Source organism: Duganella sp. FT27W (assembly GCF_009295655.1).
GTDB classification, from domain to species: domain Bacteria; phylum Pseudomonadota; class Gammaproteobacteria; order Burkholderiales; family Burkholderiaceae_D; genus Rugamonas; species Rugamonas zoogloeoides.
Genome location: NZ_WHIV01000001.1, coordinates 914,472 through 972,142 on the forward strand (window position 1 = coordinate 914,472; position 57,671 = coordinate 972,142).

The following is a 57,671-nucleotide window of genomic DNA, read 5'->3' on the forward strand; positions in this document are numbered from 1 at the left end:
CAGGCGATGGCGTCGCGCTTGCGTTGCAGCGCTGCGGCGTCGAGCGCCAGCCGGCGCGCGCGGTGCCACGGCACGCGGCGGTCGCCCGGTTCGGCCCAGTGCCAGGCCCACACCGGCAGTTCCACCACGGAGGCGCCGCACTGGCGCGCAGCCTGCGCGGTGGCGTAGCCACAGGCTTCGTGGTCGGGATGGCCGTCCTGGCGCCAGGTGGTAAATACCACGTCGTCGGCACGCAGCAGCTGTTCGAGCAAGGTTTGCAGTGCGCCCACCTGGCTGGTGACGCCGCCATCGGGAAGGCGCGCGCGGATCACCTGCGGCACCGGCTGGCCTGCTGGTATCAAGGCGCGCAGCGCGGCCTCGGTTTCCTTCGCGCGCAAGCGCGCCAGTTGCGCGGGCGGGTACATGGCCGATCCAGGGTGGCTGGCATCGCCGTCGGTGGCGGCCACCACCACGGTGCGCGTGCCTTGCGCCGCCAGCAGTTGCAGCAGCCCGCCGCAGGCCAGCACCTCGTCGTCAGGATGCGGTGCGACGATGATGGCGCGCTGGCCTGGCGTCACCAGCTCGTGGGCGGCCACCGGTGGCAACTGGCGCAGGCCGTGCCACGCCTGCCATGCGGCGTCGGGCGTGCCTTCGCCCGCGATCTGGCGCGGGTGCGCCATGCCTTCAGTGGCAAACGCGGGCGCAAATTTTTCTGTCATAAGGCCCATGGCGACTCTCCCGTTTTTGCCAGTTCCGAACCCAGCGTGGCCAGGTCGCGTTCCGCGTGGCTCTGACGCAGGAACACGGGCAGATCGGCCACCATCCGTGCAAAACCGGCGTTGCGGCACAGCGGACCGGCGCCCAGGGCACGGCTGGCATGTTCCAGCACGGTGGTCGCTGCCGCTTCCACGGTCAAGCGCGCGCGCAGCGCCAGCGCACAGTGGTCGGCTTGCGGGTGGGCGTCGATGGCCGCTGCGCTGTCGATGAGCAGCGCGGCGGCGCCCGACAGTGCGATATCCACGCTGCCCAGGTGCGCCTGCCGGTGCGGATCGACCTTGCTGTTCCTGTCGGCAGCCTGGGTGTGGGTGGTGGCCAGCAGGTGCTCGCCGATGGCGCGGGCGGCGCCATACCAGCACGCGGCCACGCCGGCGCCACCGAGCCAGAAGCCGGGCCGGGTCAGGTACGACTCGTGTTCGCCTACCGGCACGGCCTGCGCATCGTTAAACACCACGTCCACGCTGGCGCTGCCGGCCATGCCGACCGCTTGCCAGCCCTGGTCCGTCACTTCCACGCCGGGCTGGCGCAGACTCACGGCCGCCAGCATGCGGCGGCCGGCCGCGTCGCAGCAGCTCACCAGCGCGTGGCTGATCGACGCCGCGCCCGAGCACCACTGCTTGCGGCCGGACAGCGTGTAACGGCCGTTGCCGCCCATGCGCAGCGCCACGCCGGGTCCCGGCGGCTCCGCGCACCAGACTCCCCAGGTCGCGCCGGCGATCTCCGGGCCGTTCAATTCCGCCAGGATGGCCAGGGCGTCGGTATGGCCCTCGTACAGCTTGGCGAACGAGAGGTCATGGCCGCCGGCGATGGACAACGCCTGCCAGCGCGCCAGCGTGGCGCCGCTGCCGGGCAGCGGCAGGCGGTCGAGACCCGCAGCCACGGCGCCATGCAGTGCAGACGCCGCGTCGCCATCTGTGAGGCCGGCCAGAAACTGCGCCAGCATGGGTGGCACCCTGGCCGGGGCGGGCAGGAATTCCGGGCGCGATTGAAGCGTGAGGGCAGTGAGGGGCATGATGGCGGTCGCAGAAAGATATCGTCCTGCCATCATGTCTGCGATGCGCTGCCGTGTATGTTCGCTTGCACACGCAGGCGCAGGTTTGTTGCCTCTGCTACATACGCAGGCGAGTAACCACCCGCGCTGGCGGGCGTACGCGCGGCGCGGCGTCGGACTGGCGCCGTATCAACGCATGGTCCATCACCACCTGCTGCGGCGCGGCGGGGGCGCCGTCGCGGCGGTCGCGGATTTGCCGCACCAGCGCGCGCACGGCCGCTTCCGCCATCTCGGCGATCGGCTGGCGCACGGTGGTCAGCTCGGGCCAGATGGTGGTGGCCAGCGCCGTATCGTCGAAGCCGGCCACCGTCAGATCGCCGGGCACGTCGAGCGCCAGGCGGTGGGCGATGGCCACCACGGCGGCGGCCATGTCGTCGTTGCTGGCAAAGATGGCGGTGGGACGCGGCTCCTGCGCCAGCAACTGCTCGGCGGCGTCCAGGCCGGAACGGTAGGTAAACAGGCCCTGCACGATCAGCTCCGGCGCCTGCGGCAGGTGGTGCTCTGCCAGCGCATCCTTGAAGCCCTGCAGGCGGCGCGCGCTGGCGGTCTGGTTGGGATGGCCGGCGACAAAGCCGATGCACTGGTGGCCCAATGCGATCAGGTGGCAGGCCATGGCATGGGCGGCCTGGTAGTCGTCGATGCGCACGCCGCTCAGGCGGTCGTCTGGCTGGCCGCAGGCCACGGTGACCGCCGGCGTGCCCGATTGCGCCAGCAAGTCCACCAGCTCCGCGATATCGCACAGCGGCGGCAGGATGATGCCATCGACGCCGTTGTCGATCAGGCGCCGCGCCTGTTCCACGCCGTGTTCGTCGGCCTCGCATTTTTCCACCACCAGCTGCACGTTGTGGGGGCTGGCCTGGTTGAGCAGGCCGACCAGGAATTCGCTCAGGTAGCCGGCGCTGGGGTTGGAGTACAAAAAGCCGATGCGGATGGCCCGCGCGCCGGCCAGGCGCTGGGCCGCCTGGTTGGGCACATAGCTGAGCGCTGTCATGGCGTCGGCCACCAGCTGGCGCGTGGCTTCGCGCACGCGGGTGTCGCCATTGAGCACCCGCGAGACGGTCATCGGCGAGACGCCGGCCTTGCGGGCGACGTCGCTCATGGTGGGATTGGCTTTGCTGGTCATGGTGATTGGTGTGGTAAATGGTTCAGCCACGGCCCGGCGCATACGGGAAGTGGATGCCCTTATAGTACTCCAGCGGCTGCGGTGGCGGCGCCACGCCGTCCGGCAAGGGCAGGCCCGACACCGACTGGAAGTAGGCGATACAGGCATTGCGCCACAACTCCGCGTTCTGCACCTGGCGCCGCAGCCGCTGCGCCACTTCGGCATGGCGGCGCGCATCCACCACGCCGCGCAGGGCGTCCCAGCGGGTTTGCAGGTCGCGCGCGGCGGCCACGCCACGGTCATAGTGGTGGATGATTTCGGCCCACAGCGTGCGGCCCGACGGCATCGCGTACGTCCACGGCAGGTGGTGGAACCACAGCAGGTATTTTTCCGGCGTGGTGCGCGGATCGGCGTACAGGCGAGCGAGCGCCGGCGCATACTGTTCCAGCGCATTGGTACCGCTGGCGGTGCGGTCGAAACCGATGCCGTCGCGCGCGGCGCGGTGGTAGTACACCGGGTTCCAGTCCGGGCGTTCCAGGTCGTTTACCCACGGCGCCGGGCCGTGGTGGTGGGCGGTACCCATCATGTGGTGCAGTCCCAGCGGCGTCATGTAATCGACCACGGCTTCGCGCGACAGCATCAGCATGTCCACCACCGGGGTGGTCACGCGGGCGTCGTTGCCGAAGGTTTGCGCGGCCCACTCGATGGCGATGGCGCGCGCCGAGGCCTGCGGATTCCACGCCAGGCGCCCGAACGCGTACCAGTTGGCCTGATCGAAGTGGTGGCCGGTCCAGTTGCGATCGACGCCGATGTTGGCCACGCCGGCCATGCCGGTCGCTGCCGGCTGGCCACCGAGCGTATGGGCGCCTTCGATGATCTGCGCCACGGTCGGGCCTTTTCCTGCGCCGTGCTGCATGGTGTCGCTCTCGAGCACCTCTTCGAACATCGTGCCCAGGTAGGCGATATCGGTGGAAAAGCCCAGGTACTCCTTGGTGATCTGGAATTCCATCATCAGCGGCGTGTTGGGCATGGCGCCGAACAGCGGGTGGAACGGTTCGCGCGGCTGGAAGTCGATGGCGCCGTTCTTCACCTGCACCATCACATTGGCCGCGAACTTGCCGTCGAGCGGCTTGAATTCTTCGTACGCCTGGCGGGCGCGGTCGGTTTCTTTGCCTGCTTCGGGAGCATAGACAAAAGCGCGCCACATCACGATGCCATGGTGCGGCGCCAGCGCAGCAGCCAGCATGTTGGCGCCGTCGGCGTGGCTGCGATGGTAATCCTGCGGGCCGGGCTGGCCCTCGGAATTGGCTTTGACCAGGAAGCCGCCGAAGTCGGGAATGGTCCGATAGATCTCGTCGGCCTTCTTCTTCCACCACGCCTGCACGGCGGGCGACAGTGGATCGGCGGTATCGGTTTCCTTCAGTTCCAGCGGCGTGGAAAAGCGCGCCGACAGGAACACCTTGATGCCGTAAGGGCGCAGCACGTCGGCCACGGCCGCGGCCTTGGCGATGTATGCGGGCGTGAGCACCTCCGGCTTGGAATTGACGTTGTTGAGCACCGTGCCGTTGATGCCGAGCGACGCATTGGCGCGCGCGTAGTCGGTATAGCGGCTGTCGGTAATCTCGGGCAGCGCCCACCAGTCCCAGATCGACGCGCCCGCGTAGCCACGCTCCACGTGGCGATCGAGGTTATCCCAGTGATTGAGCAGGCGCAGTTGCAGCTTGGGCGAGGATGCCGCTTCCGGCGCGGTGCCGGCAGCGGTCGCGCGCAGCCAGGCAAAGGCGCCGTACAGCAGTCCGATGTCGGTATTGGCGGCGATCAGCGTGACCGGGCGGCCTTGCAGTCTCGTGGCGCGCAGCAAATAGCCTTCGCTGCCAAGCCCGGACAGTTCGGCCTTCAGCGCTGGGGCGAGCGCCGGCAGGGTGGCCGTGGTGCCCAGCACCACCGCGCCGTCGGCGATGGCGGTAGCCTGCGCCGGTGCCGGGCCGCCGCCCATGCCGGCAACGCCGCGTTGCAGCTCGGCGACAGCGGCGCGGGTGGTGGGTGTGGCCGCAGCGGTGAGCACGATGCTGCGCGCCTGTGCTTTGAGCTTCACCTGCGCGGCGGGCGCCAGCGGTTGATAGCGCAGCCACAGCTTGTAGCCATCTTCGTCTGCGGGCGCCTTGACTGTATTAGTAGCGGCGCTGGTCGAACCAAGGCTGCCGGCCAGCAGCAGGGCCGCCAGCACGGTGGTCAATAATTTATACATTTTGTCTCCGTTTGTTTTTTTGGATTACCGTGCGCGTGGACTTTCGGGCGGCCCGAGGTAGCTGTCCTGCAAGCCGCCCGTATCAACCACGATTTTTTGCAGTACCACACCGGCATCCACCGCCCAGAACTTGAGCGTGTGGCGGCCGGCCGTGGCGATGGTGTGGCGCGAGGTCAGCACGGTGGCGCCGTCCGAGACGCTCTTTTCCCACGCCTGCTCGGAACTGTCTGCGTGCATATTCACCAGCTGCGGCGCCTCGTCGTCGAACGAGACGGCGTAGCGCAGGCCGGCGCCGGGCTGGAATTTCTGGGTAGGCGCCAGCGTGGCGTGCACCACGACTTTGCCGGCGGTTTGCAGGTGCAGCGCGTAGTCGAGCCGCATCTGCGGGGCTTCATCTGACTTCGCATCGACTGGCAGCGCAGTCACGCCGGACTGCGTGCGGCCATGGCCGGGGATGGTGAGCCACTGGCGGCCGGCCGGCGCCATGGCCCTGGCAAAGTTGGCGGCTTCGATGGACACAACGCCGCCAGTCTCGACGAAGTCGCCTGCCACAGCCTCTTTGACCAGCCGGCGCAGCGGCGCCTTGACTGTGACCTTGGCGCCATTGGGGCCTTGTACCGTCAGCGTCGCATGATCGACGCCGCGCGGCACGTCGGCCCAGCGCACCTTGACGTGCACGCGGCGGTCGCGTTCGACCTGGCCGGCGGGCTGGTCGATCTCCAGCCACGGTGCGCTGGTCGTGATGCGGTAGTCGAACGGCTGCCGGCCGCGATTGAACACTTCCAGGAATGCCGGCGCACCGGTGATTTCATCGAGGGCGGGCAGGGCCAGCTTGTCGCCGTCGGGTCCCGGCCACACTTGCGCATTGCCTTGTACGGCCACGCCCATGTCGGCCGCCAGCGGCGCCTGCACTTCGCTCACCGCCGGCATCACGTTGCGCGGCGGCTGGTTCCAGTAGGTGTAGCCGAGGTGGGTTTGCGACATCATGTGGTTCCATTTGCCGCCGCTGATGTCTTCGTGATAGCGCCGCGTCAGCTCCGCATCCTGCGCGAACAGGCTGCGCGCCTTCGCTGCCAGGTCGTTGGTCGAGGTGCGGCCCTGCACCGCGTACAGCCGGTTGCGGGCAGCTGTCGTATACAGTTCGTTCACCACGGCGCTCGCTTGCGCCGGGTACTGCACCAGCTGGAAGAATGCATCGCGCTGCGCCGCCGGCAGTTGCCCGGCGATGCGCTCAGCACGCGAAGCAATCGACTGGAACTCGGCCGTTACCCGTTCGGCTTCGTCATAGTTGACCGGGTGGTAAGTGCCCGGTTCCAGTTGCTCGGGCTTGCGGCGGCCGTTGTAGCGCGCGTAGCTGGCCACGATGTCGGCGATGTCATCGGCGTGCTGTGGGCCGAATTCGCGCGTGGCCCACAGTTTCAGGTACTCGGGCAGGCGCTCTGCCGGCCAGGCGGCGGGGTTCCATGCATAGGTGAGGAAAAACTCGGTGGGCACTTCCATCGGTTTCAGGTCGCCCACGTTGACGATCCAGATGCGGTCGGCCTGGTACTGCCACGCCAGCTGCATTTGCTCCCAGATTTTCGGCAGCGGCGTCACATTGATCCACTTGTAAGAGCGCGGGCCGCCCACGTAATCGAAGTGGTAGTACACGCCCGCACCGCCGGCGCGCTTGCGTTCTTCGGTCGTGGGCAGGCGGCGGATATTGCCCCAGTTGTCGTCGCACCACAGCAGCGTGACGTCATCCGGCACGCGCATCCCCTTTTCGTAGTAGTCCTGCACCTCCTTGTACAGCGCCCACATTTGCGGCACGGTGGCCGCATCGCGCCCCAGTTCCTTGCCGATGATGGCGCGCTGGTCGGCCACGATGCGTTCGAGCAGCGCCACGTTCGATTCTTCCGACATCGGCTCGTCGCCGTCGCCGCGCATGCCGATGGTGATCATCTTCTCGAAGTCGCGCGTGTTGCGCATGCCGCCGGTCCAGAAACTGCGCAGCACTTTCTCGTTGCGCTGGTAATCCCACGGGCCCTTGCCCTGGCGCGTCCACTCCTTCTGAGCGCGCATCATCGGCTCGTGGTGCGACGAGCCCATCACGATGCCATAGTCGTCGGCCAGCTTGCCGTTGAGTTTGTCGTCGTCATAAAACGCCGAATTCCACATCGCCGGCCACAGGTAGTTGGCGCGCAGGCGCAGCAGCAGCTCGAACACTTTCTCGTAAAAGCGATGGTTGTAGCCGCCATAGGTCTGCTGCACCCAGCCGGTCAGCGCCGGCTGCTCGTCGTTGAGGAAGATGCCGCGATACCTGACCACCGGTGAATCGTGCACGGCCGCTGGCGCATAGGCAAACAACGCCGACTTTTTTGGTGGCGGCACGTCCGCCCACCAGTACCAGGGCGATACGCCGATCTGCTCCGACAACTCGTAGATGCCGTAGATGGCGCCGCGCTTGTCGCTGCCGGCAATTACCAGCGCGCGCTCCACGCCGGGCAGGGGCCGCAATACGGTTTGCACCTGCCAGCCTTCCCACTTGCCCTGGATGGCGGCGACATCGAGCTTGCCGGCTGCAACCAGCTTGTCGATCAGCGGACTGCGGCCCACGGTGCCGATGATGATGGCGTCGGCGCCGGCCGGTGCGCCGGTTTGCAGCGCTGGCGTGGCGCCGGTCACGCGGCCGATATCGGCCTGCAGGTCGCGCGCGGCGCGCAGCACGCCGGCATGGTCGGCGGTATCCACGTACAGCGTGGCGGTCTTGCCGGCTTGCGCGATGGCGACCGCGTTGGCAGGAGGGGAATCGAACAGCACCAGCCGTTTCTGGCCCAGTGCCTGGGCGGGCAGGGTGCAGCAGAGCAGGGCGGCGGCCAGGATGGCTCCCGCCGCAGCGATCAATGGTTGTCTCATTATTGTAGTTTTCCGTTCTTATGGTAGGTGGTACGGTGCTGGCTCAGGGCCGACTTCGACATCGCCGTCGTAGCATCTCGAGCGGCACCGCGTCAGCCATGGCGCGGTAGCCGGCCAGCGACGGATGCAGGTGGTCGCCCGAGTCGTACTGCGGCGCCAGCCGTTGCGGCTGCGCCGGATCGCGCAGCGCGGCGTCGAAATCGGTCACCGCGTCGAACACGCCGGCATCGCGTATCCACGCATTGAGCTCCTGCCGGTCGGCCTCGTTGGCCGGCTCCGGGTGGTAGTAGTCGCTGCCGACATACGGCGTGACGGTGGCGCCGATCAGGCACACGCCGCGCGCCCGGGCGCGGGTTGCCAGCTGGCGGTGCGCCAGGCGCAGGTCGGCCAGCAGTTGCTGGCGATCGGCCGGCAGGTCGGGCGTGTTGCGGTGCAGGTTGCCCAGGTCATTGACGCCGATGAGCACCAGCGCGTGGGTGACGCCGGCGCGGCCCAGCACGTCGCGCTCGAAGCGCGAGACCAGGTTCGGCCCCAGGCCGTCTTTCAACATGCGGCCGCCGCCGATGCCGGCGTTGACCGTACCAATCGGAACATTATCGCGACGCAGGCGCGCGGCCAGCACATCGGTCCAGCGGTCGTTGCCGTCGGTGGTCACGCCATAGCCGTCGGTGATCGAATCGCCGATGGCCACCAGCGCGCCGGCCGCGCGCGGCGCCAGCACATCGACATCGGCAATTGCAAACCAGCGCGTCACCGTGGCGGCGCCGGGCCAGTCGGCATCCGCGGTGCGGTTGCCGGCAGCGAGGAAGCTGCTGGCGCGCGCGCCGCTATGACTGGTCTGGCGCGCCGGTTCGCCGGTGAAGTGCAGAGAGATGGCCAGGTCGGCGCCGGCCGGTGCGTCGAGGGAAACCGGATCGCTGTAATACTCGGCGCCGGCGGGGATGGTGACCGCGCTGCGGCCATCGAAGGTCAGGACCTTCAATGTGGCGGCGTCGATGGCGGCGCGGCCGGGCGCCACGGCGCGCGCCACGCTGGCCGCATCGACCAGCAGCGGCGCCGTGCCGTATGCATTGGAAAGGCGTACCCGCACTTCGCTGCCGCCGAGCGACAGGTGAACGATCTGGCGGATGCTGGCATCGCGCCAGTTGGCCGCTGGCAGTTCGTTGGCGGTTTCCGGCACCATTTGCGCCGTGCCCCATGAAGCGACCCAGTGCTGGCCTGGGTCGCTGGCGGTGCCCGGCGCCGTGGCGCAGCCGCCAAGCGCACCCACCGTGAAGATGATAGCCACTGCCGCAGCAATCTTGCCGCGCTTGCCTTGTTGACGTGATCCCATAAATCCTTCACACTGAGTAAATGGTAGCGCTAATCATTTTAGGATAAAGGCATGGTACAGGCAACACATTTACCGCATTCCTCCCCACGTTCCACGACACCGGTCGTCACCGCCATGCGCGTGATCCCGGTAGCCGGCCACGACAGCATGCTGCTCAACCTGTGCGGCGCGCACGCGCCTTACTTCACGCGCAACCTGGTGCTGCTGCAGGACAGCGCCGGCCACACCGGCATCGGCGAAGTGCCCGGCGGCGCCGGCATCCTGCGCGCGCTGGAAAACGCCGTGCCGCTGGTGGTGGGCACGCCGATCGGGCGCTATAACCGCACGCTGAACGGCATCCGCGCCGCCATTGTCAACCGCGACGTCAGCGGCCGGCAATACCAGGTCACGTCCGCCGCCGAAGCGGCGGTGCTCAAGCAGCCGCACGAAATCAATCTGCGCCTCGAGAACGTGATCACGGCGGTGGAATCGGCGCTGCTCGATCTGCTGGGCCAGCACCTGGGCGTGCCCGTGTGCGAACTGCTCGGCGCCGGTCAGCAACGCGACAGCGTGCCGATGCTGGCCTACCTGTTCTACATCGGCGACCGTGGCCGCACCGACCTGCCATACCTGCCGGGTTCCGGTGACGACTGGTACAGGATGCGCCACCAGGAAGCGCTGACGCCGGCGGCGATTGCCGACCAGGCCGAGGCCACGGTGGCGCGCTATGGTTTCCGCGACTTCAAGCTCAAGGGCGGCGTCATGCACGGCGCGGAAGAACTGGAAGCGATTGCCGCCATCAAGGCGCGCTTTCCTGCTGCGCGCGCCACGCTCGACCCCAATGGCGCCTGGTCGCTGCGCGAGGCGATTGACCTGTGTCGCGGCCAGGGCCACCTGCTGGCGTACGCGGAAGACCCGTGCGGTCCCGAGAACGGCTACTCGGGCCGCGAGACCATGGCGGAGTTCCGCCGCGCCACCGGCATCCCCACCGCCACCAACATGATCGCCACCGACTGGCGCCAGATGGCGCACGCGCACCTGCTCGGCGCCGTCGATATTCCGCTGGCCGATCCGCACTTCTGGACCATGCAGGGCTCCGTGCGGCTGGCCCAGTTGTGCGCCGAATGGGGCCTGACCTGGGGCTCGCACTCGAACAACCACTTCGATGTATCGCTCGCCATGTTCACCCACGCGGCAGCGGCCGCGCCGGGCAAGATCACCGCCATCGACACGCACTGGATCTGGCAGGAAGGCCAGGAGCGCCTGACCCGCGAACCGTTGCAGATCGTCGGCGGCGAAGTACTGGTGCCGGAGCGTCCGGGCCTGGGTGTGGAACCCGACATGGACCGCATCGAAGCGGCGCACCTGCTGTACAAGAAAGTAGCCACGACCGCGCGCGACGATGCGCTGGCGATGCGTTACCTGGTACCTGGCTGGACCTATGCCCCCAATAAGCCCAGCCTGGGACGTTGAGCGTTTTGTAGTACCCACATAAAAAATATGGAGACAAGTATGAAAACCAACCGCAGGGACTTCCTGTCCTCGATGACCGGCGTCGCCGGCCTGTCCATGGTGTCGGCGCCGATGGCCTTTGCTGCCACCGCCGTCAATGTACCTTACAAGGATGCCGCCTTGCCGCTGGACCGCCGGGTAAACGACCTGCTGGGCCGCATGACGCTGGAAGAGAAAATCGCCCAGATGCTGTGCGTGTGGCAGAAGAAGACCGAGATCCAGGATGCCAGCGGCGAGTTCTCCGCTGCGAAAGCCAAACAGGCCTACCCGCACGGCATCGGCATGATCGGCCGGCCGTCCGACCGCCAGCTGGGCCAGGCCGCCGGCGCCGGCGATACCGGGGGCGTCAAGAACCGCACGGCGCTGGAAACGGCCGTGTACACCAATGCTGCGCAAAAATGGGCGGTGGAACAGACCCGCCTCGGCATCCCGCTGTTCATGCACGAAGAGGCGCTGCACGGCTACGTGGCGCGCGACGCCACCAGCTTCCCGCAGGCGATCGGCCTGGCCTCGTCGTTCGATCCGGAGCTCACCAAACAGGTGTTCAGCGTGGCGGCGCGCGAGATGCGCGCGCGCGGCGCCAACCTGGCGCTGGCGCCCGTGGTGGACGTGGCGCGCGAACCGCGCTGGGGCCGCATCGAGGAAACCTACGGCGAAGACGCCCACCTGTGCGCCGAAATCGGCAAGGCGGCAGTGATCGGCTTTGCCGGCGAAAACCCGGTACTGGCCAAAGACAAGGTGTTCGTCACGCTCAAGCACATGACCGGCCACGGCCAGCCGGAAAACGGTACCAACATCGGCCCTGCCGAAGTGAGCGAACGCACCCTGCGCGAAGACTTTTTCCCGCCGTTCGAACGCCTGATCCGCGAGACCAACGTGGCGGCGGTGATGCCGTCGTATAACGAGATCGGCGGCATTCCGTCGCACGCCAGCCACTGGCTGCTGCACAAGGTGCTGCGCGAGGAATGGGGCTTCCAGGGCGTGACAGTGTCCGACTACTTCGGCATCAATGAACTGGTCACGCGCCACAAGCTTGCCGCGGATCCGAAAGAGGCCGGCTATTATGCGATCAAGGCCGGCGTCGATATCGAAACGCCGGACCCGCTGGGCTACCTGTCGCTGGCCGCGCTGGTCAAGGAAAAGCGCGTGGCGGTCAAGGAAATCGACATCGTGGTGCGCCGCATTTTAAAACTCAAGTTCCAGGCCGGCCTGTTCGAGCAGCCGTACGTGGACGCCAACCGCGCCGACAGTCTGACCGCCACTGCCGACGCGGTAGCACTGGCGCGCCTGGCCGCTACCCGCACGCCGGTGCTGCTGAAAAACGACAAGGGCCTGCTGCCGCTCGACGGCAAGAAGGTGGGCAAGGTGCTGCTGCTCGGTACGCATGCCAAGGACACGCCGATCGGCGGCTACTCCGACATACCGCGCCACGTGGTGTCGGTGTACGAGGGCTTGCAGGCCGAGAGCCGCGCCCAGAGCTTCGAGCTGGCTTACGCCGAAGGCGTGCGCATCACCGAAAGCCGCATCTGGGGCCAGGACGAGATCAAGTTCGTTGCGCCGGAAGTCAATGCGAAGCTGATCGCCGAAGCGGTGGCGGCGGCAAAGAACGCCGACACCATCATCATGGTCCTGGGCGACAACGAGCAGACCAGTCGCGAAGCGTGGGCCGACAACCACCTGGGCGACCGCGAGACGCTGGACCTGATGGGCCAGCAGAACGACCTGGCGCGCGCCATTTTCGCGCTGGGCAAACCGACGGTGGTGTTCCTGCTCAACGGCAGGCCGCTGTCGGTCAACCTGCTGGCGGAAAAGGCCGACGCGCTGGTGGAAGGCTGGTACATGGGGCAGGAGACCGGCAACGCGGTGGCCGACATCCTGTTCGGCCGCGCCAATCCGGGCGGCAAGCTGCCGGTGTCGATCGCGCGCAGCGTGGGCCAGCTGCCGATCTTCTACAACCACAAGCCGTCGGCGCGGCGCGGTTACATCGACGGCTCGACCAAACCGTTGTTCCCGTTCGGCTTCGGTCTAAGTTACACCACGTTCTCCATCGCGGAACCGCGCCTGAGCAAGGCCCGTATCGGCGTCAGCGAGAGCACCACGGTGGAAGTGGACGTGGCCAATACCGGCAAGGTCGCCGGCGACGAGGTGGTGCAGATTTACATCCGCGACGATATCAGCTCGGTCACGCGGCCGGTGCTGGAACTGAAGGCCTTCAAGCGCGTGACCCTGCAACCGGGCGAACGCCGCACGCTGTCGTTCGAGATCAAGCCGGCGGACCTGTCGTTCTACAATGTGCGCATGGAGCGCGTGGTGGAACCGGGCAGCTTTACCATCCACGCCGGCCCGGACTCAGCGCAGCTGAAATCCGTCAAGCTGATGGTGGGGTAGTCGACGCCATTTCCGCGTCCACCGGGCGCGGCGCCTGCGGCGGCAGAAAGTGCGCCGGCGGGCGCACGCGCGGGGCGGCGTCGGACTGGCGCCGGATCAGCGAGAAATTCATCAACAGGTGTTCGGGTTTCAATGGCGCGCCGTCGCGCTGGCGGCGGATTTGCCGTTGCAGCAGGCGTGCCGCTTCGCCGGCCATGTCGGTGATCGGCTGGTGCACGGTGGTCAATGCCGGCCAGATGGTGGTGGCCAGCGCGGTATCGTCGAAGCCGACCACCGTCAAGTCTCCCGGCACGTCCATGCCCAGCCGGTGCGCCACCGCCACCGTGGCTGCCGCCATGTCGTCGTTGCTGGCAAAAATGGCGGTAGGACGTTCTGCCAGCGCCATCAACGCTTCCGCCGCTTCCAGTCCCGAACGATAGGTGTACAAACCCGGAACAATCAACTCGGACGCGGTATCGGCGCCGGCTTCCTGCAGCGCGGCCTGGTGGCCGGCCAGCCGCCGCGCACTGGCGGTCTGGTTGCCGTCGCCGGCGATGAAGCCGATGCGGTGGTGGCCCAGGCCAATCAGCTGGCGCGTCATCTGGTACGCGGCCAGGTAGTCGTCAATGCTGACGGAACTGACCGGGCTCACATCGGGATCGGGCTGGCCGCAGGCCACGGTCACCACCGGCGCGCCGGCGCTTTTCAGGCGCGCCAGGATGGCCGGATCGTCACCGAGCGGCGGCGGCAGGATGATGCCATCGAGGTTGTTGCCGATCAGGCGTTCGATCTGTTCGAGCTGGTGAGCCTGGCCGTCGCCCTTTTCCACGAACAGCTGCATATTGTGGATGCTGGACTGGTTCAACAGGCCGACCAGCAAGGCGCTCAGGTAGCCGGCGCTGGGATTGCTGTACAAGAAACCGATACGCATCGGCCGCGCGCCGGCCAGCTTGCGCGCTTCCTGGTTGGGCATGTAGTTGAGCGCGGCCGCCGCGTCGGCGACCTTCTTGCGGGTTTTGGCGTGGACCGTGTCCTTGCCGTTCATGACGCGCGATACCGTCATCGGCGACACGCCAGCCAGCCGCGCCACGTCGTGCATCGTCGGCTGGCTGCGCTCCTCTGGCGCCAATTTATTCATTGCGGGACTACCTTAGCTGGAAAATATCACTGGAAATGTTAGGCAACCATCGACTGATGGTTGCGGTAACACTTTAGCATATTTCCACCGTTTGCTTCGGGTCGTCGTACAACTGCTGCGGTACTCGCTATTTGTAGCGGTACAGCTTGACCCGTTGCGCGGTAAAGGCGCCCGTTACCAGCATCACCTGGCGGCCCTGGTGGATCTCGTCGCCATTGAGCCAGCGTCCCGGCACCCACTTGCCGTTCTCGTAGGTTCCCTCGGTGACCAGTTCCAGGCCGATGCTGTCGCCGGCGCCGGTGGCGTCCTTGAAGGTCACGGTCAGACCTTTGCCGGCGATGAGGAATTCGTCGTCGGCCAGCCGTATCACAAGGCCGCCAAACGATTCGATGTCCTTGTTGTCGGCCTTGGCCCACGGATTACCGAAGGCCACGTTCAAAGTGACGCCGCCCATGGTGGCCTGCTGCGGTGCTGCATCGACCACGCCGTCGTACGACACGCGCGCCTTGAAGCCGCGCGTGCGGCCGGCGCCCTGGTGCTGGTTGATCACCGGCGCCAACTCGCGCAGCAGGCGGTAGGCGGCGGGCAGGGCGTCGTCGCCAAGACCGGTGCTGTCCTCGATGCCGAACGGCGAAAAGCCGAAGGCGTCATGTTCGCCGATGGCATAAAAGGCCTTGGCAGCGGCGTCGTGGCGGCCGGCGTTGTCGGCCTCCGGCACGAACAGCGGGTTGTCGTGACGCTTGAACTGCGGCGCCCAGTCGGTAAAGTTGGGGAAATAGGTGTCGATCGCCAGCAGGTCGATCGACGGCGCCGCCGCTTTCCAGACATCGAACAGGTGCGGCAGCGGACCGGCGCTCGGGTACTCGCCCGGCTTCTTGCCCGGGCGGTTGAGCGCTGCGTTCACGTACAGCGGAATCGGGTACGCGGCTTTGCCGGCCGCGCTCATGGTTTCCACGAAAGCTGCATAAGCCCAGGCCTGGAACACTTCTTCGGCGCCGGTTGACGACCCGAACACCTCGGCCCAGGTGCCGCTGGTGCGCTGGCCCTGCGCATTCCACAAGGCCAGCAGCGATGGATGCAGGGTGGTGCGATGGGCTTGCAGGTAGTCGAGCAGGCGCTGCGGCACCTGGCCGGCCAGGGCGGCATTGGCCAGCGGGCCGAAGTCGCGCACGTCCGGCAGCATGCCGATCTCGTTTTCCACCTGCACCATGATCACGGTGCGCTGGGTGTCGGCCTGCTTCAGGTGCGCCAGCAGCGCGCGGAAAGCGGCGGTATCGCGCTGCAAGGTCTGCTCGCCGAACGGCGTCAGGATTTCCTGTGCGGCGCCGGCGCGATTGAGCGCGCGCGGGAAACGCTTGGTATCGCGCTTGACATACGGCGGCACGTAGGTGGACATCGAGTTTTTCCAGGCGCCGAACCACAGCAGGATCAGGCGCATGTCGTTGGCGCGGGCCTGTTTCAGCATGCCGTCCAGTACCGTGAAGTCGTAGCGGCCTTCCACCGGTTCCACCTGGTCCCACTGCACCGGCGCCAGCACGGTGTTGAGCTCCGCCCTTTTCAGGGCGGGCCACAGGCGGTTCAGGTAGGGCAGGTGCGAGGCGGAAGAGTTATGCAGTTCGCCGCCCAGCACCAGAAACGGCTGGTCGTCGACCATGAGCTGGGTAGCCGTGCCTTGCTGGCGCAGGTGCGGCAGGTTGGGCGCAGCGGCAGCGGAGCTACCGATTACGGCGATGGCGCACAGCGCATAGAAGGCGCGGCGGGTCGATGCGCACAGGGTCATCGTGGATATCCTTGGATTCGGTCAAAAAAGAAGCACCGCCGCCACCCGGCGACGGTGCCCATAAACTGCTCCTTGAGTCAACAAGGGAGCAGGGAGCGACACATCAGAACTTCTTGCGCAAGCCGAAGGAATAGGTGCGGCCGGGAGCGTACTCGGTGAAGCGGGCATTCGAGAACTGGAAGTAGGTCTGCTTCGCGTCGCGGTTCAGGTTGACGATGTCGAACGTCAGCGTCGGCCAGCCGTCGCGGTCCAGCACCTGTTCCAGGTCGATGCTCGACGAGAAATCGAGCTGCTTGTAGTCGTTCACGTACAGGTTGGCCAGTGCGATGCCGTTCTGGTTACCGGTGGATACCTGGCTGCCCTTGGAGAACGTGTGCGACAGGCGCGCCGAGTAGCCGTAGTTCTCGTAAAAGAGCGAGAAGTTGTTGGTACGCTTCGGTACTCCCAGCGCCACGAAGCCCTGGCTGCCTTCGCCGTTGGCGCGCTGCGTGATGAAGGTGACGGTTTCGTTGAAGCCCAGGCCCTTGAACGGCAGCAGCTTGTCGAGCGGCTGCACCCAGCCCAGTTCCAGGCCGCGAATGCGCAGGGTGCCGCTGGCGTTGCGGGTGCGCGTCATGACGACGTTGGCGGCATTCGGACCACCGCGGTCGTTGATCGCGCTTTGCTGGTTGGGCGTGAGATTGTTGTAATTGATGCCGAAGGCCGCCAGGTCGGTGAACGGCAGTGTCAGGTTTTCGTTGGCGGTGAAGCCGGCCACCTTTTTCTGGAACATGGTGGCGCTCACGTAGCCTTCGCGGCCCGTGTACCAGTCCAGCCCCAGGTCGATATTATCGGACAGGTACGGTTTCAGGGTCGGGTTGCCGATGGTGCCGATGTCGGCCGACGGCGACGAGAAGTTGATGCCGGGGCGCAGCGCGTTCGGGTCGGCGCGCGTCATGCTGCGCGAGACGGCGGCGCGGGCCACGATGTCGCTGCGCAGGTTGAGGGCGGCGGTGGCCGACGGCAGCGTGTTGTTGTAGGTGGTCTCCTGGTACACCCACTGGTCCACGTTCGGGTACTTGCTGCCGTTGAGCGGCAGGGTGGCGTTGCGCGGATCGGCAAACGAATTGTACGAGCCCACCTCCTGGCGGGTGCGCACGTAGCGGATGCCGGCGTTATAGCGCAGGTCCAGGCCCCACGGCTTGGCTTCGCCATTGAGCTCGGTGTAGATGCCGGTGGTTTTTTCGGCGATGAAGCCGGCGCTGGCGCCGGTTGACGACGACGTGGCAAACGGTGCGTTGTTGTTGTACGTGTCGTAGTTGGAGTCCTTGCGGAAGCGGTCCCAGTCGATGATCGGGCGGCCGTACGGGCCGGGCACGATGTAGCTGGCCAGCGCGGTTTGCGGGATCAGCGAACCGCCGTAGGTGAGGGGGTCGGTGCGGCCGGCGGTGTAGCCGGTGCCGAAGCCCGGGTACAGCGCGGCGGCGCTGGCGCCCGGCGTATTGGCGCCGTTGCAGGCAGGTCCGCCATTGGGACCGGACAGCAGCACGCTCGGGTTGTTGCCGCACACGGCGGCCTGCCACGCCGCCGAATTTTCCTGGGCGCGGATGCGGCGGTTGATGTCGTCGTAGGCGATACCGGCCTTGATGTTGAAGGCGCGGTCGCCCCAGGTCAGATCGGTGTGGGCGCCCTTGGTGCGGGTTTCGCGCAGCTCGTTGGCGATGTTGACGCGGCCGCCGGCCCACGCGTAGTTGGCCGGGTTGTTCAGATCGAGGCTGGAGGTGATGTTCGGGATGCCGCCGCCGTTGTTGTCATAGGTGACCGTGTTGCCGCTATTGGCAGGCGTGATCGGCATCACTGTCGGCGCTTCGTGGGTGAAGCGGCTGCGCGTGTAGTTCACTTGCGCATCGAGTTTCAGTTTGGGCGTGATGGTCCATTCCATGCCGGGATTGATGCCCAGCAGGTCCACCTTGTCGCGACGCGGGCCGTACTCGATGAAGTTGAGCGAGTTGGCAAAAGTGCCGCCGGTGACGGTGCAGCCGGCGCTGCAATCGCTGCGGTCCACGGTCATGTTCAGCGGGATGACGCCGTTGTTGCGCACGGCCCAGTTGTAGGCCACGCGCTGGGCCTTGTCGTCACGCTTGCTGTACATCGTGTCGACGTAGAAGTGCAGGTCGTCGGTGGGGCGGTATTCGCTGCTGAAAATCGCCGAGAGCTTGTCCTTGGTGCCGAAGTAGTCCATGGTGCGGCCCAGGCGCGGCAGGATGGCGTTGTCGATCTGCTGGATGGTGAGACCCGGATTGTGCTGCAGCAGGAAGGCCTGGTCGATCACCGTGCCCGGCACCAGCCCGTTGCCGGCATTGGCCGGCACCACGGCCGGGATGTTCCAGTTGCCGCCGCCGGTGTTGTTGCGGGTGGGGGACGTGTTCTGGGTGGCGCTCAGGTTGGGGTTGGTCCAGCCCACCGATTCGAAACCGGTGGTGCGGATCTCCTGGCGCGACACCGAAATGCCGCCCAGGATGCCGAAGGTCTTGCCCCAGGTCTGGCTGGCCAGCAGGGAACCCCGGCCGCCGGTCTTGTCGGCGATCTGGTTGCGGGTGCCGGTCACGCTCATGGCCACGGTGCGGCCTTCCTTGTCGAACGGGCGTGCGCTGCGCAGGTTCACCACGCCGGCGGCGCCGCCTTCGAGCATGCTGGCCGATGGGCTCTTGCTCACCGTGAGCTTGGTGAACAGGTCGGTGGGCAGCAGATCGAGATCGACCTCGCGGTTGCTGTTCTGGCCATCGATCGGGCCGGACGACGCCACCGCGATCTGCGCATTGTTCAGCAGGATCTTGGTGAAGCTCGAACCGAGGCCGCGAATCTGGATGTTCATGCCTTCGCCGGTGACGTCGCGCGAAACGCCCACGCCGGGAATGCGGCTGAGCGATTCGGCGATATTCTTGTCCGGGAATTTGCCGAAGTCCTCGGCGTTGATCGAATCCTGGAAGCCGACCGCTTCCTTCTTGTCCTTGGCCGACGAGATCAGGCTGTTGCGGTAGCCGCTCACCTCCACCTTCTGGATCGTCGCTTCGTCCACCGGGGCGGTGGGTGCGGTGGGTTGCTGGGCATAGGCCTGAGCGATCAGGCCGGCCATCATGGTGAGGCCACAGGCCAGGCGGGCAGGCACGCGGCGGCCACCGCCGGTTGGGGTGAGGGTACTGGGCATTGCTGTCTCCTAATGGTTTTTTTGACTGCTTTTTTGTTATCTGCCGCAGCCCTGTATTTGTTATGGTACCGCGACCATTTGAGTGTAGAAGCGTTGCCAAGTTGTTGTCAACAGAAAGATTTCGCAAAATGTCATGCGCTACCATTTTGGTCTCAACGTGGCTAATCGACAACGCCGGCTTCGGTCCGGCGGCGCTCGGCTACAATGCCGGCTACCCTTCCTGCGGAGTTATCCATGTTGCGCATTACCCTGACTATCCTGCTTGCCTGCTTTGCCACTGGCGCCGCCGCCAGCGAAGCGGCCACCGGCACTTTCACCGCCAACAAGAGCTGCGAGGCCTACGCGTCGTTCGCCAAGCGCACCAATCCCGGCGCCGCGCAGGTGACGGCAGGCCAGGGCTACACGGTGCGCGAGATCAACAAGGCGGACTACGACTGGGTGCGGGTGGAAGTGCCGGGCGCCGAGCCGAAGCTGCGCTGGGTGCAGCGCGACTGCGGCGCGGCGATGCTCGAACCGATCGAGGCACGCTCCACGCGGCCGCCGCGCGGCAGCGATCCGGCGGCGGACGGCGGGTCGTGCAGCATCGCCAACCGCCAGGACAGCTATGTGCTGGCGGTGACCTGGCAGCCGGGCTTTTGCGAACACTTCCCGTTCAAGGGCACCAAGCCCGAATGCGACGCCATGAACGGCGGCAAGCTGGAAGCGAAGACGTTGAGCCTGCACGGCCTGTGGCCGAACAAGAAGGAGTGCGGCACGCGCTACGGCAGCTGCGAAGGCCCGCCGTTCTCGCTGTCGAAGGACACTATCGCCAAGGTGGCGCCTTGGATGCCCAACTTCTATTACGAGCGCACCTTCGGCGCCTACGAGTGGAACAAGCATGGCAAGTGCCAGGAACTGGGCCCGGACGACTACTTCATCAAGGCTGTATCGGCGGTGCGGGTGGTCAACGATTCGGAAGTGGGCAAAATCATCCTGGGCAGCACCGGCAAGAGCATACGGGTGGACGACTTCTTCGCGCGCGTGAAAGCGCGCCACGGCGAGAAGGTGGCCGCCAGCCTGACGCTGGTGTGCAGTCAGCGCAAGTACCTGCAGGAGATCCGGGTGTCGCTGCCGCTGGAATTCGGCACCGACCGCGACCTGGCGGCCATGGTGGGCAACGCCCAGCCGGCGCCGGCGCGTGTGCAGGGCTGTGCCGACGAGATCTACATCGAAGCAGCGGGCAAGGATTAATCCCGGGCGGCGAACTTGCGTTCGGCCTTGCGCCGATACATGGCATCGTCGGCGTCGGCCACCAGTTCGGCGGCGGTGACCGGCTTGCGCGGCGCGCTACCCGGCGTCGGCAGCATCGCCACGCCGATGCTGGCGCCGGCCACCAGTTCGTGTCCTTCGATGCGGTGCGGCAGGCCCAGGCTGATTTCCAGTTTGGCCACCACGAGCGCGGTATCGGCAGCGTCGCTGCCGACTAGTACCACGGCGAATTCGTCGCCGCCCAGGCGCGCCGCCAGGTCCGACTTGCGTAATTCAGCGCGCAGGCGCGCGGCGGCGCCGGTGAGCAGCAGGTCGCCGGCGCCGTGACCGTAGGTGTCGTTGATATGCTTGAAGCGGTCGAGGTCCAGGTACAGCAGCGACAAGGGCGCGCCCGAGCGCGCGCACAGTTCCACCTGCCGCTCCAGGAACTCGCAAAACATGGCGCGGTTGGGCAGGCCGGTGAGCGGATCATGCGTGGCCTGGTGGCGCGCCAGCGCGTGCATGCGCGCCGCATCGACCAGCGCGTTGCCCACCTCGTTGGCCTCGCGCAGGCCGTAACTGGCTGCCGCCACCGGTTCGCCGCGTCCCAGCGCCATGGCCGGCGCCACCAGTGCGCCGATCGACTGCGTGATGCGATTGCCGATGCGCCAGGCAGTCAGCAGGCTTGCCACCAGCATGACGACGGTTACCAGTACCAGCAGCCATAGCTTGCGATTGAGTTCCGCGTTCAGAACTTCGAGCGGAATGCCGATGCCGACCGTCCAGCCGGAAGCGCCCGCGCGTGTCATCACGGCCAGGATCGGTTTGCCATCGAGAGTGCTGGTTTCGATCGCGCCTTCGAAACCTTCGTGCATGCGCTTCATCACCTCGGGCAGCGCCTGGTGGCCGACAAAGCGCTGCATGTCCTGGCTGCGCGCGACCACGATGCCTTCGCGATCGAGAATGCTGGTGATCCAGTGCTGCGGGTAGCTTTGCTGGGCCAGCAGGGCGTTGAACCGCTCCACCGTAACAGTGGCGCTGAGCGCGCCCACGGTGTCCGGCTCGCCCGTGGCGTACCGCACCGGTATGCCGATCGACGCCACGTGGCGCTGCGAGACGGCGCCCACGAACAGGTTGGAAATCGCCGTCGCCTCGTGCTGCTGGATGTGGCGCAGCGCTTGCCCCACCTTGGGCGGCGGCAGTGCGGCGCCGTATGGCACAAAGGTGTTGAGCAGTTGCTGGCCGCCGGCATTTTCCAGCACGATGTTGAGCATGTTCTGGGCGCCCGCCAGGCCGCGTGCCTGCGCGTAGAACGCGGCCAGGTCGTTGCGCGCCAGGTCTGGCGAGGTGGCCAATGCGCGCAGCGCCGCCTCCACGGTGGCGAACTCCTTGTCCACGTCGGTCGCATTGGCCCGCGCGGTGGCCATGGCGCCGGTGATGAAAGCGGTGCGCGCCTGCGTGTAATCGTAAGCGATCAGCAGGATCGCCATCAGCGAGGCCGGCACAATGCACGCCACCACGAGGTACAGCAGGCGGGATCGGATCGAGGGTGCGCGCATGGTTCTTCTGGTTCTGATGATAAGGGCTGCCTGCGATGTTACATCAGCAGGTAAAATTTGTGTCTCAATAGCAAGAAAATAAGTGATGTTACGTAGCCGATCGGGCCGGTGGCGTTGTATCTATGGGATTTTCGACTATGATGTCGGCTACCTTTTACGGAGTAACCATGCACCTCGTTAGCTGTACCGAAGAACGCCACGCGCAAGCCATCCTCGATATCTTCAACGACGCCATCGCCAATTCGACGGCGCTGTACGAATACCATCCGCGCACGCTGGACACCATGAACAAATGGTTCGCGGCCAAGCGCGCGGGCGGCTACCCGGTGATCGGCTATGAAGACGCCAGCGGCACGCTGCTTGGCTTTGCCACCTATGGCGCCTTCCGTGGCTACCCGGCCAACAAGTACGCGGTCGAGCATTCGGTGTATGTGCGTGGCGATCAGCGCGGCAAGGGCCTGGGCCGCGCGCTGCTGGAACAGGTGGTTGCAGCGGCAGGGCAGGCCGACCTGCACACCATCGTGGGCGGCATCGACGCCGACAACCGCGCCAGCATTGCCCTGCACGAGCAGCTCGGTTTCGTCCACGCCGGCACCGTGCGCCACGCGGCCTTCAAGTTCGGGCGCTGGCTGGACCTGGCGTTTTACCAGCTGATTTTGCCCACGCCCGCCGCACCGGTGGACGGCTGAACGCCTTGCAATTCCCCTGTGCCGCCCCTATACTTCGCCGGTAGTCAAGCTTCTGGTATGCGCGGACGTCGGGTGTGATCCGGTTCCGCATATTTAAATGGGAAGCCGGTGCGCCCGACCAGGGCCATGCCGGCGCTGCCCCCGCAACGGTAGTCGAGGTCAAGGGAGTGCAACAGCCACTGTGCGCAAGCATGGGAAGGCGCACTGCCAGGAGCAATCCACTCGTCAGCCCGGAAACCAGCCAGTAGCCGTCAACACGTTTGTATTGCGGAGGGCGATACGGGTGAGTGCTGCGCCGCCCTGTTCATCCGTTCCGATGCATCTCCGGCCGCTTCCCCGCTGTCCTTCCTCCGCGTACTTCCACGTATCCACGCACCCTGGAAGGAAGATCATGCCCGTCACCCCAGTCATCTCCGGTCAAGCCGAAGTTTCCAATCGCCTCGTCATCCTGCGCGAAAAGATGATCCCCGCGCTGTGCGCCGCCGGACTTGGCGCCGTGCTGCTGTTCGGCGCCGGTTTCGCGTCGATGGAAGCGCTGCACAATGCCGCCCACGACAGCCGCCACTCGGCGGGCTTCCCGTGTCACTAAGCCGCGCCAGCAATGGCGCCGGTGCGCCGGCCGGCATTTTCAACGGCATCGTGCGCACGGCTGCTGCCGCCGGCATCGTCGCCGGCTTGCTGCTGACCGGCGTGCAGCACCTGCAGGTGATTCCCATCATTCAGCAGGCCGAGGTCTTTGAAAAGGCGCAGGAGGCCGCTCCTGCATCTGAATCTGCTCCTGCCCCCGCCGAACATGCGCATGCGGCCGATGTGGCCCCGCACGCGCATGGCCACGATGGTCATGGTGCGGCGGAAGAAGCCCACAGCCACGGCGGCTGGGAGCCGGAAGACGGTTTCGAGCGCACTGCGTACACGGCGCTGGCCGATGTCAGCATGGGGGTCGGCTACGCACTGCTGCTGGCCGCCATGATCTGCCTGCGCGGCGGTGCGGTGACCTGGCGCAGCGGCATGCTGTGGGGTGCGGCCGCTTACGCCGTGTTCTTCATCGCACCGTCGCTCGGCCTGCCGCCCGAATTGCCGGGTACCCTGGCCGCGCCGGTGTCGGCGCGCCAGGCCTGGTGGATCTGCACCGCGTTCTCCACCGCCGTCGCGCTCGGTGTGCTGGTCTGGAGCCGCAACGTGTGGTTCAAGGTGGGCGCCGTGGCGCTGCTGTTCGTGCCGCACCTGGTGGGGGCGCCGCAGCCGCCGGTGCACTCGATGGCAGCACCGCCCGAACTGGTTGGTTCCTTCATCATCGCCACCGCGCTGGCCAATGCCGTGTTCTGGCTGGCGCTGGGCGGGCTGACTGGCTATTTCTACAAAAAATTCGCCTGATTCATGAGAACCCACCACCGCCACATCTTCATGTGCGTCGGTCCGCGCTGTGAGCCGAAAGAAGGCCGCGCGCAGGCCGTGTTTGAACACATGGGCAAGGTGATCGACGAACATCCCGAGCTGGCCGTCAAGCGCACCCGCACCCATTGCATGGTCGCGTGCCGCTTCGAGGGACCGGTGGTGGTGGTGTACCCCGAAGGCGTGTGGTACCAGCGCGTGAATGAAGCCAACGCCGAGCGCATCGTGCACGAGCACCTGCTGAACGGACGCGAAGTATCCGACCTGGTCTTCCACCGCCTGGGCGTGGGCGACACCTGCGAACCTGGACCGAAATGAATGAATCTTTAAATTTGCGCCGCAGTGAGTCTGATCTGGCGCTGCTGACTCACGCCTCCAACGACCTGACCGTGCTGCACCAGGCACAGGCTCAAATGCCCGAAGGCTTCGGCCCCGTGATGGGCGTGAACCTGCAGGCGCTCGGTGAAGAATCGACGCTGGCACAACTGCTCGATGGAGAACTGCGCGCAGCGCGCGTGATCGTGGTGCGGGTGCTGGGCCGGCTGGGCGGCGTGCCCGGATTTTCGGATTTGATCGACCATGCGCGGCGCCAGGGCCGCCACCTGATCGTCGTCAGCGGCACCGGCGAGCCCGATCCCGAACTGGCTGCCGTATCTACCGTCCGTTCCGACGTGCTGGATATGACCTTGCAGTACTTCCGGGCCGGCGGCAGCGCCAACCTGGCGCACCTGCTGCGCTTCCTCTCCGACCATTTGCTGCTGACCGGCTTCGGCTTCGAGCCTGCGCTCGCGTTGCCCGACCATGGCATCTATCACCCGGACCTGGCGCCTGGCGCCGACCTGGCCGCGTGGCAGGCACTGGCCGATCCGCAGCGCCCCAGCGTGGGCATCGTGTTCTACCGCGCGCACTGGATGAGCGGTAACACGCGCTTCATCGACGCACTGCTGAACGCCCTTGAAGCGCGAGGGATGAATGTGCTGCCGGTGTTTACCGCATCGCTGCGGGCCGGCGCCAGCGACGGTAACGGCAAGCTGCCCGACGCCTTGCGCTACTTCGGCAGCGTGGAAGGCGCTGTGACCCGCGCCCACGTCGATGTCCTGATCAACACCACGTCGTTCGCCATGGGCGAGATCACGCCGGGTGGCCCCACGCCGGCCGGCTGGTCGGTGGGCGTGCTGGAGCAACTCGATGTGCCGGTGCTGCAAGCGATCACCAGCGGCATGACCCTGCCGCAGTGGGAGCAGTCCGCGCGCGGCCTCAACCCGCTCGATGCGGCAATGAACGTGGTGCTGCCGGAGTTCGACGGCCGCATCATCACGGTGCCGCTGTCGTTCAAGGCGCGCACGGCCGGCATGCCGGGCGACGCGGTCGAATACGATCCGCTGCCCGACCGCGTGGCGCGCATCGCCGGCATTGCCTGGCGTGCGGCACGCCTCAAGCGCGTGCCCAACGCCGAGAAGCGCGTGGCCTTCATGTTCACCAATTCCAGCAGCAAGGCGTCGCAGATCGGCAACGCCGTGGGGCTCGATGCGCCAGCCTCGCTGATGCGCATCCTCGAATCGATGAAGCAGGCCGGCTACGCGATTGGTGACCTGCCGGAGAGCGGCACCGCGCTGATCCACGACCTGGTAGCGCGCTGCTCGTACGACAATATCTACCTGACCGCGGAGCAGATGCGCGGCGCCACCGGCCGGGTACCTGCGGCGCAGTACCAGCAGTGGTTTGACGAAATGCCGCAGGCCATGCAGGACAAGATGACCAGGCAGTGGGGCGCCGCACCCGGCGAGGCCTATGTACACGAAGGCCACGTGGCGCTGGCCGGCATCGAGCTCGGTAACGCTTTCGTCGCGCTGCAACCGCCGCGCGGCTACGGCATGGACCCGGACGCGATCTACCACCAGCCCGACCTGCCGCCCACCCACCATTACTATGCCCTGTACCGCTGGCTGCGCGACGTGTGGCAGGCGGACGCCATCGTCCACGTGGGCAAGCACGGCACCATGGAGTGGTTGCCGGGGAAGGGCGTCGGATTGTCGGAAGAGTGCTTCCCCGACGCGCTGTTGGGCGACCTGCCGCTGTTCTACCCGTTCATCATCAACGATCCGGGCGAAGGCTCGCAAGCGAAGCGCCGGGGCCACGCGGTGGTGGTCGATCACCTGACGCCGCCGATGACCACGGCCGATACCTACGGCGCGCTGGCGCAGCTGACGCAACTGGTGGACGAGTACTACCAGGTCGAAGTGCTCGATCCCGCCAAGCTGCCGCTGTTGCAGCAGCAGATCTGGGAACTGGTCAAGCAGACCAACCTCGATGCCGATTTGCAGATGCGGTTGCTGCATCATGACCATGACCACGATCATGGGGATGGGCACGGCCACGGGCACGCGCACGGACATCATGACCACGATCATGGGCACAAACATGGGCACGATCATGGGCATCATCACGATCACGGTCACGACCATCATCATGGCCACGATCACGCGCACGACGGGGAACTGCCTGCCGCCCTGTCGGCCATGGGCGGCTCCGACGTTGCCCACCTGATCGAGGACCTCGACGGCTACCTGTGCGAACTCGGTTCGGCGCAGATCCGCGACGGCTTGCACATCCTGGGCCGCCGGCCGGACGACACGCAAATGCCCGACATGCTGGTCTCGCTCACCCGCCTGCCCAACCTCGACATCCCGGGCCTGCAGGCGGAAATCGCCGGTCTGTTCGGCCTGAACATGGACATGCTGCTCGACCAGCAGGGCCGGCGCCTGAACGTCGATCCGGCGCTGGCGCGCATCTCGGGCCGCGCCGTGGTGTCGCGCGCCAACGCGCTGGAAGCGGTGGATCTGCTGTGCCAGCGCCTGTTCACGGCGCTGGGCGAGGCCGGTTACGACGCCGCGCGCATCGACGGAGTGCTCGCTGCGGTGTTTGCCGAACTCGATGCCGCCACGCCTGCCGCACCGCTTTTGCAGCCGGCCTTGAAACCTACCGCCAATATGCTGTCGCAGATGGGCAAGCCGCGTCCTAAAGTGGCCGCTGTCAAACCTGCGGCGCCGGCGCCGGTGAAGCCGTCCGGCGCTGCGCGTTTCGACGGGCTGCGCAAGATCCTGGCATTCGCCTGCACCGACCTGGTACCGAACCTGACCCGCGCCACCGACGAAATCGACAACCTGCTGCACGGCTTATCGGGCGGCTACGTACCTGCCGGCCCGAGTGGCTCGCCCACGCGCGGCATGGCCCACATCCTGCCGACTGGCCGCAATTTCTATTCTGTCGATCCGCGCAGCGTGCCGTCGCAATCGGCATGGCGCGTGGGGCAGCAGCTGGCGCGCGAAGTGCTGGAGCGCTATCAACGCGAGACCGGAGAGTATCCGGAAAGCGTGGCAATCAGCATCTGGGGCACCAGCGCCATGCGCACCCACGGCGACGATGTCGCGCAGATCCTGGCGCTGCTGGGCGTGCGCCCGGTATGGCGTGCCGAAAGCCGCCAGGTAAGCGGCGTGGAAGTGATCCCGCTCGACGAACTGAAACGCCCGCGCATTGATGTCACCACCCGCATCAGCGGGTTTTTCCGCGACGCCTTCCCGCAACTGATCGACCTGGTGGACGACGCCGTCAACCAGGTGATCCAGCTGGACGAGCCGCTCACACACAACTTCGTGCGCAAGCACTACCTGGCCGAACTGGCCGGTTTGATGGCCGAAGGCGTGGCGCAGGGCGAAGCGGAAACGCGCGCCGCCTACCGCATCTTTGGCGCCAAGCCGGGCGCGTACGGCGCCGGCGTGCTGCCGCTGATCCAGCACCGCAACTGGGAAGCCGATGGCGACTTCGCCGAGGCGTATGTCAACTGGGGCGGCTATGCGTATGCGCGCGGTACCCAGGGCTCGGACCAGCGCGACGCCTTCCGCACCCGTCTGAACGGCGTGCAGATCGCGCTGCACAACCAGGACAACCGCGAGCACGATATTTTCGACAGCGACGACTACCTGCAATTCCACGGCGGGATGATTGCCACCATCCGCGCGTTGAGCGGCCAGCAGCCGCGCCATTATTTTGGCGACAGCCACGATCCGTCGCGCGCCCAGGTGCGCGATCTCAAGGAAGAAACCTTGCGCGTGTTCCGCTCGCGCGTGGTCAATCCCAAGTGGCTGGCCAGCATCCAGCGCCACGGCTACAAGGGCGGCCTGGAACTGACCGCCACCGTCGATTACCTGTTCGGCTACGACGCCACGGCGCAGGTCATGGACGACTGGATGTACGAAGACGTGGCGCAGTCATACGGTTTCGACTCCACCATGCAGCAGTTCCTGCAGGAAGCCAATCCGTGGGCGCAGAACGCCATTGCCGAGCGCCTGCTGGAAGCGGCCACGCGCGGCATGTGGGCCGAGCCGAAGCCGGAAACGCTGGAACGCCTGCGCGAGCTGTACCTGCGCAGCGAAGCGCTGCTTGAAGAGCGCGGCGAAACCCCGCGTAACGGATAAAGGCTGATAGATGACGAATTTTCCATTCAGCGCCATCGTGGGGCAAGAGCAGTTGCGCAAGGCCTTGATGCTGTGCGCGGTCGATCCCGGCATCGGCGGCGTGCTCATACGCGGCGACAAGGGCACGGCCAAGAGTACGGCCGCGCGCGCGCTGGCCGAGGTGCTGCCGCCAATTGAACTGGTCCGAGGCTGCGCCTTCAACTGCACGGTGGACGCGTCGTGCGAACATTGCGAAACTTGCAGCCACGCGGACCGCGTGGCCACACTGTCGCCGGTGCCGTTCGTCACGCTGCCGCTGGGCGCCACCGAAGACCGCGTGCTGGGCAGCCTCGATCTGTCGCGCGCCCTGAACGGCGGCCAGAAAGCATTCCAGCCTGGCTTGCTGGCCGCCGCCTATCGCGGCCTGCTGTACATCGATGAAGTCAACCTGCTGGCCGACCACCTGGTGGACGTGCTGCTGGACGTGGCGGCCATGGGCGTGAACCGCGTGCAGCGCGAGGGCCTGTCGGTCAGCCACCCGGCGCGCTTTACGCTGGTGGGCACCATGAACCTGGAAGAGGGCGACCTGCGCCCGCAACTGCTGGACCGCTTCGGCCTGATGGTGGAAGTCACCGCCCCGCGCGAAAAAGCGGTGCGCGCCGAGGTGGTACGCCGCCGCATCGGCTTCGAGGCCGGTCCTGCCGCCTACGTGGAATCGTGGCGCGCGCAGCAGGATGCCTTGCAGGCCAGGCTGGCCACGGCGCAGGAGCTGCTGCCGCAAGTGCAGCTCGACGACGCGCTGCTCGATCTGATCAGCCACCTGTGCTGCGAACTGGAAGTAGCCAGCCTGCGCGCGGACATCGTGATGTACAAGACCGCACGCGCGATTGCCGCGCTGGACGCCCGCACGCACGTCACGCCGCAGGACATACGGGGCGCGGCCGAACTGGTGCTGCCGCACCGCCGCCGCCGCAAGCCGTTCGAGCAGCCGGGCCTGGACCAGGACAAGCTCGATGACTTGATGCGGCAGGCGCAGGACGAGTCGCCGCCGCAGGATTTGCCGCCGGATGACACGGGCAGCGGCCAGCGCACGCGAGACAACCAGCAGAACCGTGGCGGGCAGCAAGCACAGGGTAGCAGTCAACCCGGCAACGGGCCAGAGCTGGCGATAGAACCGCCGGATGGCGCGCAGCAACCGCATGGCAGCGAGCAGTTCGAAAGCGAGCAGCCGCAGACTGGCGAGCAGCAAGAAGGCGAACAGCCGCAACGCGGTCAGGCCGAGCAGGTATTTGCCGCCGCAGCCGGCGGGCCGACCGCGCGTATTTCAGTCGAGGCGCAGTCGGCTCCCGGCGATTCCGCCTCAGCCGGCCGCCGCAGCGTAGCCCAGCAGGCATCGCGCGGCCACGTGCTGCGCGCAGTACCGAACGAGCAGCCGACCAGCATCGCCATCGGCGCCACCTTGCGCAGCGCCGCGCTGCGGGGCGCGGGCGGCGGCGTGCAGGTTACGCGCGCAGATCTGCACCAGCAGGTACGGGTGGGCACCAGTGCCAACCTGATACTATTCGTGGTCGATGCCTCGGGTTCGATGGCGGCTCAGCGGCGCATGGAGGCGCTCAAGGGCGCGGTGGTCAATTTGCTCACCGACGCCTATCAGCAGCGCGACGAAGTGGCGGTGGTGGCGTTTCGCGGCCAGCGCGCCGAATTGCTGCTGGCGCCCACGCGCAGCGTCGATCTGGCCGAGCAGGGCCTGCGCGAACTGCCCACGGGCGGGCGCACGCCGCTGCCGCACGCGCTGCAACTGGCGCTGGAAACCTTGCAGCGCGCCGACGCCAATGCCAAGGGCAATCCGCCGCTGCTGGTGCTGCTCACGGACGGCAAAGGCAACGTGCCGTTGAGCGAAGGCGGCGATCCGTGGCGCGAGTCGCTGGCATTGGCGGAGCTGTTGGCCGAGCGCCGCGTGCCGGCGCTGGTGATCGACACCGAAAACGGCTACCTGCGCCTGGGCCGCGCTGCGCAACTAGCGCAGGCGCTGGGCGCCGAGTGTTTGACACTGGAAGAATTATCGGCCGACAGCCTGGCGCTGACGGTTCGGGCACGACTGGCTTGACGCCAGTCTCGTTAAGTTATCAGGAGTAGTAATGATTATTTGTATAGGCGCCGGCCCCGGCGACATCGGTTACCTGACCCAGCGCGGCGCGGAGTTGATCCGTGACGCCGACGTGGTGGCCGGCTTCGAGGCTGTGCTCGACGTGGTGCGCAGCCTGATTCCCGAGACCGCGCGCGTGATCAGCATGGGTTACCGCGACCAGGTCGAGCAGCTCGACAAGGTGGCAGTGGAACACCACGCCGGTAAAAAATGCGTGGTCGTATTCATGGGCGATATCCACTTCAGCGGCTTCCAGTACCTCGAACGCGTGGAGCGCGCCTGCGGCCACCCGGTCGAATCGCTGCCCGGCATTTCGTCGGCGCAGATCCTGGCGTCGCGCGCCAAGGTGTGCTTCGACGAGACAACGTTCATCACCTTCCACCGCCGCGGCGACCTGGAACCGTTCAAGCGCCACCTGGTGCACGTGCTGCAAGACCAGCGCAATGCCATCGTGATCCCGTGCCCGTGGGATGCGGCGCGCTCGTTCATGCCATGGCATATCGCCAAATACCTGATCGAGCAGGGCATCCCGCCGAACCAGCCCACCGAAGTGTGGGAAAACCTCACCCGTGGCGAAGCCGAGTGGCATGGCACGCTGGCCGAATGCGCCGAGCGCGAAGTGTCGGACATGAGCATCATGCTGATCCGCACCATGGCGCCGATGGCCAGCCAGATCGAACCGGCGCCGGTGGTGGCATGAGCGGTGGCGATCAATTCGGCATCGTGATCGCGGGCCATGGCAGCCGCGACCCGGACGCCGTGCGCGAGTTCGAAGCGCTGGTGAAGCTGATCAAGCTGCGCGCGCCGCAGGACGTGGTCACCCACGGCTACCTGGAATTCGCCACGCCGACGATTGCGGAAGCGGTGGCGGCCAACCTGGCCGGCGGCGCCAGACAGGTGGCGATCGTGCCTGGCGTGCTGCTGGCCGCCCGTCACGCCAAGAACGACATGCCGGCCGAAATGCAGGCCGCTGCGCGCGACTATCCCGAGATCGATTTCCATTTCGGCGCGCCGATGAACCTCGATCCCAAGCTGCTGCAACTGGCGCAGGAACGCATCGTCGCTGCCGAGGCACTGTCACCCAATACCGTGCGCCGCTCGGACACCTGCCTGGTGGTCGTCGGTCGTGGCACCACCGACCCCGACGCCAACGGCGAAGTGGCCAAGCTGGCGCGCATGCTCGAAGAAGGGTTGGGCTTCGGCGCGGCGTATGTCTGCTATTCCGGCACCGCCAGTCCGCTGGTGGCCGATGGTTTGCGCAGCGCGGCAAAACTCGGCTACGCGCGCGTGGTGGTGCTGCCATTCTTCCTGTTCGACGGTGTGCTGGTCAAGCGCATCTACGCTGCGGCCGACGATCTGGCCGAGCGCGAGCCGGGCCTGGAAGTGCTCAAGGCCGGCTACCTGGGCGTACATCCGTTGATGGCGGACGTGATGATCGAACGCGCGCGCGAAGCGGTGGCCGGTCGCGCGGCGATGAACTGCTCGCTGTGCAAGTACCGGGTGCAGATCGTCGGCTTCGAGCAGCAGGTGGGCGAGCCGCAGCAGGCGCATCACCTGGCGGTGCGTGCGCTATCGGCCAGGCTGAACGAGCCGCTTGCGGCACAGCCTTCCCGGTACAAACCTTACCTGCCGCATCCGATCGAAGCGGAGAGCTTCCGCATCATCGCCGAGGGCCGCGACTGGACGCCATTCCCGCAGGACCAGCTGACCATCCTGCAACGGCTGGTGCATACCAGCGGCGACTTCGACGCCGTCAACGATATGTATTTCTCGCCGGGCGCCGTGGACAGCGGCATCCGCGCGCTGCTGCGCTGCAAGCGCATCCTCACCGATGTGACCATGGTGCAGACTGGCCTCAAGCGCGCGCTGCTCGAAGAGCTGGGCATCGACACCTGGTGCGGCGTGCATGACCGCGAAACGCATTTGATGTCCGAACAATACGGCATCACCCGTTCGGCGGCCGGCATTCGCCGTGGCTGGGAAAAATTCGGCAACGACGTGGTGGTCTCCATTGGCGACGCGCCGACCGCGATCGCCGAAGCCACGCGCCTGATCCGCGACCATGGCTGGCGCCCGCAACTGGTGATCGGCCTGCCGGTGGGCTTTGTCGGCACGCGCGAGACCAAGGAAGATTTGCGCCGCTGCCTGCAGGTGCCGCGCATTACCAACCGCGGCACGCGCGGCGGTTCGCCGTGGGCGGCCAGCGTGGTCAATGGCCTGATGATCGATGCGTTGAATGGCCTGGCGGCGCAACAAGCGGCAGAACAAGCGGCAGAACCGGCGGCAGTGCCGAGGGAAGATGTCGCTGGCTGAACGCCAGCCGTTCGACCTCGGCGTCCTGGCCCTGAACGGCTTGCGGCGCGGACGTACCACGGGCAGTTGCGCCACGGCGGCCGTCAAGGCGGCACTGCGGCTGCTGCTGCAAGGCGTGCGCGTATCGAAGGTGGATATCGGCCTGCCCGATGGCGCCCATTACTTGTCGGTGCCGATCCAGGCGGTGGAGTGGCTCGAGCCGGGGCAGGTGGTGCGCGCCGAAGTGATCAAGGATGGCGGCGACGACCCAGATAACACGCACGGCGCCACCATCTTCGCGGAAGTGCGGCGCAACGACGCCGGCGAGGTGCGGTTCTTCGCCGGCCGTGGCGTGGGCACGGCCACCTTGCCCGGTTTGCGGGTAGCGGTGGGCGAGCCGGCCATCAACCCGGTGCCGCGCAAGATGATGCGCGAGGCGGTGGCCGATGTGATGCAAGGTGCAAGCGCAGGTTTCGACCTGACCATCGGCTGCGAAGGCGGCGAGATCATCGCCACCAAGACCTTCAATCCGCGCCTGGGCATCGTCGGCGGCATCTCGATCCTCGGCACGTCCGGCATCGTGGAACCGATGTCGCTGTCCACGTGGATCGCGTCGGTGGAGGTGTATATCCGGGTGGCGCTGGCGGGAGACCAGCAGTGCGTGGCTTACCTGCCGGGCAAGATCGGCCGCGAGTTCGCACGCGACGTGTTGCAGCTGCCGGAGAAGCGCACGGTGCAGATCGCGAACTTCCTTGGCGACGCGCTCGATTTTACAGAGCAGGTGCTGGTGGAAGAGCAGCGCACGCTCGACGTGTTGTGGCTGGCCGGCCACCCGGGCAAGCTGGCCAAGGTGCTCGACGGCTGGTGGGATACGCATTCGAGCAAGAGCAAGATGGCCATGGGTGGCGTGGCCCGCGTGGCTTCGGAAATGGGATACACACCAGCGATGGTGCAGCAAATTGAAAACGCCAATACAGTGGAAGCAGCAATGGATATATTAAGGCAGGAACCGGGCGCGCCAGCCTTCTGGCGCGAAATCGAACACCGCATCGCGGCGCTGGCGCGCGAACGCGTGCCGTCGGCGCGCCGCATCGAGGTGCGCCTGTTCGACCTGGCCGGCAATCTGCTCGGAGAGCGCGCATGAAGCTCGGGACTCTTTACGGCATCGGCGTCGGCCCCGGCCCGGCCGGCTTTGTGCCGGTGGCGGCGCTCGATGCGTTGCGTCACGCGGACCTGATCTACGCGCCGCGCGCGCGGGGCGCGGCCGATTCGGTGGCGTTGCAATGCCTGGCCAGCGCCGGTTTCATTCCCGACCCGGACAAGCTGCGCGAGATCGAGTTCAACATGGACCCGGACCGCTCGGTGCTGAGCGAGCATTACGCCCAGTTGGCCGATACGCTGGCGGTGGAACTGCGGGCAGGCCGCAACGTGGCCTACCTGACCATCGGCGACTCGCTCACGTATTCGACTTACGGCTACGTACTGGCCGGTCTGCGCGAACGGATTCCCGACCTGCCGCAGCGCACGTTCCCGGGGATTACCAGCTATGCGGCCGCTGCGTCGGCCTTGGCCTGGCCGCTGGGCGAGGGCAAGGAGCGGGTGCTGATCCTGCCATGCCCGGAGACGCCGCAAGAGCTGCGCCACGAAATCGAGACCCACGATATCGTGGTGCTGATGAAGGTGGGTACGCGCCTGCCGTGGGTGCTCGACCTGCTGCGCGAGATGAAGATCGCCGACCACTGCGCGTTCGCGCGCCGGATCGGTTTGCCCGGTGAACTGCTGGCGTCCGGCGTGGCCGACCTGGTGGCCAATGATGCGATGGGTTACCTGGCCACCTTGCTGGTGCGCCGCAACCCGCGAAAGGACAGATAAATGAAAGTGTATTTTGTAGGCGCCGGCCCTGGCGCCGCCGATTTGATCACCCTGCGCGGCGCGCGCCTGCTGGGCAGCGTGCGCATGGTGCTGTACGCGGGTTCGCTGGTGCCGGTGGAGATGCTCAGTCACTGCGCGCCCGACACCGAACTGCTCGACACCGCGCAGATGGACCTGGAACAGCAGCAGGCCTGCTATGTGCGCGCCAGGGAACAGGACATCGACGTGGTGCGGTTGCACTCGGGCGACCCGGCCATTTACGGCGCCACCGCCGAGCAGATGCGCCGCCTCGAAGCATTGGGCATCGAGTATGAAATCGTGCCGGGCGTGTCGTCGTTCACGGCGGCAGCCGCTGCCATCGGCACCGAGTTGACCAAGCCGGAAGTGTCGCAAAGCGTGATCCTCACCCGCGTCTCGGGCCGCGCGTCGGCCGTGCCGGAACTGGAATCGATCGCACGGCTGGCCGAGCACCGCGCCACCATGTGCATCTTCCTCTCCGGGCCGCACCTGAAGAAAATTGTCACCGACCTGCTGCTGCACTATCCACCGGAAACGCCGGTGAGCCTGGTGCACCGCGCCACCTGGCCGGAGCAGCGCAGCTATACCGGCACGCTGGGCACCATCCTGGAAGAGACCAAGCGCGGCGCCTGGAATCTCACCACGATGATGCTGGTGGGCGCGGCGCTCGACAAGGGCATCGCGGCCGAATCTAGCCTGTATTCGAAAGACTTCACCCACTTGTTCAGGGTGGTGAAAAAGAACGAGGAAGCCGCGTGAGTTCGCCGGCGCCTCTCGGCATCTGGCTGGTGCGCCCCGAAGGGGAAGCGCTGGCTGCCGCCTTGCAGGCACGCCTTGGCGGCGACATCTACCGCCCGTGGATGCAGCCGGACCTGGCGCAAAAGACCCAGTTCGCCGCCAGCTATCGGCGCCATCTGCAATGGATCATGGTGGCCGCCAGCGGCATCGCGGTGCGCTTTCTCGAGGGACTGCCGGTCGATAAGCATACGGATCCCGCCGTGGTGGTGATCGACGAAGCAGGGCGCCACGCGGTGGCGCTGTTGTCCGGTCACGAGGGTGGCGGCAATATCCTGGCGTACCGGGTGGCAAACGTGGTGGGCGCGGCGCCCGTGGTCACTACCGCCACCGAAGCATTGAAGCCGCTGACGGTCGGTATCGGCTGCCGCAAGGGCGTGCCGGCCGCGCGCATCGAGGCGGCGGTCGTCCAGGCCTTGCTGGCTGCCGGCGACTACGGCATGCGCGACGTGCGCGAAGTGGCGACGGTGGACTTGAAGGCGCAAGAGCCGGGCTTGCTGGCGTTCTGCCTCCAGCATGACCTGCCGCTGCGCGTGTTCACGCGCGCCACCCTGGCTGCGCGGCCTTGGGTCACGAAGCCGTCGGACTGGGTACAACAGAATGTGGGATTGAACGGGGTGTGCGAACCCTGCGCCCTGGTGGCAAGCCCGCGTGGCGCGCTGCTGGTGCCGAAAATGAGCCTGGACGGCGTCGCCGTTGCAGTGGTACTGGATAAATGGATGGAAATTTGATGAGTGGTGTTTTGAATCTGGTCTCGGTGGGCCCCGGTTACGAGGACTTGATCGTCCCGCGTGCGATTGCGGCCTTGAAGGACAGCGACGTGATCGTCGCCTATGAGCTGTATTTGCGCTGGATCGCGCCCCATATCGAGGGCAAGCAGATTTTCAGCCCGCCGTTGACGCAGGAGCGCGAACGCGCGCAACTGGCGATCGAGCACGCGCGCAATGGCGCCAGGGTCTCCCTGATTTCGAGCGGCGACATCGGCATCTACGCGATGGCCGCGCTGGCGTACGAGGAAATGCGCGAAGACGACACCTACACGGTGAACCTGGTGCCCGGCGTGACGTCGGCCAATGCCTGCGCATCTCTGCTCGGCTCTCCGCTGTCGCACGACTTTGCGACCTTGAGCCTGTCGGACCTGCTGTGCCCCTGGGAGTGGATCGAGCACCGCGCGCGCCACATTGCCCAGGCCGACCTGGCTTGCGTGATGTACAACGTGCAAAGCGCCAGCCGCCAGGAAGGCGTGTACCGCGTGCTGCAACTGATGCTCGAATCGAAAGCGCCGGGCACCCTGTGCGGCGTGGTGCGCAATGCGTATCGTCCCGGCCAGCAGGTGGACATTTATCGCCTCGACGAACTGCCTGGCCTGAAATTCGACATGCTGACCACCATCGTGGTCGGCAACCGGTTTACGGCAAAAAAGCGCGGCCAGATTTTTACCCCGCGCGGCTATAACGACTGGGCGCAGCCTGAAGGTCCAAAGACACAACAGGAAGATCAACTGCCCGAGAATGCCGTGTGGGTCTTCTCCGGCACCAGCGACGGCAATGCGCTGGCCGCCGACCTGGCCGCAGCCAATATCGGCCCGGTGGTGGTGTCGGCCGCCAGCGACCATGGCGGAGAGATCGCGCGCCAGGATTGCCCGGGCGTGGCCATCTGGTCGGGCCGGCAGGGCGTGGAAGCGCGCCGCCGCGTGTTGAACGCCAAGGGCGCGCGCGTACTGCTCGACGCCACGCACCCGTATGCGCGCAATATGTCGGAACAACTGATGGCGCTGTCAACGGAGCTGGGGATTCCCTACCTGCGTTTCGAGCGGCCCAGCGAGTACGCGCCGCACGATGGCGAAGCCTGCGCCTCGATCGAGGAAGCCGCTGGGCGCGCGGTCGCATCGGGTCAGCGCATCTTCCTGGCGACGGGATCTAAAGACCTGGCCACCTTCATGCAGACTGCGGGCGCAGCCGATAAACAATGGTTCGTGCGTCAGACCGCCGAACCGGAACTGATCGAACGCGCCCTGGCGCTGGGCATCCCGCGCGAGCGCATTTGCGCCATGCAGGGGCCGTTCTCGGCCGAGTTCAACACCGCGCTGTGGCGCGACTGGGGCATCGACTGCGTGGTGACCAAGGACTCCGGCGGCGCCGGCGGCTACCAGGCCAAGGTGCAGGCGGCCAAGGCGCTCGGCATTCCGCTGCTGGTCGTGGCGCGTCCGCCACTGGCTTATCCGGCCATGGTGGCCAATGTGGCCGATGTCGTCGATGCGCTGCACGAACTCAAGCCAGGACCAGCCGCAGCATGAAGCAGCTGATTCCCGTCACCATCGTCACCGGCTTTCTCGGCGCCGGCAAGACCACGCTGCTGCGCAGCCTGGTCGAGCGCCGCCAGACGCGCCGGCTGGCGTTGCTGATCAACGAGTTCGGCGAGATCTCGGTGGACGGCGCCGTGGTGCGCGATGCGGTGGGCACCAACACGCAGGTACACGTGCAGGACTTCGCCCACGGCCTGATCGCCTACGGCGACGACGAGCAGTTCGTGCCGGCCATGCTGGCCCTGGCCGCACGTCGCGCCCAGATCGACCATGTGCTGATCGAAACGTCCGGCCTGGCGCTGCCCACGGCCGTGATGGAGCAATTGCAGGGCGCCGAACTGGCCGAGCACTTCATCCTTGACGCCACGCTGGCCGTGGTCGATACGCCGCTGCTGCTGTCGGACCGCTTCGAACACGATGGCAGCGACGCACCAGCTGCCACCATGTTCGACCAGCAGCTCGAGTATGCCGACGTGGTGGTGCTCAACAAGATCGATGGCGTCGATGAAGACGCACTGCTGGCGGCCGAAACGCGGGTGCGCGAACGCGCCCCCAAGGTGCGCTTCCTCGAACTGGCCTACAACGCGCAGCTCGATATCCGCCTGGCGCTGGGACTGCGGCTGCACCAGCCTACGCGCATTGAACACACCCATGCGAATGTTCAGAACTACGCGCCGGTGGCCACCATGCCCGGCCAGGATGCGGCGCCGCTGGCGGTGCAGACGCGGCTCAACGGCCATGCCCATTCAGGCCTGGGCGCGCACAGCCACGGCCTGGCCACCCACAAGCATTTCCACGAGCAGGATCCGGGCTGGCTGTCGTTCGTGCTGCGCAGCGATGCGCCGCAGGACGCGGACCAGCTGGCGCAGGCGCTGTCGGAAGCCGCCAGGGCCGAACCGATTTTGCGCAGCAAGGGCTATGTGCACAGCGAAGATGGCGACGGCGCCATGCTGGTGCAGGGCGTGCGCACGCGGGTATCGGTTCACCGCGACCGTGACCGCGCCACGGCGCCGCGCTCGCAACTGGTCTTTATCGGTTACCACATCAATCGCGGCAAGATCGCCGCGCTGCTGTCGGAACGCACCGGTACCAAATGGCACTAATTTAATTTATCAAAAAGGGGAAACCATGAATTCGAAAAGCAAACTGTTATTGGTAATGGCACTGGCCGCAAGCGGCAGCGCCATGGCGCACCCGGGCCATGCCGAAGGCGCCGTCGCGGGCCTGATGCATCCGCTCACCGGCCTCGATCACATTCTGGCGATGGTGGCCGTGGGCCTGTGGGCCGCGCAGCTGGGCGGCCGCGCGCAGTGGCTGCTGCCGGCCAGCTTTGTCGGCTTCCTGGCCGTGGGCGGCGTGCTGGGCGCCAGCGGCTTCGTGCTGCCGATGGCGGAGGCGGGCATCGTCACGTCGGTGCTGCTGCTCGGCCTTCTGATCGGCTTCGCGGTGAAACTGAAGGCCGCGCCGGCGGCGCTGGCAGTGGGCGTGTTCGCGCTGTGCCACGGCTACGCGCACGGCGTGGAAATGCCGGCAATGGGCAGCGGCATGTTGTACGGTATGGGTTTCGTGGCCGCCAGCGCCGCACTGCACGTGTCGGGCCTGGGCCTGGCGCGCGCGGTGCAATCGCGCGGCAACTGGCTGCGCGCCGGTGGCGCAGCCATTTCGCTTGCGGGTGTGTGGCTCGGTCTCGCCGCCTGATTCCGTGATTCGGGATTAACTCTCTCTCATGCCGCGCAGGTGTTCGACGTCGGTGACAGCCTTCTGCCACACGGCGTCGGCATCGCTGATCGATCCCACCTGCAGCGGCAGGTTGCAGTCCTTGAGGACTTTACCGGCCAGTGAAATCTTGTAGCGCAGCGCCGTGTATTCGATATCGTAAGTCTTTTTCTGTCCCTGCCGGCGAACATAGGTGTCGTGTGATGCTGGCATATCTCCTCCCATGGTTTGAGTCCTCAGGTTAGCACGCCATCCCGAAAAGTGAAGCGAATTCGGGACGGTCGTGCTATTTGATGAAATTATCCTTGATCAGGTCCAGCACGTCGCCACCACGGCCACTCAGTACTGCCTTGGCCGAGTACAGCGCGGTGCCCAGCACCTGCGCCGCCTCCACCGCTGGCGGCATCACCAGTTCGAATTTGTCGGTGGTCACGTCCAGCAGCGCCGGTCCGGGATGTGCCAGCCATTCGATCACCGCGCGCTCGAGCGCGGCGGCCGATTCCACGCGGATGCCGTGGATGCCCATGGCCTCGGCCACCCTGGCAAAGTCCGGATTTTTCAATTCCGTGTAAGCGTCGAGCAGCCCTTCGACCTTTTGTTCGAGTTCCACGAAGCCCAGCGAGCCGTTGTTGAACACTGCCACCTTGATGGCGATATTTTCCTGTACTGCGGTAATCAGGTCGCCCAGCAGCATGGTCAGACCGCCGTCGCCCGACAATGCAATCACCTGCCGGTTGGGGAACGCCTTCTTGGCGCCCAGCGCCTGCGGCATGGCATTGGCCATGGTGCCGTGGGTGAGGCTGATCACGGTGCGACGGGTGCCGACTGCGCGGGTATGGCGCAGCGCCCACACCATCGGCGAGCCGCAGTCCGCCGTGAAGATGGCGTCTTCGCTGGCATGCTTGTCGATCAGCGCGGTGAGGTACTGCGGACGGATGGTGTCGCCGTCGCCGGGCGTGGCGCGCTCGTTGAGGTTGGCCATGGCCTTGTGGTAGCGCCCCACGCAGTGATCGAGCCAGGTGCTGTCGCCCCGGGCCTGCACGCGGGGCATCAGCGCGCGCAGGGTGTCGGCAATGTCGCCCACCACGCCCAGTTCCACCGGATGCCGGCGGCCCAGGTGCGTGGGATCGAGATCGATCTGGATGATGCGTGCGTGGCTCGGGTAGAACTGGCGCCACGCAAAGTCGCAGCCCAACAGCAGCAGCGTGTCGCATTCGAGCACGGCGTGATAGCCCGACTCCACGCCGAATACCCCGGTCATGCCGACGTTATACGGGTTGTTCGGCTCGATAAAATCCTTGGCGCGCGAAGTGTGGGCGATCGGCGCCTTCATGCGTTCGGCCAGCGCCATCAACGCCCCATGCGCGTGCTCGCAGCCGGAACCGCCATAAATGGCGATCTTCTTGCCGGCGTTGAGGATCTCGGCCACGCGGTTGAGATCCGTTTCCGACGGGCGCACATGCGGCTGCGCCAGGTGCACGGAAAAGTGCGGCTCGTCGCCGGCCGGCTCCTGCGAGACGTCGATTGACAGGATGATCACTGCCACGCCGCCTTTCGACAGCGCCGCCTGCGCTGCCATGGCCGTCACGCGGCGTGCCTGCGCGGGTGTGCGGATCTCCTGGCAAAACACGCTGCACTGGTCGAAGATCGGCTTGTAATCGACTTCCTGCGGAAAATCGAAACCCAGTTCATCGCGCTTGATCTGGCTGGCGATCAGCACGACCGGCGAACGGTTGCGGTGCGCCTCGAACAGGCCGTTGACAAAGTGCAGGCTGCCCGGTCCGCACGACCCGGCGCACAGCGCCAGGCGGTTGGCCACGGTGGCCTCGGCGCCGGCAGCAAAACCAGCTACTTCTTCGTGGCGCACATGCACCCATTCGATGTCGCTGCGGCGGATGGCGTCGGTAACGTAATTGAGCGAGTCGCCGGGCACGCCCCAGCAGTGCCTGGCGCCTGCCTGCTGCAAGGTTTCGATGACGACTTCCGCGACTGTTTTTGCCATGGGGTGGTTCCTTGGTATGGTGAGTGGTATCGGTGGATAGCCGATCATGTGGCGCGCACCGCATGCCGTATGTTCGTTGCCGCACGCTAGGCGGCGTTGCACTGCGGAGTGGTGTGACTGCTGGCTGATAATGCAGGCATACCATTCATTACAGCGATGCCATGTCCAAGTCCAAGTCCAAGCCCACCACCGACCATGTCGATACCGGTAGCGTGCGCGTGCGCGGCGCCCGCGAGCACAATCTGAAAAACGTCGATGTCGATATCCCGCGCAATGCACTGGTAGTGTTTACCGGCGTTTCCGGTTCCGGCAAATCATCGCTGGCCTTCGGCACGCTGTACGCCGAGGCCCAGCGCCGCTACCTGGAGTCGGTGTCGCCGTATGCGCGCCGGCTGTTCCACCAGATGGCCGTGCCCGAGGTGGACAGCATCGACGGCCTGCCGCCGGCGGTGACCCTGCAACAGCAGCGCGGCGCGCCCACCACGCGTTCGTCGGTGGGCAGCGTGACCACGCTGTCGAATTCGATGCGCATGCTGTATTCGCGTGCCGGCGATTATCCGGCCGGGCAGGAATTGCTGTACGCGGAATCGTTCTCGCCCAACACGCCGCAGGGCGCGTGCCCACAGTGCCACGGTCTGGGCCGCGTGTATGAAGCCACCGAGCAGTCGATGGTGCCCGACGACAGCCTCACTATCCGCGAACGCGCGGTGGCTGCCTGGCCCACTGCCTGGCACGGCCAGAACCTGCGCGACATCCTGGTCACCCTCGGTTACGACGTCGATACGCCGTGGCGCGACCTGCCCAAAAAAGTGCGCGACTGGATATTGTTTACCGACGAGCAGCCCACGGTGCCGGTGTACGCGGGCCTGACGCCGGCGGAAACCAAGCGGGCATTGAAGCGCAAGGAAACCCCGAGCTACCAGGGCACGTTTACCGGCGCGCGTAAATATGTGCTGCAAACCTTTGCCGGCACCGAAAGCGCGATCATGAAAAAACGCGTGGCGCAGTACCTGGTCGGCATGGATTGCCCTACCTGCCACGGCAAACGGCTGCGCACGGAATCGCTGTCGGTCACGTTCTGCGGCCACGACATCACCGAGATCGGCCGGCTGCCGTTGAAACGCCTGGCCGAACTGCTGCTGCCGTTCGCCGAAGGGCGCGCCGTCAAACCGAAGGACGCCGCCAGGCATCCGGAAAAAGCCATCGTCACCCAGCGCATCGCCGAGGACCTGGTGGCGCGCCTGGGCGTGCTGCTCGACCTGGGCCTCGGTTACCTGAGCATGGAGCGCGCCACGCCCACCTTGTCGCCGGGAGAATTGCAGCGCCTGCGGCTGGCGACGGCCGTGCGTTCATCGCTGTTCGGCGTGGTGTATGTGCTCGACGAACCGTCTGCGGGTCTGCATCCGGCCGACACCGAAGCGCTGCTGCGCGCGCTCGACCGGCTTAAGGGCGCAGGCAATTCGCTGTTCGTGGTCGAACATGCGCTCGACGTAATCCGCCACGCCGACTGGATCGTCGATGTGGGACCGCAGGCCGGAGAACACGGCGGCAAAGTGCTTTACAGCGGCACGCCGGACGGTTTGCGCGACGTGGCCGAATCGCGTACGGCCGGCTACCTGTTCGAGCGTATCGAACGCGATGCCCGGCCTCCACGCGCAGCCACCGGCAGCCTGCAACTGCGCGGTATCGAGCGCAACAACCTGCGCGCAGTCGATGTCGATATTCCGCTCGGCGTGATGACCTGCGTGAGCGGCGTGTCCGGCTCCGGCAAATCGAGCCTGGTGAGCCAGGCGCTGGTGCAGCTGGTGCGCGCACAACTGGGGCAGGATCATGTCGATCCCGAGCCGGAAGGCGCCGATCCGATGCTCGACGTCGGCGACGCGGGTGGTGCGATACCGCTCAAGGGCCGTATCGTCCACGGCATGCAGGGCGTGCGCCGGCTGGTACAGGTCGATCAGAAGGCGATCGGCCGCACGCCGCGCTCCAACCTGGCCACCTACACCGGCCTGTTCGACCACGTGCGCAAGCTGTTTGCCGCCACCCGCGCGGCGCGCGCCCGCAAATTCGACGCCGGGCGTTTCTCGTTCAACGTCGCCAAGGGCCGTTGCCCCAACTGCGCGGGCGAGGGCTTCGTCATGGTGGAGCTGCTGTTTTTACCGAGCGTGTACGCGCCATGCCCCGAGTGCGGGGGCGCGCGGTACAACCCGGAGACGCTGGCCGTGCGCTACAACGACCGTAATATCGCCGAGGTATTGAAACTCACCGTCGATGCGGCAGCCGAGTTCTTTGCCGACCAGCCGCCGCTGCGCCACGCGCTCGACGTGCTGCGCGCGGTGGGCCTCGGTTACCTGCGCCTGGGCCAGCCGGCCACCGAGCTGTCGGGTGGCGAGGCGCAGCGCATCAAGCTGGCAACCGAATTGCAGCGCGCCAGCCGGGGCGACACTTTATATGTGCTCGATGAACCGACCACCGGCCTGCATCCGTCCGATATCGATCTGCTGCTCACGCAATTGCATGGGCTCGTCGATGCGGGCAATACGGTGGTGCTGGTCGAGCACAATATGCAGGTGCTGGCGGCGGGGGACTGGGTGATCGACGTGGGGCCGGGAGCTGGCGAGGAGGGGGGCGCGATCGTATTTGCGGGCATGCCAGCAACGCTGGCGAAGTGCAAGGGAAGCCGGACAGCTCCTTATTTGCGAAAAATGCTTGGTTAGCTGGTTTTGGTTCCTTCGGTCCCGCCTGCGCGGGACCGAAGAAATTCCGGCTGCAGAATCACACCGGCGGCTGGTTTTTCACGGAGTTGCGGTACTTGAGCCGTGCTGCGTCGCGTTTGACCGCTTCCGCCGCGATATTGCTGGCCTTGATCAGGCGCCGCTCGTCCTTGCCCCGGTGCTGGGCGATATGCTTGTTGCCGATGCGCTTGGTCATGATGTCTCCGTGTGATGAAAGGTGGAGCACCCAGCATAGACCCGGCAACCGGGACGCTCTGTTAGCCAGCTAACCGAAAGTCTACGAACAGCTGAAGTTCGCCGCATCCTCGATACTGCCGCTGCCCTTGTACTTTGCGGCTTTCGGATACGGGCACAGTGGCCGTGTACGCGCGGGCGACCATGCGGCCGGTACGCTGGCGTTCACACCACCGGCATTGCCCGCGCCGCGTGCGCTGGCCGTCACGCTGTCGGGCGCCACGCCTTTTTCCACCCAGTTCACCAGAGGCGTCAGCATGTCGAACTGCTCGGCGCTTGGCCCGCCCGAGCAGTGGTTCATGCCCGGCACCTGGTAGTAACGCGCGAAGTTGGAGGCGTCGCCGCCGTTGGCGGTGCGCAGGCCGTCGTACCAGGCGGCGCTGTCGTTGCTCGAGAAAATGGGATCGCTGGTGCCGTGATAGACCATCATCTTTGCGCCGCGATTTTTCAGCTGCGACAAATCGGTGGCATTGGGCGGCACCATGAACGACAGCGCGCTCTCCGTAAACAGGCCGCTGGTGGCGCCCACCTTGGTCAGCATGGCGGCAAGGTCGCCGTCGCGCACGAACGCCGCACCGTCGAACGTGGCGCCGTTTTCCGGCGGCGCCTGGAATACCAGGCCTACCGCGCCCGAGTCGCGCGTGGTCGGGCTGCTGAACTTCCAGCTGGCCCAGTCGGAAGTCGCCAGGCCCGCATCGTAAGGGAAGCTGGTATAAATTCTGGTGCCGGCTGCCGTGGTGGCGCCGGCAAACAGGCCGCCGATGGTGGTTTTTTGCGCCACGCTCAAACAGCTGCCGTCGCGCGCGCCGGTACAGGTAGCCACATCGCGATTGAGGTCGAACGCCGCCTGGCACGCTTGCGTGTTCTGCACCATGCCGTCGGTGGCGCCATCGAGCGCGTCGCACTTGGCCAGCACCGCGTTGGACACCAGCGTGCGCTCGGCCGCCGTAAAACCGGTGGACGGATCGCCGGCGGTGGTGGCCAGCGAGGCGTAGGCCTTGCCGCCGGCGATGTTGGCCACTGCCGCCAACGGCAGCCGGTAGCCGGGGTTGCCGACCAACACGCCGTCGTACTGGTCGGCGTAGCGCGCTGCCGCCACCATCGCGTGGCGCCCGCCGTTGGAGCACCCGCCGATGTACGAGCGGTCCGGCTTTTTGCCGTACGCGGTTTCGATCAGGCTCTTGGCCATCGGCGTGAGCTTGCCCACGGCCTGGTAGCCGTAGTCGAGCCGCGCCTGCGGATCGGCGCCAAAGAAGGGCGTGGGCGCGCCATGGCCGGCGTCGGAACTGATCACGGCGAAGCCCTGGTTCAAGGCGTTGTCCAGCGGGCCGCCACCGCCCACCGGGCCGGTGGCCGGCACCACCGAGCCATCGAGACCGCCGTTGGCCTGATAGAAGAAGCGCCCGTTCCAGTTGGTGGGCAGGCGCATCTCGAAGCCGATCGCGTAGCGCTGGCCATCGACCGTGCTCACGCGGTCGAACATGCGGCCGGTGACCAGGCAGTGTGCCGGCACCGGCTTGCCGGCGATGGTGAGCGCACCGGCCGCAATGGCATTGGCGGCGGTGATGGTGGTGTTGGCAAGCTGGATCTTTGTCGCCAGGTCGGTGCACGATGCCAGCGTGGCGCCGGTGGCGGCGGCCAGTTGCGGCAGGGCCGGGGTGGCGGGCGTATTCGAGCCCAGGTTGGAGCTGCCGCCGGAGCAGGCGGTCAGCAGCAGCAGGTTGGCGGCGATGATCGATAGTTTGAGCGTGGGTTGCATGGTGTCTCCTCGGGTCATTGCAAAAAGCATGGGACGAGCCGGCCCGCGCAGCGTCTGTGGCTGCGTCGGACCTCGGGTGGACTACGGGCGGAAAGTTACTGCGGCGGTACGTCTTTCAGGGTGCCGATCGGCTGGTTCAGCAGCTTGCCGTTCACCTTGCGCACCTCACGGATGTACATGTTCTGCACGATGTCGCGGGTGGCGGGATCGATGCTGATCGGGCCGCGCGGGCTGTCCAGCTTCATGCCGCTCAACACTTTGACAGCTTCGTCGCCGCTGATGTCGCCCTTGAGCTTACGGGCGGTCTCGTAGATCATGGCCATGGTGTCGTAGGCGGCCACGGTCACAAAGGTCGGCGGCGGACGGTTGGGCAGGGCGGCGGCGTAGGCGGCCAGGAAGGCCTTGTTGGCCGGGTTGTCCAGCGCGGTCGAGTAGTTCAGTACCGTGATGGCGCCCAGCGCGCGGTCACCCAGCGCTTCCAGCGTCGGCGAATCGCTGGTCATGTCGCCCACGCCCAGGAACTTGATGCCTGCCTTGTCCAGCCCCTTGTCGCTGAAAGCCTTGAGCAGCGCGGTGCCGTCCTCCGACCCCGGCGCGAAGAAGAACAGTGCATCGGGTTTTTCATCCTTGATGCGCTGGATGAATGGCGAGTAGTCGGGATTGGCCAGCGGCGAACGGGCCGATCCCACCACCTTGCCGCCGGCAGCCGTGAAGCCCTTGACGAACTTGGCCTCGGCGTCGTGGCCGGTGCTGTAGTCGCTCACCAGCGTGTATACCTTGCCCACCTTGTTCTGGCCCGACCAGGTGCCGAACGGCTCCGTCATCTGGTGCATGGTCATGCTGGTGCGCAGCATGTATGGCGACTTCGACGTGATGCCGGTGGTGACCGCGTTCATGACGATCATCGGAATCTTGGCCTTGGTGGCAATCGGCGCCACGGCCAGCGCGCTTGGCGTGAGCGAGAAGCCGACCAGGAACTGCACCTTGTCGCGCGAGATCAGCTCCTGCGCCGCGCGCTTGGACAGGTCGGCATTGCTGCCGCCGTCGTCGCGGTAGATGATCTCGATCTTCTTGCCGGCCACGGTGCTGCCGTACTGCTGCATATAGGTCTTGATGCCGTCCTCGAACGGCTTGCCGATATTGGCAAATGGTCCGGTCAGCGCGGCGATCACGCCGACCTTGATGGTGTCCTGGGCATATGCCGCATTCATGGTGAGCATTGCCGCGCCTACGCTCAGGCTCATGGCGGCCAGTTTGATGATTTTCATAGTGTCTCCGTTATAGTTGGTGGTTTTTATCAGTTGCTAAGCAGCGGTGATAACCTGCGGATCCGACCCTTCGTATAAAGCGTTGACCGTGGCCGCGCGGCGCGTGAGCACCGCTGCCTGGTTGATCGAGCCCTTGTCGGTGAGCTCGCGGTGATCGATGGATGGAGGCTCCGCCTGCAACAGCAGGCGGTCGATGCGCATCGACGAGCCGCTGGCATCCTGGTTCAGGCGTTGCAGCAATTGCCGGAACCATTCCCGTACCGGCGCGCTGGCCAGCACCTCGGCGGCAGTGGCGCCTTCGCCAAGGCAGGCCAGGTTCTGGCAGTGTTCCAGGCGCGGGAATACCAGTAGGCCAATGGCGCTGCGGTCGATGCCGGTGACCACGGCGTCGAGCACATACGGTGTGGCCGCGCTGATCACGCGCGCCCGCAGCGGCCCCACGCTCACGAACGTGCCGGTATCGAGCTTGAAGTCTTCGGCAATGCGGCCATCGAACATGAAGCCCAGTTCCGGTTGCTCCGGCTCGGCGAAACGCAGCGCGTCGCCGGTGCGATAGTAACCTTCCTCGTCGAAGGCGTCGGCAGTCAGGTCGGGGGCGCGCCAGTAGCCGGGCATCACGTGCGGTCCCTTGAAGCGCGCTTCGAGCTTGCCGCCCGCCGGCACCAGCTTGACCTTGCAGCCCGGGACCGGCACACCGACGTAGCCGGCCTTGATGATGCTGCCGGTACCGAAGGTGCACGACGGCGACGTCTCGGTCATGCCCAGGCCCGTGATAATGCGGATCGATTCGCCGGTCTGGCGGATGCCCGCCTGGTCGAGCCGGTCCCACGCCGCCTGCGACAGTCCCGCGCCCGCGCACAGGAACAGCTTGACGCGCGAGAAGAAGTTGGCCGACAGCGTGGCATCGGTCTCCATGGCGTCGGTCAGCATCTCGAAACCCTTCGGGATGTTGAAGTACATGGTGGGCGCGATTTCGGCCAGATTGCGCAGCGTGGCGCCGAAATCGCGCGGCGTCGGTTTGCCGTCGTCCAGGTACAGCGTGCCGCCGTTATACAGCGCCATGCCCACGTTGTGGCTGCCGCCAAAGGTGTGGTTCCACGGCAGCCAGTCCACCAGCACCGGCGGCTCGTCGCCCATGAACGGAAAACTTTGCAGCAGCATTTGCTGGTTGCTGCACAGCATGCCGTGGGTGGTGATGACGGCCTTGGGCTTCTTGGTCGAACCGGAGGTGAACAGGAACTTGGCGATGGTGTGCTCGTTCACGCCCGCATGCGCCGCCTCCACCGCCGCTGGCACAGCATCAAGCAGCGCGGCAAAGCGCAGAGCTTCCTGTCCCGCCACCTCGCCGTGCGCCAGCACCAGTTGCACGTCGGAAGACAGCGACGGCAGCACTGCATTGATCGCGCGGCTGAACGCGGCGCCGTCGCTGGCATAGATCGCGCCCGGCGTCAGGCGCTCGAGCATGTCGGCCAGCTTGGTGAAATCGGTGGCCACCAGCGAATACGACGGCGACACCGGTGCGAACGGCACGCCGGCATACATCGCGCCCAGCGCCAGCTGGTAGTGTTCGAGATCGTTCCCGGACAGGATTACCAGCGGCCGGTCGGCCGACAGCCCCAGGTCGAGCAGTGCCTGGCCGATGCGGCGCGCGCGATCCAGCATCTGCGCGTAGCTGATGCGGATCCATTCGCCGTCCGGGCCGCGCCGGGCCACCACGGTGCGGTCCGGGTGCAGCGCGGCGCCCGATTCCAGGCGGTCGGTAAAGCGCGGCGGATAGGCGTCCAGCGGCGTGACGGCGTCCACGTGCCACAACCCGTCGTCCTGCCAGGTTGCGATCTCGGGATTGCCCAGTTTGACCGGGCGCCGTTTTACTGTACCGCTGGTCCGCTCCGCATTCAAAGACTGATTCATGCGGAGCTCCTGTCAGATCGGGTAGTGGCGGGGCGTGGTCTGGATGGTGATCCAGCGCAGCTCCGTGAACTCGGCGACGGCCGCCTTGCCGCCAAAGCGCCCGTAGCCGCTGCCTTTCACCCCGCCGAACGGCATCTGCGCCTCGTCGTGCACGGTGGGGCCGTTGATGTGGCAGATGCCCGATTCGATCTGGCGGGCCACGGCCATGGCGCGGCCGATGTCGCGGCTGAACACGGCCGAGGACAGGCCGTATTCGCTGTCGTTGGCCAGGCGGATCGCTTCCTCGTCGGAGTCGAAGCGCAGGATCGAGACGATCGGTCCGAACGACTCTTCCTGGTACACGCGCATCTCCGGCGTGACGCCATCGACAATCGCCGGCTGCAGCAGGTTGCCCTCTACCGTGCTGGACGACTGGGTGACGGTAGCGCCGCGCTGGCGCGCATCGTCCAGCATGGCGGCCACGCGGGTGGCGGCGGCAGCGTCGATCATGCCGGTCAGCGGTGCATCGGCATGGGCGGCTTTCAACGTGGCGGTCTTGGTCGCCAGTTTGTCGAGGAAGGCGCTGGCCACCTTGTTGTCCACCAGGATGCGGTCGGCGGACATGCAGATCTGGCCCTGGTTGAAGAAGGCGCTGAAGGCCGCCGCTTCCACCGCTTCATCGAGGTCGGCGTCGTCCAGTACCAGCAGCGGGTTCTTGCCGCCCAGTTCCAGCAGCACCGGTTTCAGATGTTTGGCGCAGTGCTGGGCGATGATGCGGCCCACGTTGGTGGACCCGGTGAAGTTCACGCGGCGCACGGCCGGTGCGGCGATCAGGCGTTCCACCACGGCCGGTGCGTCGGCCGGCGCATTGGTGATGACGTTGACCACGCCGGCAGGGAAGCCCGCTTGCTCGAACACGGTGCCGATCAGGCGGTGCAGGCCCGGGCACAGTTCGGACGCCTTGAGGATGACGGTATTGCCGCAGGCGAGCGGCATGGCAATCGCGCGGGTGCCAAGGATGGCCGGTGCATTCCACGGCGCGATGCCCACTACCACGCCGGCAGCCTGGCGCATGCCCATCGCCAGCGATCCCGGCACGTCGGACGGAATGACTTCGCCGGCGATCTGGGTGGTCATCGAAGCCGCTTCGCGCAGCATGTTGGCCGCCAGCGTCACATTGAACTGGTACCACATCGGGCTGCCGCCGGCTTCCGCCACGCCGCGCGCCACGAAATCGGCGCGCAGGCCTTCCATGGCATCGGCGGCCTTGAGCAGCAGCGTGCGGCGCGCACCCGGGTTGAGCGCGGACCAGGCGGGGAAAGCTTCGCTGGCCGCCTTGACGGCCTTGTCCACGTCAGCCAACTGGGCGGCGGCGGCACGGGTGACGACGTCGCCGCTGGCGGGGCTGCGGCGCTCGAAGGTGGTGTTGTCCTGGGCGGCGTACGTGCTGCCGCCGATGAGCAGATCGGTGTCAAACATGGTGGGTGTCTCCTTTTTTATTTTTGTAGAGTTTAACCACGTTTGAACGTTTGCAGACCGGGCTTGATGGTCTTATCGTCCAGGAACTGCTTGAGGCCCTGGGCGCGGCCTTTTTCGGGATCGCGGTAGTTCGACTGATCGACCTTGGCGTACAGGTAGTCCTCGTTCTGGTCCCAATTGAGTTCGCGGCAGCGCTTGAAGCCGTTCTTGGCGATGCGCAGCACGACCGGGGCTTTTTCCAGTAGCTTGTTGGCCAGCGCGGTCACCTCGTCGCGCAGCTGGGCGCGCGGCACGCTCTTGTTGATCAGGCCCATGGCTGCGGCTTCCTGGCCGGTGAAGGTGTCGCCGGTCATGATGTAGTGGAGCGCCTGGCGGTGGCCCATGGTGTCGGCGACGGCCTTGCTGACCAGGTTACCGGGCGGGATGCCCCAGTTGATCTCGGACAGGCCGAACACCGCTTCGTCGGCGGCAATCGCCAGGTCGCAGGCCACCAGCGGCGAGAACGCGCCGCCGAAGCACCAGCCGTTGACCATGGCGATGGTGGGCTTGGCGTACATGCGCAGCAGCTTCCATTGCCACTGCGAGCAGTCGCGGCGCAGGCGCTCCTGGAAAATCTCGGGCTTGCCGTCGTTTTCGCGGAAGTACTCCTTGAGGTCCATGCCGGCGGTCCAGGCGTCGCCGGCGCCGGTCAGCACGATCACCTGCGCTTCTTCGTCGAGTTCCAGCGTCTCGAGGACGTCGATCATTTCGCGGTTGAGCGTGGGGCTCATGGCGTTGCGCTTGTCCGGGCGATTGAGGGTGATCCAGCCGATGCCGGCCTCCACGTCCACTTTGACGGTTTCCCAGCGCGCTGCGTATTTCGACATGTTTATCTCCGATGTAAGTTTAGTGTTGCAGTATCAGGCTGCCTGATATGGAACTTATACTATACTCACGTCTTCCGAATTACAAGAAAATTTTATCGCCATGGTTGAACACGCTCCGAACCCGTCCGACGACACCAAGCCGCTGGGCCTGGCCTACCTGGTGGGCCGCCTCGATCACGTGCTGGGCAAGCGGCTGCGCGACTGCTGCGCGCCCGCCGGCGTGACGGTGCCGCAGTACACGGCGCTATCCGTGTTCCGGGCCCAGGGCGCGCTGTCGAACGCGCAGCTGGCCACGCGCACGATGGTGTCGCCGCAGTCGGCCAATGAAATGGTCAAGCAGATGGAGGGAAAAGGCTGGATCGAGCGCTCGCCCGATCCGTCGCACGGTCGCATCATCCAGATCCAGTTGACGCAGGCAGGGCACGCGATCCTGGGCCAGTGCGACGGCAAGGTGCGCGAGGTGGAGCTGCGCATGTTCCCCGACATGACGCCCGCAGAACGCACGCAGCTTTACGTGTCGCTGCGCAGCGCAGTGCGCGCGCTCAGCCTGGAAGGCATATGAGTTAACGACTCCAGAAGTTCATCAACGGCTTGACGCTCAAGCCGTGTACCACGATCGACAGCATGATGGTAAACAGCACGATGTTGGTCAGCTGTGCCGCCAGGTCGGGCGGCAGGCCGGCCTCGATGGCAAACACCAGGTAGTAGATCGAACCGATGCCGCGGATGCCGAACCACGCGGTCATCGCCTGCAAGCGTACCGGCGTGCCGCTGCCGGCCAACCCGAGAAACACGGCTGCCGGCCGTGCAATGAAGAACAGGAAGGCGGCCATGAACACGGCCTGCCAGGTGAACTCCTGCAGCGAGATCATCCCGCCCAGCAGCACTACCAGCGTGAGTTCGGACAGCCGTTCGAGGTGTTCCTTGAACACCAGCGATTCGGTGCTGACCGTGATCGGCGCCTCGCCCGGTGCGCTATCGAGCGCCACCTGCGATTTTCCGGTATCGGGTTCGAGCAGTCCTTCCTGGTCCTTCGGCGCGCCGGCCATCATCAGCTCGGTCTGGCGCAGCGCCACGGCCGCGAAGAACACGGCCAGGAAGCCCCACGCATGCACCAGCGTGGCCACCCCATAAGCTATTGCGATCAGGCCAAGTCCCACCAGGTCGTCCATGATGTCGTGGCGCGGCTTGATCATGCGCAGGCGCCAGGTCAGCCGCGCGGTGAGGGCGCCGAAGGCCACGCCGATCACCACGGCCGCCAGCGCCGCCCAGAACACATCGACGAACAGCCAGCGCCACGGCTGGCCGGCCGTCTCGTCCAGCCCCAGCACGCCGAGGCCCAGGAATACGAACGGCGCGGCGCTGCCGTCGTTCATGCCGGCTTCGCAGGTGAGGGTGAAACGCAGGCGGTCGGTATCGCCGGCGTGGCGGATCTGGACATCGGTGGCCAGCACCGGGTCGGTGGGCGCCAGGATGCCGCCGAGCAGAATCGCCGCGCCGGCGGGCAGTCCCAGCACGAAGAAGCCGAAGGCGGCCACCAGCATCACCGTGAAGATCATCGAAATCCAGGCCAGGCGCATGGGCGCCTTCCAGTTGGCGCGTTTGAACGGCACCGGCATCTTGATCCCGGCCGAGAACAGCGAGACCAGGATGGCGACCTCGGTCAGCACCTCCAGAAAACCCGATTCGTCGGCGGGTTCGAAGTGAAACAGGTTGAGGACGGTGGGGCCGAGCACCAGGCCCACGCCCAGGTACACGATGGCGGACGTGAACGGCGAGCGCGAAATGGTGGTAGCGGCCATGCCGCGCGCCAGCATCAGCAGGCCGATCAGGATGAACCAATGGACGGAAGTCATGCCTGTTCCCCGGTGATGGTACGCCGACGTTTGAAAATCAACGGGTCTGGCCCGGGTAGCGCGAGCGCGTATCGATCTCGCGGCCCGAGATCATGAACTGGCCGTCGCCGCGATAGTGCAGCGTTTCGGGCAGCTTGGGAGTGGCGGCGACGTGGGCGCGTACCACCTGCCACACGAACAGCGGCGCGTTCGGGTTGGGCGTGGCGTCGGCCAGCCGGCATTCGAAGCTGGCATAGCATTCGTCAATCAGTGGTGCGGCCACTTCCACACCCGGCCGGGCGGTCAACCCGAAGCGGGCGAATTTGTCGGTGTCGCTACCGCTGCAGTTGCCGATGCCGATTACCTGCTCGAGCAGGTCGGCGGTGGGGATGTTGATCACGCACTCGCCGCTGCCCACCACCATGTCGTAGCTGTGGTTGGACGGATCGATATAGCAGCCCACCAGCGCGGGCGTGAAGCCGATCATCATGTGCCAGCCCATGGTCATGATATTGGTCTGGTCGCCGTGGGCGGAACTGACCAGTACGACCGGGCCGGGCTCGAGCAGCCGGCGGATCTCTGCCAGGTCGTAATCGTGTTTGCGGTAGTGTTTCATGTGGCCTCCATGGGGCATGGTAGGCGCTGTTACCGTGGCTGTCTGTTGGTCAGGGCACCGATGAACGCGATGCCGACAGGCTGATCACCCGGGTGGCCATGCGCGCCGGAATATCGGCGTCGTGCGTCACCAGCAGCACCGCGCAGCCGTACTCCCGGGCGTGTTCGGCCAGCAGCACCAGGGTTTCCTGCTGGGTGACGGGATCGAGCCGCGAAGTCGGTTCATCGGCAAAGATCAGCGCGGGGCGCAGCAGCAGCACCCGCGCCAGCGCGAACCGCTGCAACTCGCCGCCCGACACCTGCGACGGCAGCCGGTCGAGCAGGCCGGGGCGCAAGCGCAGGCGCGTGAGCAAGCCCTCCAGCTCCGGCCACGCCAGCCGGTGCAGCGCGACCACGTCCTGCAGCGACTGGCGCAGGGTGGCGGACGGTGCGAACGCCGCCGCCGGATCCTGGTAGATTTTCTGGAATGCCGTGCGCGGCAGGCCCATCCCGCGCGTGACCGTGCCGCTGTCCGGCCGCAGCAGGCCCAGCACGATATTGCCGAATGTGGTTTTGCCGGAGCCGCTGGGACCGGTCACGGCGATGAATTCGCCGCGCCGGATCTGCGCCGTCACGCCGGCAAACAGGTGCTGCGCGCCGAAGCTTTTTTTCACGTTGTCGATGTGGACAAGTACCTCGCCTACGTCGGACTTCACCGGCGCCAGGTGCGGCCAGGCGGCCGGCTCCGCCGCCAGCAGGCGCCGCGTGTACGCGTGGCCGGGCGCGGCCAGCACGGTCGTGGTGTCGCCGCGTTCGACGATCTCGCCGCCCAGCATCACCGCCACCTGGCCGCGCAACTGGCGCGCCAGCCACACGTCGTGGGTGATGGTGAGCAGGGTGAGGCCGTCGGCGATGGCCGCGCGCAGCACGGCCAGCACGTCGGCGCGGCGGTCGGCGTCCAGCCCCTTGGTCGGTTCGTCGATGATCATCACCGGCGCGCCGGCGGCGTGGGTGGCCAGGAACGCCACGCGCTGCGCCATGCCGCCCGAGATCTGGAACGGATATTTTTCGCCGGCGCCGCCCATGCCCAGGCGCTCGAGCCCCGCTTGCGCGGTGGGCGCCGCCACCTCCGGCGCCATGCCGGCCACCAGCTCGTGCACCTCGGCGATCTGGCGCGCCACGCGCATGGTCGGATCGAGCGCCAGCCACGGCTCCTGCGGCAGCAGCGCCAGCTGCCGGCCCCACAGCGCGCGGCGTGCTGCCAGGTCGGCCGCGTCGAACCGGTGACCGCCCACTTCCACGGTGCCGCTGCATGACAGAGATGCCGGCAGGTTGCCCATGATGGCTTGCGCCAGCAGCGATTTGCCGGAGCCGCTTTCGCCCAACAGCGTCAGCACGCCGCCGGCCGGAATATGCAGATCCACCGCGCGCACCAGCGCATGGCCTGGCGTCCCTACCGACAGGTCGCTGACGGCCAGGTGGGCGGCAGCGATTGGCGCCGCGGGCGATTTGCGGTTGCCGGTGATCGAATCGTTATCGTTCATGCGTGTCTCCGCTGCCCAGCAGGATCATGCCCAGCAAGGTGGCGAACAAAATGAAAATGGGGGCGCCGACCAGCCATGGCGCCTCGCTGTAATACGGCAGCAGTTCGATCATCATCACGCCCAGTTCCGCCGTCGGTGGCTGCAGGCCCACGCCGATGAAGCCCAACGCCGCCATGGCCAGCACGGCGCCGGCGTAACCGAAGCGCATCAGCGTCAATATGCGCGGACGCAGTTCCGGCAGCAGGTGGCGACGCACGATGTACCAGGCGCCAAAGCCCAGCAGGCGCGACGCCTCCACCTGCGGGCTGGCCAGCATGATGGTGGCCGCCGCCCGCACCACGCGGAAGTATTCGACCCACAGCGCCAGCGAGATGCCCACGTACAGGGGCCAGAACTGGCCAGGCGCGAACGCGGCCAGCAGCAGCACCAGCAGTAGGCCGGGCAGGGCGAGGATGGCGTCGGCCAGCGCAGTCAGCATGCGTTCGGCCCAGCCGCCGCGCCAGGCCGCCAGCAGCGCCAGCGCGGTGCCGGGGATGGCGGCGCTCAAAACGCTCAGCAGCGCCATCGACAGCGACAGGCGGGAGGCGTCGGCCAGGCGGGCCAGCATGCTGCGGCCCAGGTGGTCGAGGCCGAGCGGGTGCGCCAGGCTGGGCGCCTCCAGGAAGCGCGCCAGCGTCTGCCGCGCCGGATCGACGCCGATCAGCCAGGGGCCGAGCAGGGCAAACGCGGCGATCGCAATCAGCATGGCCGCCCCGATCACGCGCGCGGCGGACCAGCGCCGTGGGGGACTCGCTGCCAGCAGCGCTTCGTGCAGGTCGGGCGTATCAGGCATGGCGTTCATTGCGGCCGCCTGCGCGGATCGATGGCGGCGCAGGCCAGGTCCACCAGCGCGTTGAACAGCACGAACATCAGGCCCAGCACCAGCGCCGTGCCCTGGATCATCGGCACGTCGCGACCGAAGATGGCGTGCACCAGCGCGTGGCCGATGCCGGGCCAGGCGAAGATGGTCTCCACCAGCACCACGCCTTCCACCAGGTACACCAGTTGCACCGCCACGTAGGCCACCACCGGCGCGCCAACATTGCGCACGCCGTGGCGCATGAGCGCCTGCCAGGGCGACAGGCCCTTGGTCAGCGCGAACGCATAATAGGCGCTGCCGCGCACGGCCACCATGGCGTCGCGCGCCACCCGCGACGATACGGCCGCGAGGCCGATTGCCAGCGTCAGCGCCGGCAGCGCCACGCTGCCGTGATCGACGTGGCCGGCAGCCGGCAGCGCGTTCAGTTCCACCGAAAACACCAGTACTAGCACCAGTCCCAGCACAAACGGCGGCATCGCGCGCAGCATGACCGACAACGCCAGCGTGGCGCGGTCGAACCAGCCGCCGGGATGCAAGCCCGCCAGCACGCCGGGGATGGGACCGAGCAGCACCGACAGCAGCACCGCCCAGAACGACAGGCGCAGGGTCTGGCCCAGTTGCAGTCCGATCTCGGTGAGCACCGGCTGCGCGGTCACCAGCGACAGGCCCAGGTCGAGCCGGAGCAGCCGCCCCCACCAGTCGGCCAGCGCTGCAAGCGCGGGGCGGTTCAGGCCCAGCTCCGCGCGCACTGCTTCGGCGGCGGCGGCATCGACCATGTCGTAGCCATAGCGGCCGG

Annotated in this window: 43 protein-coding genes and 1 riboswitch (2 of these 44 cut by a window edge); of the genes, 20 read left to right on the top strand and 23 right to left on the bottom strand. The window is 66.4% G+C overall.

Features of this window, described 5'->3' with window-relative positions:
* The 6 genes from F8197_RS03950 to F8197_RS03975 all read right to left on the bottom strand — a co-directional run.
* Positions 1-698: the 5' portion of a PIG-L family deacetylase gene (locus tag F8197_RS03950; RefSeq protein ID WP_152880852.1), read on the bottom strand. It extends 106 nt beyond the left edge of the window; only the first 698 of its 804 coding nucleotides appear in the window; the start codon lies at positions 696-698; its stop codon lies beyond the left edge, outside the window.
* Positions 695-1,699, bottom strand: a complete 1,005-nt coding sequence (locus F8197_RS03955; protein ID WP_152880854.1) for an acyl-CoA dehydrogenase family protein — start codon at positions 1,697-1,699, stop codon at positions 695-697. The genes F8197_RS03950 and F8197_RS03955 overlap by 4 nt, the downstream gene beginning before the upstream one ends.
* A 166-nt stretch (positions 1,700-1,865) precedes the next feature.
* Entirely contained in the window at positions 1,866-2,930 is a 1,065-nt protein-coding gene (locus tag F8197_RS03960) for a LacI family DNA-binding transcriptional regulator (protein WP_227012052.1), read from the bottom strand.
* Positions 2,931-2,952: 22 nt separating this feature from the next.
* Positions 2,953-5,157 carry an alpha-glucuronidase family glycosyl hydrolase gene (locus tag F8197_RS03965; protein ID WP_227012053.1) on the bottom strand — a complete coding sequence of 735 codons (2,205 nt, stop codon included), beginning with the start codon at positions 5,155-5,157 and terminating at the stop codon, positions 2,953-2,955.
* Between the two features lie 24 nt (positions 5,158-5,181).
* Positions 5,182-8,052 (bottom strand): glycosyl hydrolase 115 family protein, encoded by a 2,871-nt coding sequence (locus F8197_RS03970; RefSeq protein WP_227012054.1) that lies wholly within the window; start codon positions 8,050-8,052, stop codon positions 5,182-5,184.
* Positions 8,053-8,095: 43 nt separating this feature from the next.
* Positions 8,096-9,385, bottom strand: a complete 1,290-nt coding sequence (locus tag F8197_RS03975; RefSeq protein ID WP_152880121.1) for an SGNH/GDSL hydrolase family protein — start codon at positions 9,383-9,385, stop codon at positions 8,096-8,098.
* Positions 9,386-9,436: 51 nt separating this feature from the next.
* Here F8197_RS03975 and F8197_RS03980 point away from each other — a divergent pair, with 51 nt between their 5' ends.
* Together F8197_RS03980 and F8197_RS03985 are read left to right on the top strand one after the other, a co-directional pair.
* Positions 9,437-10,837 carry an enolase C-terminal domain-like protein gene (locus F8197_RS03980; protein WP_152880123.1) on the top strand — a complete coding sequence of 467 codons (1,401 nt, stop codon included), beginning with the start codon at positions 9,437-9,439 and terminating at the stop codon, positions 10,835-10,837.
* 39 nt (positions 10,838-10,876) lie between these two features.
* The gene (locus F8197_RS03985) at positions 10,877-13,264 is read left to right on the top strand and encodes a glycoside hydrolase family 3 N-terminal domain-containing protein (RefSeq protein WP_152880125.1); all 2,388 of its coding nucleotides are present in this window, start codon (positions 10,877-10,879) and stop codon (positions 13,262-13,264) included.
* Here the strand turns inward: F8197_RS03985 and F8197_RS03990 are convergent.
* The 3 genes from F8197_RS03990 to F8197_RS04000 form a co-directional block, all read right to left on the bottom strand.
* Entirely contained in the window at positions 13,245-14,381 is a 1,137-nt protein-coding gene (locus F8197_RS03990; RefSeq protein WP_152880127.1) for a LacI family DNA-binding transcriptional regulator, read from the bottom strand. The two genes, F8197_RS03985 and F8197_RS03990, sit on opposite strands and share 20 nt — an antisense overlap.
* Before the next feature lie 127 nt (positions 14,382-14,508).
* Positions 14,509-16,161 carry a DUF5597 domain-containing protein gene (locus F8197_RS03995; protein WP_152880129.1) on the bottom strand — a complete coding sequence of 551 codons (1,653 nt, stop codon included), beginning with the start codon at positions 16,159-16,161 and terminating at the stop codon, positions 14,509-14,511.
* Between the two features lie 103 nt (positions 16,162-16,264).
* Entirely contained in the window at positions 16,265-19,348 is a 3,084-nt protein-coding gene (locus F8197_RS04000; RefSeq protein WP_152880131.1) for a TonB-dependent receptor, read from the bottom strand.
* A gap of 234 nt (positions 19,349-19,582) precedes the next feature.
* On the opposite strand from F8197_RS04000, the gene F8197_RS04005 reads away from it, so the two are divergent.
* Positions 19,583-20,578 (top strand): ribonuclease I, encoded by a 996-nt coding sequence (locus F8197_RS04005; RefSeq protein WP_152880133.1) that lies wholly within the window; start codon positions 19,583-19,585, stop codon positions 20,576-20,578.
* Here the strand turns inward: F8197_RS04005 and F8197_RS04010 are convergent.
* Complete coding sequence (locus F8197_RS04010) at positions 20,575-22,134, bottom strand: sensor domain-containing diguanylate cyclase (RefSeq protein WP_152880135.1); 1,560 nt, start codon at positions 22,132-22,134, stop codon at positions 20,575-20,577. The genes F8197_RS04005 and F8197_RS04010 overlap by 4 nt on opposite strands.
* A gap of 167 nt (positions 22,135-22,301) precedes the next feature.
* Here F8197_RS04010 and F8197_RS04015 point away from each other — a divergent pair, with 167 nt between their 5' ends.
* From F8197_RS04015 to F8197_RS04085, 15 genes are all read left to right on the top strand, one after another.
* Positions 22,302-22,823, top strand: coding sequence for a GNAT family N-acetyltransferase (locus F8197_RS04015; protein ID WP_152880136.1), 522 nt, complete (start codon positions 22,302-22,304; stop codon positions 22,821-22,823).
* 53 nt (positions 22,824-22,876) lie between these two features.
* Positions 22,877-23,084: riboswitch (cobalamin riboswitch) on the top strand.
* Between the two features lie 130 nt (positions 23,085-23,214).
* Positions 23,215-23,412 carry a CbtB domain-containing protein gene (locus F8197_RS04020; RefSeq protein ID WP_152880138.1) on the top strand — a complete coding sequence of 66 codons (198 nt, stop codon included), beginning with the start codon at positions 23,215-23,217 and terminating at the stop codon, positions 23,410-23,412.
* Positions 23,403-24,197: a CbtA family protein gene (locus F8197_RS04025; RefSeq protein ID WP_373996782.1), complete on the top strand. Its 795-nt coding sequence runs from the start codon at positions 23,403-23,405 to the stop codon at positions 24,195-24,197. Before F8197_RS04020 ends, F8197_RS04025 begins: the two co-directional genes overlap by 10 nt.
* A gap of 3 nt (positions 24,198-24,200) precedes the next feature.
* The gene (locus F8197_RS04030; RefSeq protein WP_152880140.1) at positions 24,201-24,533 is read left to right on the top strand and encodes a ferredoxin; all 333 of its coding nucleotides are present in this window, start codon (positions 24,201-24,203) and stop codon (positions 24,531-24,533) included.
* Positions 24,530-28,690, top strand: a complete 4,161-nt coding sequence (locus F8197_RS04035) for a cobaltochelatase subunit CobN (protein WP_152880142.1) — start codon at positions 24,530-24,532, stop codon at positions 28,688-28,690. The genes F8197_RS04030 and F8197_RS04035 overlap by 4 nt, the downstream gene beginning before the upstream one ends.
* A 10-nt stretch (positions 28,691-28,700) precedes the next feature.
* Positions 28,701-30,776 carry a putative cobaltochelatase gene (locus tag F8197_RS04040; RefSeq protein ID WP_152880144.1) on the top strand — a complete coding sequence of 692 codons (2,076 nt, stop codon included), beginning with the start codon at positions 28,701-28,703 and terminating at the stop codon, positions 30,774-30,776.
* A 31-nt stretch (positions 30,777-30,807) separates the two neighbouring features.
* A complete protein-coding gene (locus tag F8197_RS04045) occupies positions 30,808-31,515 on the top strand; it encodes a cobalt-precorrin-7 (C(5))-methyltransferase (RefSeq protein ID WP_152880146.1) in 708 nt (235 codons plus the stop codon).
* The gene (locus F8197_RS04050) at positions 31,512-33,128 is read left to right on the top strand and encodes a precorrin-8X methylmutase (RefSeq protein ID WP_152880148.1); all 1,617 of its coding nucleotides are present in this window, start codon (positions 31,512-31,514) and stop codon (positions 33,126-33,128) included. The genes F8197_RS04045 and F8197_RS04050 overlap by 4 nt, the downstream gene beginning before the upstream one ends.
* A complete protein-coding gene (gene cbiD / locus F8197_RS04055) occupies positions 33,115-34,251 on the top strand; it encodes a cobalt-precorrin-5B (C(1))-methyltransferase CbiD (RefSeq protein ID WP_152880150.1) in 1,137 nt (378 codons plus the stop codon). The genes F8197_RS04050 and cbiD overlap by 14 nt, the downstream gene beginning before the upstream one ends.
* Positions 34,248-34,979: a precorrin-2 C(20)-methyltransferase gene (gene cobI / locus F8197_RS04060; RefSeq protein ID WP_152880152.1), complete on the top strand. Its 732-nt coding sequence runs from the start codon at positions 34,248-34,250 to the stop codon at positions 34,977-34,979. The genes cbiD and cobI overlap by 4 nt, the downstream gene beginning before the upstream one ends.
* A complete protein-coding gene (gene cobM / locus F8197_RS04065; RefSeq protein ID WP_152880154.1) occupies positions 34,980-35,756 on the top strand; it encodes a precorrin-4 C(11)-methyltransferase in 777 nt (258 codons plus the stop codon). It begins immediately after the preceding gene.
* Positions 35,753-36,523: a cobalamin biosynthesis protein gene (locus tag F8197_RS04070; protein ID WP_373996783.1), complete on the top strand. Its 771-nt coding sequence runs from the start codon at positions 35,753-35,755 to the stop codon at positions 36,521-36,523. The genes cobM and F8197_RS04070 overlap by 4 nt, the downstream gene beginning before the upstream one ends.
* The gene (gene cobJ / locus F8197_RS04075; RefSeq protein WP_152880156.1) at positions 36,523-38,088 is read left to right on the top strand and encodes a precorrin-3B C(17)-methyltransferase; all 1,566 of its coding nucleotides are present in this window, start codon (positions 36,523-36,525) and stop codon (positions 38,086-38,088) included. The genes F8197_RS04070 and cobJ overlap by 1 nt, the downstream gene beginning before the upstream one ends.
* Positions 38,085-39,200 carry a GTP-binding protein gene (locus F8197_RS04080; protein WP_152880158.1) on the top strand — a complete coding sequence of 372 codons (1,116 nt, stop codon included), beginning with the start codon at positions 38,085-38,087 and terminating at the stop codon, positions 39,198-39,200. The genes cobJ and F8197_RS04080 overlap by 4 nt, the downstream gene beginning before the upstream one ends.
* Before the next feature lie 25 nt (positions 39,201-39,225).
* Complete coding sequence (locus F8197_RS04085) at positions 39,226-39,795, top strand: HupE/UreJ family protein (protein ID WP_227012055.1); 570 nt, start codon at positions 39,226-39,228, stop codon at positions 39,793-39,795.
* A 15-nt stretch (positions 39,796-39,810) separates the two neighbouring features.
* Here F8197_RS04085 and F8197_RS04090 read toward each other — a convergent pair whose 3' ends face one another.
* Both F8197_RS04090 and F8197_RS04095 read right to left on the bottom strand, forming a co-directional pair.
* The gene (locus F8197_RS04090; RefSeq protein ID WP_056145708.1) at positions 39,811-40,026 is read right to left on the bottom strand and encodes a hypothetical protein; all 216 of its coding nucleotides are present in this window, start codon (positions 40,024-40,026) and stop codon (positions 39,811-39,813) included.
* 73 nt (positions 40,027-40,099) lie between these two features.
* Complete coding sequence (locus F8197_RS04095; protein ID WP_152880160.1) at positions 40,100-41,815, bottom strand: thiamine pyrophosphate-dependent enzyme; 1,716 nt, start codon at positions 41,813-41,815, stop codon at positions 40,100-40,102.
* Positions 41,816-41,976: 161 nt separating this feature from the next.
* Here F8197_RS04095 and F8197_RS04100 point away from each other — a divergent pair, with 161 nt between their 5' ends.
* Positions 41,977-44,529, top strand: a complete 2,553-nt coding sequence (locus F8197_RS04100; RefSeq protein WP_152880162.1) for an excinuclease ABC subunit UvrA — start codon at positions 41,977-41,979, stop codon at positions 44,527-44,529.
* A gap of 58 nt (positions 44,530-44,587) precedes the next feature.
* Here F8197_RS04100 and F8197_RS28485 read toward each other — a convergent pair whose 3' ends face one another.
* From F8197_RS28485 to F8197_RS04125, 6 genes are all read right to left on the bottom strand, one after another.
* Positions 44,588-44,743 carry a hypothetical protein gene (locus F8197_RS28485; protein ID WP_019921259.1) on the bottom strand — a complete coding sequence of 52 codons (156 nt, stop codon included), beginning with the start codon at positions 44,741-44,743 and terminating at the stop codon, positions 44,588-44,590.
* Between the two features lie 81 nt (positions 44,744-44,824).
* Positions 44,825-46,540 (bottom strand): tannase/feruloyl esterase family alpha/beta hydrolase, encoded by a 1,716-nt coding sequence (locus F8197_RS04105; RefSeq protein WP_152880164.1) that lies wholly within the window; start codon positions 46,538-46,540, stop codon positions 44,825-44,827.
* A gap of 95 nt (positions 46,541-46,635) precedes the next feature.
* A complete protein-coding gene (locus F8197_RS04110) occupies positions 46,636-47,808 on the bottom strand; it encodes an ABC transporter substrate-binding protein (protein ID WP_152880166.1) in 1,173 nt (390 codons plus the stop codon).
* A 36-nt stretch (positions 47,809-47,844) separates the two neighbouring features.
* Entirely contained in the window at positions 47,845-49,719 is a 1,875-nt protein-coding gene (locus F8197_RS04115; RefSeq protein WP_152880168.1) for a feruloyl-CoA synthase, read from the bottom strand.
* Positions 49,720-49,731: 12 nt separating this feature from the next.
* A complete protein-coding gene (locus tag F8197_RS04120) occupies positions 49,732-51,177 on the bottom strand; it encodes an aldehyde dehydrogenase (protein ID WP_152880169.1) in 1,446 nt (481 codons plus the stop codon).
* A 32-nt stretch (positions 51,178-51,209) separates the two neighbouring features.
* Positions 51,210-52,043, bottom strand: coding sequence for a p-hydroxycinnamoyl CoA hydratase/lyase (locus F8197_RS04125; RefSeq protein WP_019921254.1), 834 nt, complete (start codon positions 52,041-52,043; stop codon positions 51,210-51,212).
* 100 nt (positions 52,044-52,143) lie between these two features.
* Here F8197_RS04125 and F8197_RS04130 point away from each other — a divergent pair, with 100 nt between their 5' ends.
* On the top strand, positions 52,144-52,605 hold the full coding sequence (locus F8197_RS04130; RefSeq protein ID WP_152880171.1) for a MarR family winged helix-turn-helix transcriptional regulator: 462 nt from the start codon (positions 52,144-52,146) through the stop codon (positions 52,603-52,605).
* 1 nt (position 52,606) lies between these two features.
* On the opposite strand, the gene F8197_RS04135 is transcribed toward F8197_RS04130, so the two are convergent.
* The 5 genes in view from F8197_RS04135 to F8197_RS04155 are tightly spaced (at most 49 nt apart) and all read right to left on the bottom strand, a layout consistent with a single transcriptional unit that may run on beyond the window.
* Complete coding sequence (locus F8197_RS04135; RefSeq protein ID WP_152880173.1) at positions 52,607-53,899, bottom strand: sodium:proton antiporter; 1,293 nt, start codon at positions 53,897-53,899, stop codon at positions 52,607-52,609.
* 37 nt (positions 53,900-53,936) lie between these two features.
* A complete protein-coding gene (locus F8197_RS04140; protein ID WP_152880175.1) occupies positions 53,937-54,494 on the bottom strand; it encodes a flavin reductase family protein in 558 nt (185 codons plus the stop codon).
* 49 nt (positions 54,495-54,543) lie between these two features.
* On the bottom strand, positions 54,544-56,016 hold the full coding sequence (locus F8197_RS04145) for an ABC transporter ATP-binding protein (protein WP_152880177.1): 1,473 nt from the start codon (positions 56,014-56,016) through the stop codon (positions 54,544-54,546).
* Positions 56,006-56,857: an ABC transporter permease gene (locus F8197_RS04150; protein ID WP_152880179.1), complete on the bottom strand. Its 852-nt coding sequence runs from the start codon at positions 56,855-56,857 to the stop codon at positions 56,006-56,008. The genes F8197_RS04145 and F8197_RS04150 overlap by 11 nt, the downstream gene beginning before the upstream one ends.
* A protein-coding gene (locus F8197_RS04155) for an ABC transporter permease (RefSeq protein WP_152880181.1) crosses the window boundary here: on the bottom strand, positions 56,854-57,671 show its 3' portion. 157 nt of this gene lie beyond the right edge of the window; 818 of the gene's 975 nt are visible here — the last part of the coding sequence; the start codon falls outside the window, past its right edge; the stop codon is at positions 56,854-56,856. The genes F8197_RS04150 and F8197_RS04155 overlap by 4 nt, the downstream gene beginning before the upstream one ends.

Bases quoted from the DNA above. Each gene is read 5' to 3' on its own strand.
- F8197_RS03955 (WP_152880854.1), bottom strand. From the start codon at position 1,699: ATGCTGGCGCAGTTTCTGGCCGGCCTCACAGATGGCGACGCGGCGTCT.
- F8197_RS03960 (WP_227012052.1), bottom strand. From the start codon at position 2,930: ATGACCAGCAAAGCCAATCCCACCATGAGCGACGTCGCCCGCAAGGCC.
- F8197_RS03965 (WP_227012053.1), bottom strand. From the start codon at position 5,157: ATGTATAAATTATTGACCACCGTGCTGGCGGCCCTGCTGCTGGCCGGC.
- F8197_RS03970 (WP_227012054.1), bottom strand. From the start codon at position 8,052: ATGAGACAACCATTGATCGCTGCGGCGGGAGCCATCCTGGCCGCCGCC.
- F8197_RS03975 (WP_152880121.1), bottom strand. From the start codon at position 9,385: ATGGGATCACGTCAACAAGGCAAGCGCGGCAAGATTGCTGCGGCAGTG.
- F8197_RS03980 (WP_152880123.1), top strand. From the start codon at position 9,437: ATGGTACAGGCAACACATTTACCGCATTCCTCCCCACGTTCCACGACA.
- F8197_RS03985 (WP_152880125.1), top strand. From the start codon at position 10,877: ATGAAAACCAACCGCAGGGACTTCCTGTCCTCGATGACCGGCGTCGCC.
- F8197_RS03990 (WP_152880127.1), bottom strand. From the start codon at position 14,381: ATGAATAAATTGGCGCCAGAGGAGCGCAGCCAGCCGACGATGCACGAC.
- F8197_RS03995 (WP_152880129.1), bottom strand. From the start codon at position 16,161: ATGACCCTGTGCGCATCGACCCGCCGCGCCTTCTATGCGCTGTGCGCC.
- F8197_RS04000 (WP_152880131.1), bottom strand. From the start codon at position 19,348: ATGCCCAGTACCCTCACCCCAACCGGCGGTGGCCGCCGCGTGCCTGCC.
- F8197_RS04005 (WP_152880133.1), top strand. From the start codon at position 19,583: ATGTTGCGCATTACCCTGACTATCCTGCTTGCCTGCTTTGCCACTGGC.
- F8197_RS04010 (WP_152880135.1), bottom strand. From the start codon at position 22,134: ATGCGCGCACCCTCGATCCGATCCCGCCTGCTGTACCTCGTGGTGGCG.
- F8197_RS04015 (WP_152880136.1), top strand. From the start codon at position 22,302: ATGCACCTCGTTAGCTGTACCGAAGAACGCCACGCGCAAGCCATCCTC.
- F8197_RS04020 (WP_152880138.1), top strand. From the start codon at position 23,215: ATGCCCGTCACCCCAGTCATCTCCGGTCAAGCCGAAGTTTCCAATCGC.
- F8197_RS04030 (WP_152880140.1), top strand. From the start codon at position 24,201: ATGAGAACCCACCACCGCCACATCTTCATGTGCGTCGGTCCGCGCTGT.
- F8197_RS04035 (WP_152880142.1), top strand. From the start codon at position 24,530: ATGAATGAATCTTTAAATTTGCGCCGCAGTGAGTCTGATCTGGCGCTG.
- F8197_RS04040 (WP_152880144.1), top strand. From the start codon at position 28,701: ATGACGAATTTTCCATTCAGCGCCATCGTGGGGCAAGAGCAGTTGCGC.
- F8197_RS04045 (WP_152880146.1), top strand. From the start codon at position 30,808: ATGATTATTTGTATAGGCGCCGGCCCCGGCGACATCGGTTACCTGACC.
- F8197_RS04050 (WP_152880148.1), top strand. From the start codon at position 31,512: ATGAGCGGTGGCGATCAATTCGGCATCGTGATCGCGGGCCATGGCAGC.
- cbiD (WP_152880150.1), top strand. From the start codon at position 33,115: ATGTCGCTGGCTGAACGCCAGCCGTTCGACCTCGGCGTCCTGGCCCTG.
- cobI (WP_152880152.1), top strand. From the start codon at position 34,248: ATGAAGCTCGGGACTCTTTACGGCATCGGCGTCGGCCCCGGCCCGGCC.
- cobM (WP_152880154.1), top strand. From the start codon at position 34,980: ATGAAAGTGTATTTTGTAGGCGCCGGCCCTGGCGCCGCCGATTTGATC.
- cobJ (WP_152880156.1), top strand. From the start codon at position 36,523: ATGAGTGGTGTTTTGAATCTGGTCTCGGTGGGCCCCGGTTACGAGGAC.
- F8197_RS04080 (WP_152880158.1), top strand. From the start codon at position 38,085: ATGAAGCAGCTGATTCCCGTCACCATCGTCACCGGCTTTCTCGGCGCC.
- F8197_RS04085 (WP_227012055.1), top strand. From the start codon at position 39,226: ATGAATTCGAAAAGCAAACTGTTATTGGTAATGGCACTGGCCGCAAGC.
- F8197_RS04090 (WP_056145708.1), bottom strand. From the start codon at position 40,026: ATGCCAGCATCACACGACACCTATGTTCGCCGGCAGGGACAGAAAAAG.
- F8197_RS04095 (WP_152880160.1), bottom strand. From the start codon at position 41,815: ATGGCAAAAACAGTCGCGGAAGTCGTCATCGAAACCTTGCAGCAGGCA.
- F8197_RS04100 (WP_152880162.1), top strand. From the start codon at position 41,977: ATGTCCAAGTCCAAGTCCAAGCCCACCACCGACCATGTCGATACCGGT.
- F8197_RS28485 (WP_019921259.1), bottom strand. From the start codon at position 44,743: ATGACCAAGCGCATCGGCAACAAGCATATCGCCCAGCACCGGGGCAAG.
- F8197_RS04105 (WP_152880164.1), bottom strand. From the start codon at position 46,540: ATGCAACCCACGCTCAAACTATCGATCATCGCCGCCAACCTGCTGCTG.
- F8197_RS04110 (WP_152880166.1), bottom strand. From the start codon at position 47,808: ATGAAAATCATCAAACTGGCCGCCATGAGCCTGAGCGTAGGCGCGGCA.
- F8197_RS04115 (WP_152880168.1), bottom strand. From the start codon at position 49,719: ATGAATCAGTCTTTGAATGCGGAGCGGACCAGCGGTACAGTAAAACGG.
- F8197_RS04120 (WP_152880169.1), bottom strand. From the start codon at position 51,177: ATGTTTGACACCGATCTGCTCATCGGCGGCAGCACGTACGCCGCCCAG.
- F8197_RS04125 (WP_019921254.1), bottom strand. From the start codon at position 52,043: ATGTCGAAATACGCAGCGCGCTGGGAAACCGTCAAAGTGGACGTGGAG.
- F8197_RS04130 (WP_152880171.1), top strand. From the start codon at position 52,144: ATGGTTGAACACGCTCCGAACCCGTCCGACGACACCAAGCCGCTGGGC.
- F8197_RS04135 (WP_152880173.1), bottom strand. From the start codon at position 53,899: ATGACTTCCGTCCATTGGTTCATCCTGATCGGCCTGCTGATGCTGGCG.
- F8197_RS04140 (WP_152880175.1), bottom strand. From the start codon at position 54,494: ATGAAACACTACCGCAAACACGATTACGACCTGGCAGAGATCCGCCGG.
- F8197_RS04145 (WP_152880177.1), bottom strand. From the start codon at position 56,016: ATGAACGATAACGATTCGATCACCGGCAACCGCAAATCGCCCGCGGCG.
- F8197_RS04150 (WP_152880179.1), bottom strand. From the start codon at position 56,857: ATGAACGCCATGCCTGATACGCCCGACCTGCACGAAGCGCTGCTGGCA.